This window comes from Parabacteroides sp. An277 (assembly GCF_002159645.1).
GTDB lineage: Bacteria > Bacteroidota > Bacteroidia > Bacteroidales > Tannerellaceae > Parabacteroides.
The window spans coordinates 1-57,671 of sequence record NZ_NFJB01000013.1 but is presented as its reverse complement, the minus strand read 5'-3'; the positions used below and the strand labels follow the sequence as shown (position 1 = coordinate 57,671).

The following is a 57,671-nucleotide window of genomic DNA, read 5'->3' as shown; positions in this document are numbered from 1 at the left end:
GCTCCATCCAGCAACAATCCGGACACGAAGCCACATTCCACTCAAACTTCACCCAAAATTGGCCATATCCCGGCAGAGAAGACAGAAACCACACCAGAAAACTAATCCAAACTATTCGTTTCATAACCTTTCTTTTTTCGTTTATACTTGTCTTTAAGACACGCCTGGAGACCGCGAAGTTTAGCGGCGTTTCCTTAATAAATCCTTTGCATTCGCTAAAGATGCTTTGGTGAGGGAAGCCCCACTCAGCATCCGCGCCACCTCCTGCACACGTTCTTCATCGTTCAGTTGCTTGATGCAGGTGACCGTCCTTTCTTCTTTATCTTCTTTGTATACAAAATAATGAGCAGAACCTTTGGCTGCGATTTGAGGTAGATGTGTAATGGCGAAAACCTGCATTTTCCCGCCCAAATCCTGCATGATATTACCCATTTTATCGGCAATATCACCCGAGACACCCGTATCCACCTCGTCGAAAATAATCGTAGGCAACGCCGTGAAACCGGCAATCATCGCTTTGAGACAAAGCATGAGACGGGAAATTTCGCCCCCCGATGCCGTCTGCGCCACCGGTTGCAGTTCGCCGTTCTTGTTGGCGGCGAACATAAAACGCACCTCGTCCATCCCGTCGGCATCCGGTTCTTGTTTGGCCAAGATATCAATGCGGAAACGGACATTCGGCATACCCAATGGCGTCACCATTTCCACCAGTTGGGTTGCAATCCGTTCGGCCGCCGCCCGACGTTGTGCCCCCAGCACAGCCGCCTGCTGCAACAGTTCCTCATACGATGCCGCCACCAACCGGTTCAGTTCCTCGATTTGCTCCTCATACGAACTCATCTCCTCCAATTGCTGTTGGAAACGCGCCTGCAACGCCAATAACTCCCCTACCGTAGAAACATGGTGTTTCTGCTCCAATGAATAAATGACATTCAACCGCTCGTTTACCCAGTCCATCCGCTCCGGATTGTATTCCACATCCTCTTTCAGCGAATCTGCCTCCGATGCCAAATCATCCAATTCAATATAAGCGGAGCGGAGACGCTCGGCCATCTCCTTTGCTTTCGGATAATAAGATTCGAGCCCCTCCACCGTCGAAAGTGCCTCCTTCAACAGTTGGACAGAACCCATCTCCTCGCCTTCCAGCAATTGCGACACCTTATACAGCGAACCCTTTATCTCCTCGGCGTGCGAAAGTGTTTCTTGCTCTTGTTCCAAATCCTCCTGTTCTCCCTCCTTAAGCGAAGCCTCCAAGAGTTGATCCAACTGGAAACGGATATAATCTTCTTCTTGCTTCGTCTGAGCAGCTTTTTGTTCTAAAATTTTCAATTCTCGCCGCAAACCTTGATAACGCGAATATTCTTTTTTATAGAGAATCAAGAGAATTTGGTTCTCGGCCATGACATCTACGACACGAAGCTGGAAATGCATATCGCCCAACAGCAGATTTTGATGCTGGGAATGGATATCAATCAGACGCGTCCCCAGCTCTTTCAAAATCGAGAGCGAAACGGGCGAATCGTTCACAAACGCCCGCGATTTGCCCGACGCATACAATTCGCGGCGCAAGATGCAACAGGCAGCGTCATATTCCAAATCATTCTCCAAAAAGAAAGGCTCCAGCTGGTATTTCGCGATATTGAAAACCGCCTCGATAACACACTTGTCGGCTCCTTGCTGGATGCTCTTCCCGTCTGCACGTTGACCTAACACCAACGATAAAGCCCCAAGGATAATAGACTTTCCAGCCCCCGTCTCGCCCGTTATCACCGAGAAACCCGGCTGGAAATGGATGTCCAAACTATCAATCAGAACAAAATTCTGAATATATAATGAGTTCAACATAACTACCTACTTTTGCAATGATTCCAATCGAGAACCTGCCGTCGGGTACAATTCAAACAACAACTTATATCCTGCCTGCTTCTCTTGCGTAGTTGCTTTAGAATAAATCAGGACCAATTCGTCCAGCTTGGAATCGGAAAAGAGTCGCAAAAGAACCGACGTGGGACGCACGCTCTTTACCTCCTGCAGGGCGGGAAGTGCCTCGATGATGGTAGTCCGTCCACGGTCTGGATTACCAGCCATCTCGTCTAATCCCTTCCGATGGTACGTGTACCAGAAATTGCGGAACGTCTCGGAGGCATTGTCAGTCAGGGCCGTGATAAGCCCGTGCCGGTTATCGTCTTTCTCGAATGCCCGCCAACCGTTCCACGAGCCTTGAGATTGCGCCAAATTAACTATCTGCTGAGCTTGGTCGAAATAAACCCGCCCTCCCAACGGTGAGAAACTATCGAAATCTAATCCCAATATAATATAAATGTAGTACACAATGGTTGCCGTCAGGTTGCTGTTCAATGTATTTTCGGTATATTCGAGCGGTTCAAATTGTGTGTACTCAAAATTCAACTCAGTATCGCGGAAGTTAAACAAGTTCGTTGTATACGAGGAATTATATACGGGTCGGCTTGCCTGTACCTGTATCTCGCCCGTAAACGAATTGTCGGTCTGCTCGCTGATAATAATCGTAAATGAACAATCGATACGTTCGTTAATACCGAAGGTTGCATCTGTCCATCGTCGGTTATTGATGAACTCCATCAGAGCCTCTTGCAACGTCGTGAAAACCTGCTTGTCTGAGCCCTGCACTTTGTCACTGTTGATAGTGACACGCGCGTTCAGTTCACCCACGGTCGACAGCTGCGCATTCGCCCACGAAGCTATCCCTACCAAAAACAATCCAAGTAATTTCCTTATACCCATCTTATTCCCTTTTTAAATTACCTATGACCAACAAACAGCCAACCGTTTCACGATATCGATCGCTACCTCTTGTTTAGTTTTCAACGGATAATCGACGTGTTCACGCGCGTCCAAAATAGAAATTTTGTTCGTATCGCATTGGAAGCCGGCACCTGCATCTTGCAATGAATTCAAGACGATAAAATCGAGATGCTTCCGCCGTAATTTCTCTTCCGCGTGCAAGATGCCACGATCCGTTTCCAACGCAAATCCCACCAGCACTTGCCCCGGTTTCTTGACTGCTCCCAACGAAGCTGCAATGTCAGGATTGGGAACCAGACGGAGCGTCATTTCGCTCGTCGTTTCACGCTTGATTTTCACGTCCGACATAGTCTCTGGGCGATAATCGGCCACTGCAGCAGACAGAATGGCTGCATCCATCGAAGGAAACGCCTCCATCGCCGCCTCATACATTTCTGCCGCCGATTCCACCCGTACCACCTGGATGCTTGGATGGCGAGCAACGAGCGACACAGGACCGCTCACCAACGTCACCGCCGCACCTCGTTCCGCACAGGCTTCGGCCAATGCATACCCCATCTTACCCGACGAATAGTTACCAATAAAACGGACAGGGTCAATTTTCTCATAGGTCGGCCCTGCCGTGATTAAAATCTTTTTGTCCTTTAATAAAGCACTTTCAGCAAAGAAATCTTCCAGCACGGATACAATCCGATCCGGCTCCTCCATCCGGCCTTTTCCCACCAGATGGCTAGCCAATTCACCCGACGTCGGTTCGATGATACGGTTTCCGAATGCACGTAGACGAGCTAGGTTCTGCTGGGTCGAGGGATGTGCGAACATGTCCAAATCCATCGCGGGGGCCACAAAAACAGGAGCCTTGCATGAGAGGTAGGTCGTCACCAGCATATTGTCGGCGATACCGTTGGCCATCTTCCCGATAGTCGAGGCCGTCGCGGGCGCAATAAGCATCGCATCCGCCCATAAGCCCAAGTCCACGTGACTATTCCACGTCCCGTCACGGTTCGAAAAAAATTCACTAATGACCGGATGCGAACTGAGTGTCGCGAGCGTAAGCGGCGTGATAAACTCCTTCCCCGCAGGCGTAATCACCACCTGCACTTCCGTCCCTTTCTTCACAAGGGCACGAATCAAATAGGCCGCTTTATAGGCCGCAATACTTCCCGTAATCCCTAAAATGATATGTTTTCCTTTCAGCATTTCTTCGTTTTCTCTAAAAAATGTAATCCAAGCGTATTCCCATACCCAGGAATGCTCAAATACTCACACGGAGGTCTCCAAAAATGGGAATCCAAGCACCTTTACAAGCGCAGCAACATAATCTCTTTCGCCACACGGCTGTCGATGTTGTGATGCTCACCCAAATGCCAACCCATCTCATCGACAAAAGCAGCTAGTGCGTCCAGATCCTTCTCCTCGATGCCACATTCACCGAAGCGCGTCTTCAACCCCATCTGCCGGAAAAATTCCTCACAGGAAGCGATAGTCTTCCATGCCCGCTCGTCGTCGGTTCCCTCGGCAATACCAAACACATTCGTACCCATCTGTACCAACTTGGCTTTTTTCTCTTCAAACATATAGGTCATGACACCAGGAAGGAGAATCGCCAACGTTTGGGCATGATCGAGACCGAATTGCGCCGTCAGTGCATAGCCCATGCGATGCGATGACCAATCCTGCGGGACACCCTGCCCAATCCAGAGATTCAGCGCATTCGTAGCAGCCCACATCAGGTTGGCGCGGATGTCGTAATCCTGCGGATGGTCCAATACCTTCAGCCCCTCTTCGTGGATAACGCGCATCAGTCCTTCAGCAAACGCATCCTGTACCTTGGCATTCACAGGATAGGTCAGATATTGCTCCACCACGTGGATGAAGGAATCGACCACCCCGTTCGCCACCTGCCGAGCCGGCAAGGAATAGGTCACCTCTGGATCCAAGATGGAAAACTGCGGGAAGAGCAGCGGCGTGGTGAAGTTCAACTTCTGTTGCGTCGCCATGTTCGAAATAACCGCCCGCTCATTCATCTCCGACCCCGTAGCCGGCAAGGTAAGCACGACGCCCAACGGCAAAGCCCGCCGAACAGGTGCGCTCTTATACAAAATGTTCCACGGTTCGTCCCCCTCGAAACAAGCAGCTGCAGCAATGAACTTAGTAGCATCGATTACCGAACCGCCACCCACAGCCAACAAGAAAGAGACCTGTTCGCGGCGCACGATATCGACCGCTTTCAGGCAAGTCTCGTAATGCGGATTTGCCTCAATGCCTCCAAAATCCAAGACATCAAAGCCCTCCAATGCTTTGCGCACTTGGTCGTAAACACCGTTCCGTTTGATGCTTCCACCCCCATATACCAGCAAAACCTTGCTTGCCTCAGGAAGTAAGGCACCTAAACGGGCAATCATACCTTTCCCAAACACAATTTTTACCGGATTGGCAAATTCAAAGTTATTCATGATTGTTTCGTATTTAAACTTCTTAATCGGATTTCTGTTAGTTTTTGTTTCGTATTCAAAGCAAAATCGCCATCCATCATCCAATGATAGTAAGAGGGCTCGATGCGCAAAACATCTTCCACCAAACGACCTTTGAACTTTCCGAAATTGAACACCTCTTTCCCTTCTTCATTGTAAATCATACGTCCAGCAAAATCTACATTGTTCGTAAAGCTGGAAAATTCAGAAAGGAACTTGACATCGTTCTTTAATTCCGGATAACGGTCGAGCTGCGCCTTCAAGACTTCATACGTAGCCAGCGTATCGGCCGCAGCTGTATGGGCATTCTCCAAGCTCTTGTTGCAATAGAACTTATAAGCGGCAGAAAGCGTGCGCTGCTCCATCTTATAGAAAATCGTTTGTACGTCGACAAATTTCCGACGATTCAAATCAATATCCACTCCCGCACGGAGAAACTCTTCGGCCAACAAAGGAATATCAAAACGGTTCGAATTATATCCCGCCAAGTCACAACCTTCGATTTGGGCAGCCAACGATTTGGCTATCATTTTAAACGTAGGACAATTCTTCACGTCCTCGTCCGTAATACCATGGATAGCCGTGGAAGCAGCCGGGATGGGCATTTCCGGATTCACGCGCATCGTTTTCGATTCCTCGTTTCCGTTGGGAAATACTTTCAGGTAGGAAATCTCAATGATACGATCTTTCGACACATTGATGCCCGTCGTTTCTAAATCAAAGAACATCAACGGACTCTTCAAATTCAATTGCATGCCATTCTTTTTAATCGTTCAACATCATAGGCATCAACAAGGTCAACAAGTCTTCGTTTTCCTCGTTTTCCGCCGGGATTATCACGCCCGCACGGGATGGATCCGCCAATTCGAACACAATTTCCTCTGAACCAATATTGCTTAATATTTCAATCAAGTAAGTCGCATTAAAACCAATACTGAATTCCGGCCCGTTGAACTGGCATGGGATACGTTCTTCCGCAGAAATAGAAAAATCGATATCCTGTGCGAAGATAGTCACCGACTCCGGATGCAATTGCAACTTAATCAAACTACTGGCTTGCGAAAAGACGGATACGCGCTTCAATGCTGTGAGGAATGAAAGACGGTCGATTGTCACTTTATAAGGATTCTCTTGCGGAATCACGCTATTGTAGTTCGGGTAACGTCCTTCGATTAAGCGGCAGACCATTTCAAAATTCTCGCAAACCAAATGCGCATTGTTTTCGTCGAAACGAATGGTCACCATGCCTTCATCTTTAGCCAATATGGTCTTGAGCAAAGTCGCCGGTTTCTTAGGCAATATAAAAGAAGCCCGTTCGGGTGATTTTATTGACAAATTACGCAAACGCACCAGCTTCCGCCCGTCGGATGCCACAAAGGTCAGATTATCCGGTTGGATGTCAAAATAGACACCATTCATGACCGGACGAAGCTCATCGTCGGCCGTAGCAAACAACGAACGGTTAATACCATTCAATAACGTCTTACTTTCCATCGAAATGGATACCGCCTGCTCGCTCAACGGTTTCTGTTGCGGATAGGTATCGCCTTTTGCTCCGATAAAGTTATATTTGCCATTTTGGAAATAGATGAATGTCTCCAAATTATCATCGTTGATATCGAATGTCAAAGGCTGCTCAGGCAACTCCTTCAAAGGGTCTAAGATATTCTTGGCAGATAAGGCAAACATGCCTCCCCCCTGAGCATTCATCACGTTTACAGTCGTAACCAAGCGCGTCTCCGCATCAGCCGCCGTAATCGTTAAAACATCTCCTTCCAACTCGAACAAGAAATTATCCAAAATAGGTAATGAATTCTTTGAAGCAATCACCTTGCTCACCGATTGCAAGCGAGATGACAACGCCGTACACGAAACGACAAATTTCATAATAATGTTATTTATTTTATAGTTTACATTCAAACACTAATGCTATGCGGAAGCAAACCTCATCTGCTTTCCGTCTTGCCGGACAAAGTTAAGGATTTATTCGATACAAAATACAAAAAAAGCCCTTTCCTTTTTTCAGAAAAGAGCCTTCTTTATGATATGCACAACAACTTATTTCGTAAAGTAGTCTTTTACAGCTTCATTAGGAATCATTTCCTCTTGGAAGATGTAAGCACCCGTCTTCGGAGACTTTACCATCTTGATTACTTTCGAGAAAGTACGTCCATCACCTTTCTTAAATGTTGCAACTGCTTTCTTTGCCATTGTTTAATCTCCTCTTATTTAATTTCTTTGTGTAAAGTCATTCGTTTCAGAATTGGATTATATTTCATCAATTCCAAACGCTGCGTTGTATTCTTTCTATTCTTGGTAGTGATATAACGAGAAGTACCCGGCATACCGCTATCTTTGTGTTCAGTACATTCCAAAATCACTTGTACTCTGTTTCCTTTCGCTTTCTTTGCCATTGTTTAAATCCTCCTCATTATGCGTTTAAATACCCTTTTTCTGCGGCTTTCTTGATGGCTGCATCCAAGCCCAATTTGTTAATCGTACGCAAACCTGCAGCAGAAATTCGTAAGCTAATCCAGCAATCTTCTTCTACCCAATAGAACTTCTTTGTAAACAGATTGACATCAAATTTGCGTTTCGTTCTTCTCTTCGAATGCGAAACGTTGTTGCCAACCATCGCTTTTTTTCCGGTAATTTGACAAATCTTAGACATCTCTATCTTCTTTTTATTACATGTAATGATTCTTATTAACTCATTGCATATGCTTTTTCCTGAACTAGCATCACGAACAGAAAACAAGCCTACGCGTCGAAAGGGATGTTGCCATCCGCTTACGGGGTGCAAAGGTAGGAAATATTTTTATATTACCAACCTGTTGCACCAAAAAATCTATAAAAAAAGCACTTATCCTACCTTTTCAGACAGACCGTAGGAGTTCTTTTTCTGAATCCAGGCTATTTCGCTCGCGATTATGCCTATTTTCCTTTTCGATTCTGCCTATAATCGTTTTCATTCATAGGCATAAATGCCTTCGGTATAAGGCATGACTTTTCCGGAAGGGTCAAGGACTTCCAATTTCAACGTACCGCCATTATTGTCGAAATAACGGATTTCGATCGGATGGAGTCCTTTCGCCAAAGCACGCTGCCCGGAGAGTTCTTGCGGAGAGTGCGGGCCATCGTTGTCCACAACCACGGCATCGTCCACCTTCAGCACGCTTCCATCGTCCGAAAGCAAGACAAACGAATAGACACCATCCTGTGGCGCGTTAAAATAACCTTTAATAACCAACCCGATATCACCTTTCACGCCTTGCGGAATAGCCACATCGGCAATCTCGTAAGAGGCTTTTACCGGATAGGAGTCGATGTCTGTGCATTTATTCACCTTGCATTCATGCCAGAAAGCTCTTAAACCGGTCTTTTCGGGCGAAGCTTCTACCGCCGGAGCATACGTTTGCTTCAGGTAAGAGGTATGGAACAAATCCCCGGCTTTACCATTCGGACGGAAAGAGCGGAAGATGAAATCGGTCGATTCCGTAATCTTTATCGGACCAGTATAGAGAGGCGATTCGAGCGAAGGTATGCTTCCGTCGGTCGTATAATGGATTTCCACACTGGGGTCGGGCGAAACTATCTCGACATCCGTTTCGCCTACAAAAGCATTTACCTTATGGAAACCGGTCAAATCCGGCATCCGATAGTTTACATTCATGAGGCTCAAACGGGGGAATTGCCCAATCATGCGCTGTTCGAACTCTTCCCAATAACCCTGTGCCGGGTCGCTCCATCCCAATTCCGCAATGGCCAACGCCCTTGGGAAAACCATGTATTGCATCCGTTCGCGGGAAGGAATCCACTCGCACCACGTATTGCCTTGCACACCTAATACCAACGCACGCTGGGCATCGCTGAGCGAATCCGGAGCCAAGGTATATTCATATATATTACGTACGGAGTATTTATCCTGTTGGTAATCGAGATAAAAATAGGCATTGGGGCAACAGATGACGGGATTACCCTGTGCCGTGGCCGTAGGTACCGCCTCCGGATTCCAATTCCGCCACCACATGACTGTAGCCGTCTCCGACAATCCTCCTTCGATAATCTCATCCCAACCTATCAGCTCCTTGCCGTTCGCCCGGAAGTAGTCTTCCATCTGATGGACGAACCAGGCCTGCAATTCCTCTTCCGTCTTCAATCCCTTGTCGCGCATCCGTTTCTGGCAATCGGGGCATTTCTTCCAATTGGTCTTCTCTACCTCATCGGCTCCCAAATGCACATATTTATAGGGGAAAAGCGGGAAGATTTCGGCATATACGTTCCGACAAAACTCCAAGGCACTCTCTTTTCCCGGGCAAACGGGCGAAGAGAACATCGAACCCCAGCCGGTCTCGCGGAAACAAGAAACGCCCTCGTAATTGCTTACCGCCGCCAACATGTGTCCCGGCATGTCTACTTCCGGTACCACATCAATGCCGCGCACGGCCGCATACTTCACCACCTCCCGAATATCCTCTTGCGTATAGAAGCCACCGTAGAGCGTATCGCCCTGTACAATCTTCAGCTTCTCCTCCGGAATCTCGAAGTCGGGATTATGCTCCGCCTTGGCCCGGCGCATGCACTCGCGGTCGTGCGCATTAAACGTACGCCAGGCGCCTTTCTCGGTCAATAAAGGATATCGTTTGATTTCGATACGCCATCCCTGGTCGTCCGTCAGATGCCAATGGAACTTGTTCAGCTTGTAGAGTGCCATCAAATCCAACAGCTCTTTGACCTCCTCTTTCGTATAGAAATGGCGGGAGACATCGAGCATCAAACCGCGCCAACCGAAACGGGGTTCGTCTGTAATCGACACGACAGGCATCGTCCATGTTCCTCCTTCCAACGCACGCTCCGATTCTATCTCGGCTGGAAACAACTGCCGAATCGTTTCGATTCCGGCTACCACACCGGCATAGTTCGAAGAAGAGACGCTCACTTTGCTTTTCCCGACTTGCAGTGCATAGCTACCCTCTTTCACAGGAGCTCCGGCAGACAACGAGAGTTGTATCGCCGCCCCTTCTCCCTCCTGCAAAACAAATTGGTATCCGGTCGGTCGGCTCAGCATCACCGCCAAATATTCCGCTGCCGGACGAAGCGAGGCATCTGAATAGCCTATCGTCATCCCGTCTTTCAACGTGAACACACCATTCGATACCTGCATTGATTTCGGTTCGGGGATGATGTTAATCTCCGCTACCTGTCCCTGTTGTGCCGTATTTGTGCATCCGCTTGCTGCAAGCAATGCCCCGGACACGGCACACATCCACACGAGTTTCTTATACATTATTTATTATACGTTTTTTGTTATTTGGCACAAATGTACAATAAATAACGGACTTTCCCCTCTTTTTTCATGCCTTAATCACTTCCTTTTATTCAGACACCCTGAGCAGAGCTGCTCTAAAGCGTCGAGCAGGGCTGCACGAGAGTGTCGAGCAGAGCTGCACGAAAGCCTCGTGCAGGACTGTGCGAAGGTCTCGCGCAGCTCTGTGCGAAGGCTTCGCTCAGAACGTCACGTCGATGCCGCCCATGAAGATGGCCTTGGGCATCGGGAAACCATCGTTTATCTGATAGCGGGTGGCGGTCAGGTTCTCGCCTTTCAGGAAGATGTCCAGCCCCTTCTCGCGCGAAGCCGGACCGAAATGATAAGCGGCACGGGCATTGAGGACGGTGTAATCCTCCTGTTTCGTGCAGGCTTCGTCCGTATACAACCCGAAGACAGACTGGAGGCCGAGGTTAAAGGTAAAACGCCCTGGCGCATAGGTGGCTCCGGCGTAAAACTTATGCTCCGGCGCGCCGGCTATCGGGTCGCTTTGGTGCAGGTAGCTGTAGTTCGTATGGAAAGAGAGGTTCTTCAGTATCTGGTAGTTCACCTCTGCTTCTATTCCTTTATTGATAAACGAACCGGTATTGACGTTCAGCGGACGGCCATCAACCTGCGCTACGCGAATCATGTCCTTCCCATCGATAAAGAAAGCCGTGACTTCCGCATTCAATTGCCCGTCGAGGAAGGTCTGCCCCACAGATATTTCATAGTTCATCATGCGCTCTGGCTGCAAATCGGGGTTGGCGGGCATATACATATATAATTCGCGGATATTCGGGCTGCGGAACCCTTTCGAGAGGGAGGCTTTCCAGACATTCCCTTCGAAGGGACGGAACGTCAGTCCGGCTTGCGGCACCCATTCGCCCCCGAACATGCTGTTGTGCTCGTATCGGACACCTGCATTCACACCCAACTTCTCGAAGAAATCCTGCTGCATGATGACGTAGGCAGCCGTCTCGCTCACCGACTTGTCGATGGTCTCTGTCCGCGTCCCGTCGTTATTGTCGTTCCACGCATGTCCACCCCAATTTTTATAGTCGATGCCCACCGTAAAGTGATTGCCCGTAAAGAGGCGGAACGATTCATAGAGCTGCACGCCGACGTTGTGGTCGGTCGAGCGGAAGAGGTATGTCTGGGGCTGCTCTCCGGCATGATAGCCATCGTTAATGCGGTGGTTTCCCCAATTATAAAAGACGCGGAGCGCACCGCTTGCCTTCTCGTAATGGTTCTCTACGCCCAAAGAGCTGGTGCCGCGGAAGATATCCATCTTATTATCAAATATGGGATTAGAGACTTCGCCTGGGTTTTGGAATTTATACTTGGCCAGGCTGATGTCTCCCGTCATCTTATATCGGTCGTTGAAACGATACCCCAAGTTGGCAAACCCGTTCGTTATCCAGAAGTCGGAGTTGGGGCGATGCCCGTCCGTACGGTCGTGGTTAATGGAAACAAAGCTACTGAAATTCCCGATGTTATACCCATTGTTCACCATATACTTTTGCGTATTGTAGGAACCATACATGAGGCGGGCTTGCGTCTTCCGCCCTTGCGCGTGGTGCCTTCTTGTAATGATATTGATGACACCGCCCATCGCATTCGAACCATATAGCAACGAACCCGGACCGCGAATCACTTCGACCTTCTCCACATCAGACGCCACGTAGGTATCTGGCAAAGAATGGCCAAACAATCCCGCCCATTGCGGTTGCCCGTCGAAGAGGACCAACACCTTGTTTCCTCCACCCACACCACGGATATTAATCGTACCTGCCGCACCAGTCGAAACGCCAAAACCCGTGATACCCTTTTCCGTCACAAACAAACCCGGCACCTGCTCGGAAAGCACCGGTAAAAGCGCAGATTCGCTGCTGCTCTCTATCCGCTCGCGGTCTACAATCGAGATAGTGAGCGGGACACTGCTCCGGTTCACTTCGATGCGGTTGGCCGAAACCACCACACTATTCAGGTGAATCAAACTATCTACTTCCAAAGGCGTCTCTGCCATCGCCCAAGAGACCGCTCCTAAAGCGCATCCCAAAATTACATGTCTTCTTTTCATACGTTTACTTTTATAATAGGATGTCGTGCTACTTATTTCCTGATTCGTGCTACCCGTCGGGCAAAAAAATAAGGCTCAATCGGCACGGCTCATCACCAGTTTACCATGTTTGATGCCTTTTATCGTAGTCAGCCTATCCGACAATTCGGTCAGCCGATGCGCTTCGCCCATCACGGTGGCAATATGCAAGCAAAAGTTCTTATTGATGAAATATTGCGAAGAAGAGAGCACCACGTCTTGGTATTCTTGCTCGATAAGCGACACCTTCGAGGTGATTTCCCGTTTCACTTGGTCGTACATGAGGATAATCGTCCCCGCCACGATGTGGTTGCATTGCCACTTCTGCTCCGCCACGTTCTTTTCAATCAAGAAGCGGATGGCCTGCGAGCGGTTAGGGAAACCATTCGCCTGCACATACTGGTCGAGCGCAGCCAACAGTTCATCTTCCAACGAAACACCAAATCGCTTCAGTCCCATCTTTCCTGTCCTTTCGTTTGCATTTGCGGCGCAAAGGTAAAAAGAATCCTTTAGATAGGATGCAAACGTTTATCAAAAAATGGACCATGAAAAATGATTTGGAAACAGCACAAAGCGACGTGTTTTTTCCGGACTTTCCAGAAAAGAAAGGAGAAAATGCACCTTTGCAACAAAAATTTCTGCCTTCCCAGCGCCGCTGGCAGGCTTGCAAAAAATTTTTCTGGCCTCCCAGCGCCGCTGGCGGGTTTGCAAAAAAATTTTACGACCTTCTTGACGTATCGTTTCCTTCATTCCTGCGAAATAGGCCGCACTGCGAAAGACCCTTCGAGGTCGCCCCGTGGGAGGGATTTGCCATCCGCAGGTGTAGCTTCGCGTCACGTAGCCGGTTACGCATAGTTGGGCGGTTTCCCCGTCCGGTTAGTGCTTCCAATGGAGATGAATAGGATATGCTGTTTTCTAAAACGAACTTTTATGCGGGCATTTTCCACATTATTCGTATCTTTGCGCCGGAAATAAAGACAGATAGCGCATGAAACGATTCCTATACATTATTATATATAGCCTGCTCGTGGGGTGGCAACCTATCGGCGCACAACTTTTGAGTCCGGAGGCGAAAGTGAGCATCCTGACGAGTGAGCCTTATGAGGGCGAGGTGTTCACGCTCTACGGACACGCGGCACTCCGCTTGAACGACCCGGCGCGGAATCTGGATTATGTCTTCAACTACGGCATCTTCAGTTTTGACAAACCGAACTTTGTATACCGTTTTGCCAAAGGGGAGACGGATTATATGCTGGGCATCATGAAATATGCAGATTACATCGCAGAATATCAGATGCGAGGCAGCCGCGTGACGGAACAGATACTGGACCTCGCGCCCGTCGAAGTGGAACGCATCTGGGGCGCGTTACTCAAGAACTACGAACCGGAGAACCGCGTCTACCGGTACAATTTCTTTTTCGACAATTGTGCCACGCGCCCGGCCCGGCTGGTAGAGACCCACGTGTTAGGCAAAGTAGACTACCGATGGGAACCTGCAGCCAAAACATTCCGCGAGATGATAAACCATTGCACACGACACCATGCGTGGCTGACGTTCGGGTGCGACCTGGTATTGGGAAGCCCGACCGACCGCATCGCGACGCCACACGAAATGATGTTCCTCCCCGACTACCTGCGGGAAGCCATGGCCTCGGCCGTTCTCATCGACCAAGAGGGAAATGAACGTCCGCTCGTAAAGGAAACACAGGTGACCGAAGCGCTTCCAGCCGAAGAAGCCCCCGCGGAATGGTTCACACCAACGGTTTGCGCCTACATCCTGCTGTGCGTTGTCTTGCTACTGACTTACCGCGAATGGCGAAGAGGCTGCCATTATTACAGTTTGGACGCGGTCCTGTTCCTGGTAGCTGGATTGGCGGGATGCGTAGTGTGGTTTATTGCGTTCCTATCCGAACATCCGGCAACGTGGCCCAACTGGAATATCATTTGGCTGCATCCGTTGCAACTGCTCGTCGTGCCATTTAGTTTAGTAAAAAAGGCCAGACGTATGGGATATTGGTATCATTTTATTAACTTTGCGGCCACAACGCTGATGTTGGCAGGAGGATGGTTCCTCCCTCAGCACATTAATCCAGCGTTTATTCCATTGATACTCACGCTTTGGGTACGTTCGGAATCAATAATAACAAATAAGAAATATAAAATGGCATGATATTTGTGAATGCCTCAAATAGAAATAACATTACATGGACAACAAAGTAAGGAAAGTATTAACCTCGCTGATTGCCATTTTGGTGGTCACTAATTTGGAAGCCCAGACACAGGTTCCCAAATTAGTCGTATATATTACGGTAGACCAATTGCGAGGCGATTATATCGAGTACTTCTACAATACATTCGGCGAACGGGGTTTCAAGCGATTGCTCAACGAAGGGAAAGTTTATCCTAACATCCGTTTCGATTTTCCAGAAGTGGACGAAGCCAGCGCATTTGCCACCCTTTTCACCGGTTCCAATCCCTGTTTCCATGGTATCTCTTCTAATCGCAAATATGACTTTGAGCACGAGCGAGAAATATCCATCTTGTACGACCCTGCATACTTAGGGAATTTTACACGAGATAATTACTCCCCCAAAGCCTTGTTCAGTTCGACCATTGGCGATGAACTGAAGATTGCCTCGAAGGGACGTAGCGATGTGTATGCCATTGCCCCGGATGCCGAGTCCGCCATTTTGTCCGCCGGACATGCAGCTAATGGTGCATTCTGGATAGATGATACCAACGGGAAATGGGCCACCACGACCTATTACAAAAGCGTCCCTTGGTACGTAGAACGATATAACAACGGAGTAGAATCCCTTTCTGCCCGTTTGGATAAGATGGAATGGACACCTTCGCTTTCCATCGACCGCTATAATGCCTTTCCTTATATTTTAGATGAGATTCCTTTCAAATACACCTTTAGCGAAAAAGAGCGGAAATGTTATCCCAAACTAAAGACAACGCCTTTCGTCAATAAGGAAGTAAACCGGTTGGCCATGCAATTCTTAGAATATGGTGGGTTTGGGACACGTGCCTGTCCGGACATGCTTTCGGTGACATATTACGCGGGGAATTACTTGGGTAATATGAATAAGGAATATACACATGAAATACAGGATACATATTACCAGCTGGATAAAGACATTGAGCAGCTTTTAGATGCCATAGACCGCAAAGTAGGACTTTCGAAAACATTGGTTGTTTTTACAGGTTCTGGTTACTATAAAAGCGAAGAAGAATATACGGCAGAGCTGGACGCGTATGTCACACAGGGCGAATTCCACCCGAAACGCTGTGTTGCCTTGTTGAATATGTATTTGATGGCACTCTACGGACAGCAAACCAATTGGGTGAAAGGGTACTATCACAATCAGATATACTTAAACCGCAAAGCCATCGAAGATGCTAAACTGGATTTGGGCGAGATTCAACGCAAGGCGGCTGCTTTCCTGAAAGAATTTAGCGGCGTACAACACGTTACGACCGATTATAGTCTCCTTTTCGGCGATTGGAACGAAGGTACTGCCAAGTTCCGGCAAGGGACGCATCATTTGGGACGCGGCGATTTGATTATTGAATTGCAACCAGGTTGGAAAATCAATCACGATAACCCGAAAGAGAAAGTCAAGGTCATTCGAAATAATGCAGTCTTGACTCCTTTGATATTTTTAGGAAATGGTATCAAACCAGAGCGCATCTATCGCGAAGTAAAAGCGACCGAAGTAGCTCCTACCGTAACTTATATTCTAAGAATCAGGCCACCCAATGCTTCCCAAAGTTCACCTCTCAAGGAATTGTCCACAAACAAAGGAGAATTGGCAATTCCTGCTAAATAAGCAATTATTTTTTATTACTGTAATTAGAAACAAATATAACTGTAAAATATCCAATTGTCCGTTATAAATAGAAGATGAGACAATTGTCAATTTAATAAAGATATGGGATTTAATGAATTTTTGACGAAGCTGTTCGGAAATAAGTCGCAAAGAGACTTGAAGGAAATTACACCGTATGTAGAAAAGGTAAAGGCGGTTTATCCTTCTATCCTACCTTTGAGCAACGACGAGTTGCGTGCGAGAGTAGATGCAATCAAACAACGCATCCAAGATTATGTAGCCGATGAGCGCGCCAAGGTGACAGAACTGCGTGCTAGCATTGAAGACAAAGAACTGGAAGAACGTGAAGCTATTTGGGCGGAAGTAGACAAGATTGAAAAACAGATTACCGATAAAATGGAGGTAGTCTTGGATGAAGTACTTCCGGAAGTCTTTGCTATCGTAAAAGATACAGCCCGTCGTTTTGCTGAAAATACGGAAGTGGTAGTGACAGCTAACGATTTCGATCGAGACTTAGCAACTCGTTTTGACTTTGTCCGCATAGAAGGCGACAAGGCGATTTACCAGAATCATTGGAAAGCAGGAGGAAATGAAGTAACTTGGGATATGATACACTATGACGTACAGTTGTTTGGTGGCGTCGTATTGCACAAGGGAAAAATTGCCGAAATGGCAACGGGTGAAGGTAAAACCTTGGTAGCCACCTTGCCAGTATTCCTGAATGCATTGACCAGAAACGGTGTACACGTAGTGACCGTCAACGATTATTTGTCGAAACGCGACTCGGAGTGGATGGGTCCATTGTATATGTTCCATGGCCTCTCGGTTGATTGTATCGATAAACACAAACCTAATTCAGACGCGCGTCGTCGAGCTTATATGGCAGATATTACGTTTGGTACGAACAACGAGTTCGGTTTCGATTACCTGCGTGATAACATGGCCACCAGTCCGAAAGACTTGGTTCAACGCCAACACAACTACGCGATTGTCGATGAGGTCGACTCGGTGTTGATTGACGATGCCCGTACGCCATTGATTATTTCTGGTCCGGTTCCACAAGGCGATGATCAATTATTTGAAATATTCCGTCCTGACGTAGAAGTAGTCGTAAATGCACAAAAAGAGCTTTGCCAAAAATTACTGATTGAAGCCAAGAAGAAAATGGCAAGCAACGATGAAAAAGTCGTAGAAGAAGGTACCGTGCAATTGTACCGTGCATACAAAGGATTCCCGCGTAGTAAAGCCTTGATTAAGTTCTTGAGTGAACCGGGTGTAAAGGCACAAATGCTGAAGACGGAAGAATATTTCATGTCGGAAAACATGCGTCACATGCATGAAGCGACAGATGAACTTTATCTGGTTATCGACGAAAAGAATAACAGCGTGGAATTGACAGATAAAGGCATCGACCTCTTGAGCCGTAACCGCGAAGACAATCAATTCTTCATTCTTCCTGATATTGCTACCGAACTTTCCCAACTAGAACACATGGAAGGTACAGAAGAGGAAAAGCAAGCCAAAAAGGATGAACTGCTCACGAACTATTCAATCAAGAGCGAACGTGTACACACTATCAATCAGTTGTTGAAAGCCTACACGTTGTTTGAAAAAGACGATGAATACGTGGTTATCGACAATAAAGTGATGATTGTCGACGAGCAAACAGGACGTATCATGGATGGACGCCGTTATTCTGATGGCTTACACCAAGCGATTGAAGCTAAGGAGCGCGTAAAGGTAGAAGCTGCGACACAGACATTCGCCACTATTACGTTGCAGAACTACTTCCGTATGTATCATAAATTGGCAGGTATGACGGGTACAGCCGAGACTGAAGCCGGCGAGTTCTGGGATATCTATAAGTTGGATGTAGTGGTAATCCCGACTAATCGTCCGATTGCCCGTATCGATATGAACGACCGCATCTATAAGACCAAACGAGAGAAATACAATGCCGTGATTGAAGAAATCGTGAAACTGACAGAAGCAGGCCGACCCGTATTGGTGGGTACAACGTCTGTCGAGATTTCCGAATTGTTGAGCCGTATGTTGACATTGCGCAAGATCAAACACAATGTCTTAAATGCGAAGTTACACCAGAAGGAAGCCGAAATCGTGGCATTGGCAGGACAAAGCAGTACTGTAACCATTGCGACGAACATGGCCGGTCGTGGTACCGATATTAAACTTTCGCCGGAAGTAAAAGCAGCGGGTGGTTTGGCCATCATCGGTACAGAACGCCACGAGAGTCGTCGCGTAGACCGTCAGTTACGTGGTCGTGCTGGTCGTCAAGGAGACCCAGGTTCTTCTGTATTCTTTGTTTCGTTGGAAGATAGCTTGATGCGTTTGTTCGCTTCCGAGAAGATTGCTAATCTGATGGATAGATTAGGCTTCAAAGAGGGTGAAGTATTGGAACATCCGATGTTGAGCAAATCCGTAGAGCGTGCTCAAAAGAAAGTAGAAGAAAATAACTTCGGCATTCGTAAACGGTTGTTGGAATATGATGACGTGATGAATTCGCAACGTAACGTTGTATACACGCGTCGCCGCCATGCGTTGATGGGTGAACGTATCGGCCTGGATGTCTTGAATACAATCTATGATACCTCAATAGCTGTTGCCGAGCAATTTGCCGATACAATGGATTTTGAAGGTTTCAAATTGGAAATGTTCCGTACTTTTGCCATGGAATCGCCCTTCACCGAAGAAGAATTCAAGAACATGAAGGCTGATGATTTAGGTAATAAGCTGTTTGATGCTGCATTAGCTGCTTATAAACAACGTATGGAACGTATGATACAAGTGGCACAGCCTGTCATTAAGCAAGTCTATGAGCAACAAGGTGCCATGTATGAGAATATTTTGATTCCGGTAACCGACGGTCAACGTATGTATAACGTTGCTTGTAACTTGAAAGAGACTTATGATTCGCAATGCAAACTGGTTGTTAAATCATTCCAAAAGCAAACCGTATTACATACGATTGATGAAGCATGGAAAGAACATCTGCGCGAAATGGACGAACTTCGCCATTCCGTTCAGAACGCCAGCTACGAGCATAAAGACCCGTTGTTGATTTACAAACTGGAATCTTATAATCTCTTTAAGAGCATGGTGGATTCGATGAACCGCAAGACGGTTGCTATTTTAATGCGCGGACAAATTCCGGTACGCGAAATGAGCGCGGAAGAACGTCAGCAGTTGGCACAACGTCGGGCTGCTATGCAAGCTGCAGCAATCCAAATGGCGGCTGAAGCGCGTCGGGTACAAATCGAAAAAGCAGAAGAGCAGGAACAACATGAGGATATGAGCCAATACCACGCTGAGAAACCGGATATCAACGGAGCGTCGGAAGAGACAGTCACTCCTCACGAACCTGTTCGTGCGGAAAAACGAGTAGGACGAAACGATCCTTGTCCTTGCGGAAGCGGCAAAAAATATAAGAACTGCCATGGGCAAGGTTTGTAATGTTATTTTTAACTAACACGATTGGAACGCAGATGAGCTCTTTGCAGTTTATCTGCGTTCTTTTTTAAGCCTAATCAATCAGGGAATAGGAAAAATGAAAAAGATTGTTGTAGCCATTGATTCATTCAAAGGATGCGTCTCTTCCGTTGCATTGGCAGAAGTAATTGAAGAGGCGGTAAAGGAAATTTACCCGGCATGCCACGTATGCAAGATTCCAATTGCCGATGGCGGAGAAGGGACTGTCGATGCACTCATACAAGCTTTGCAGGGCGAGCGCGTGTTTTGTTGCGTTGAAGATCCCTTACATCGCCCCATCGAGGCAGCGTATGGTTGGGTTGCTTCATCCCGTCTGGCGGTTATCGAAATGGCGGCGGCCTGCGGATTGCCTTTACTCCAAATGGAGGAAAGGAATGTGATGCGGGCATCAACTCGGGGTGTAGGACAACTCATTGCGGATGCTATCCGTCGCGGGGCGCGGCATTTCCTGTTGGGTATTGGCGGAAGCGCAACAAACGATGCGGGCACGGGCATGTTGCGCGCGTTGGGTTTTCGTTTCTTGGACAAAACGGGACGGGAAGTGCCGGATGGGGGCGCTTATCTATCTGAAATAGCAGACGTAGACATAACGCACTGTTTGCCAGAATTGGCTGAATGTACTTTCGAAATAGCTACCGACGTATCGAATCCTTTTTATGGTCCAGATGGAGCTGCTTTTGTTTTCGCGCCTCAAAAAGGAGCCACACCGGAACAAGTCCGCCAATTAGACAACGGATTGCGTGCGTTTGCTGCCCTTGTCCACCAGAAAACAGGAATCGACTTGCAGCAACTTCCCGGTTCGGGCGCTGCAGGCGGATTGGGAGGAGGTGGTGCGGTTTTCTTGCAGGCACACCTCGCATCAGGCATCCGGATTATCCGTCGGCTGTTGCATTTCGACGATCAATTAGCTGGTGCCGATTGGGTCTTTACAGGAGAAGGAAAAGTGGATACCCAAACAAATTGCGGGAAAGTGGTATCAGGCGTCATCGAGGCAGCGCGCGCCGCACACGTTCCGGTAATCGTCTTGACGGGCAATTGTGCGGAACCTTCCGGACTGGAAAGCTCCGTTCCTATTTTTTCCATCCATTCCGCGCCTGTCTCGCTGGCCGAAGCGATGGATGCGCGCTATGCGTTGCGGCAAACGAAACGTATTGTCCGTTCTCTCCTTCTTTTATGGAAAAGTTATCCGGGGAAAGCCTAAATCCCATTTCCGCATCTGCCCTATTTTATGTATCTTTGCACTCGCAATTTAATTTCGATTTATTCCTAAGACCAATTTAATATGATTACAGTAAACAATCTGGATGTACAGTTCGGCAAGCGTATCCTGTTTCAGGATGTCAATTTGAAGTTCACGCCGGGTAATTGTTATGGGATTATCGGCGCGAACGGTGCCGGAAAGTCTACTTTCCTTCGAGTTATCAGCGGACAGTTGGACCCTACGCGCGGCACCGTCTCGATGGGGCCAGGCGAACGGCTTTCCGTCCTTTCGCAAGACCACTTCGCGTTCGATGAATACACCGTCATGGATACCGTCCTGATGGGGCATTCGACGCTTTGGGACGTCATGAGCGAAAAGAACGCGCTCTATGCGAAAGAGGACTTCTCGGATGCAGACGGTATCCGCGCCGCCGAACTGGAAGAGAAGTTTGCCGAAATGGAGGGTTGGAACGCCGAAAGCGACGCCGCCGCCCTGCTCAGCGGACTCGGCATCGGCGAAGAGTTGCATTACTCGATGATGAAAGACTTGAGCGGTAAGCAGAAGGTGCGTGTCCTCTTGGCCCGCGCGCTCTACGGGCAGCCCGACAACCTCCTCCTCGACGAGCCGACGAACGACCTTGACCTCGAAACCGTTTCATGGCTCGAAAACTATCTCTCGAATTTCGAACATACGGTGCTCGTCGTCAGCCACGACCGCCACTTCCTCGACTCCGTTTGCACGCATACGGTCGATATCGATTATGGCAAGCTCCAGCTCTTTGCCGGCAATTATAGCTTCTGGTACGAATCTTCGCAATTAGCGCTGCGCCAGATGCAACAGCAGAACAAGAAGGCGGAAGAGAAAAAGAAGGAACTGGAGGAATTCATCCGCCGATTCAGCGCCAACGTAGCCAAGTCGAAGCAGACGACCAGCCGCAAGAAGATGCTTGAAAAGCTGAATATCGAGGAAATCAAGCCCTCGTCGCGCCGTTATCCGGGCATCCTTTTCAGCCCGAACCGCGAGCCGGGAAACCAGATTCTCGAAGTCAAGGGACTTACCAAAAGCATCGAGGGAAAGACGCTTTTCCAGGATTTGAACTTCAACGTCGAAAAGGGCGACAAGATTGTCTTCATCAGCCATGACCCGCGCGCCATGACGGCCCTCTTCCAAATCATCAACGGCGAAGAGAAGCCCGACGCCGGCTCTTTCCAATGGGGACAGACCATCACCACGTCGTACCTCCCGCTCGACAATACCGCCTATTTCAACTCGGATTATAACCTGATTGAATGGCTTTCGCAATTCGCGCCGGAAACGAACGAGGTGTTCCTCAAAGGCTTCCTCGGCCGCATGCTTTTCTCGGGCGAAGAGCTCCTGAAGAAGGTGAGCGTCCTCTCGGGAGGCGAGAAAATGCGTTGCATGATTTCGCGCATGATGTTGACCGATGCCAACTGCCTCATCCTCGACACGCCCACGAACCACCTGGACCTCGAATCCATCCAAGCGTTCAACAACACGCTGAAGACGTTCAAAGGCAACATCCTCTTCGCGAGCCACGACCACGAGTTCATCCAGACCGTCGCCAACCGCATCATCGAGCTGACACCGAATGGCATTATCGATAAGATGATGGATTACGACGACTACATCTCCGACCCCGCGATTGCCGAGCTCCGCGCGAAGTTGTATCAAGCCTAAATAAAAAGATACTGCGTTTTTTGTATTATTGACTATGGAAGGATACCCGAAACCTCGCCCCCAACAGCGAGACGAAGGTGTCCTTCGTTTTTTTACCTCCAATGCTTTTCCAGAAAAATTTTCTCATAGTATTTTACCTAATTCACACATAAATAAAAAAAAAATGGATAGGAATTTTACCAAACATGCTGCAGGGTAAAATCCCAGCCTATATTTTTACCCTTCCATATACAGAGTAAAATTTCCAATATTGCTTTTATCCTTCTTCCTGTATAGTAAAACGCAAGTTCAAGATTTTACTATGCAAAAAGAAGGGTAAAAGCGCAGCTAAAATATTTACCAGTATAAAAAAAGAGTAAAAAAATTAGTATTATCGGGGAAAAAAGCGTATCTTGCGGGCAAAAAAGGATATGAAAAAGATTGAAATACGCAAAATCCAGGTGGAAGACCTTTATGTTTCGCCCCTGGCGAAACGAACCGTGACAAACGCGGAAGGATGGACGCGCATGGAGGAAGTGGAAAAGAAAGCGCCGCCGACGGGCTCGCTCGTGATGGACGCGGTGGCAGAAGCGCTCGCGGAAGAGCCGGGACTGACGACGGACAAACTGGCGAAAGCATTAGGGACGAACAGCGTCGTACTCAATCATATCTTCAAATTTCTGACGGGAAAACTCACGCGCGACTTCCTAATGGAATACCGCTTGAAACGCGCTTGCGAATTGCTGGCCTGCACGAACTTACACCTGGAGGAAATCGCCCGCCGGAGCGGATTCCCCACCCAAGCCTATCTTTCCAAACTGTTTAAAGAGCAGAACCAATGCACGCCGCGCGAATACCGGCACCTGCACCGGCCGAAAAACTACGCGCTGCTTTACGAATGGGAATAAAAAAACACAGAGACACGGAAAACACAGAGCCTTTAATAATAACGATTAAGAATGAAAAACTCCGCTTTTCCGCGTCTCTGTGTCCAGAGAATATTTTCTTATCCTTTGATTTCCAATTCGTCTTTCATGTCGAGCTCGTTTTTTTCCTCATCGTAGAATTTATATTCGAGGAAAGCCAAGCTCTGGTTGGGCACGATGCGGAGGCTATGGGTGTATCTCATTTTCCATTGCCAACTCAAAGGGAAAAAGCCTTTATTCAAATAAGCTGCTACATAAGGATGTACGTGTAAGGTAAATTTCTTCACATGGTGCTTGTTGACCAAACAATCCACCTTCCGCTCCAGACTGTCGGTAAAAAGAATAGAGGGCTTCACGACGCCGGTACCGAAGCAAGCCGGGCAAGTCTCGGACGTCTGCACGTCTAAAGCCGGACGAACCCGTTGGCGGGTAATTTGCATCAGGCAAAACTTGCTCAAAGGAAGGATATTGTGCTTGGCGCGGTCGGAAGCCATGGCCTTCGTCATGTGTTCATATAGCTTCTGTTTGTTGGCATTTTCGTGCATGTCAATAAAATCGATAACGATGATGCCGCCCATATCGCGGAGGCGAAGCTGGCGGGCAATCTCGTCGGCGGCGGCGATATTGACATCAAGGGCCGTCTTCTCTTGGTCGTCGCTGTTCTTGGCACGATTGCCGCTATTCACATCGATGACATGCATCGCCTCTGTATGGTCGATGACCAAGTAAGCGCCGCTCTTGTACGTCACGGTACGCCCGAAGAGGGATTTGATTTGTTTCGTAACCGAGAAATTATCAAAGATAGGCAGGCCGCCTGTATAAAGATGCACGATATCCTCGCTTCCCGGAGCAATCAAACTCACATACGCGCGAATACTTTTATAGACATCCTCGTCATTCACATAAATATTTTGGAACGAAGGATTATAAATATCGCGGAGCAATGCCACGGCACGCCCCGTCTCTTCGTACACCAATGCGGGAGCTTTCGCCTTGGCCAATTTAGCCACGCTATCTTCCCACCGCTTTACCAATGTCTTCAATTCGTGGTCCAATTCCGCCACCCGCTTTCCTTCGGCCGAAGTGCGGACAATCACCGTAAAGTTCTTCGGTTTAATGCTTTGGATCAGTTGGCGCAAACGAGCACGTTCTTCGGCTGTTTTAATCTTCGAAGAGACAGACACTTTGTCTCCAAAAGGGATTAAAACGATATAACGTCCTGCGAATGACAATTCAGAAGCTAATCGTGGACCTTTGGTCGAGATGGGCTCTTTAGCAATTTGTACCAGCACTTCTTGTCCGATTTTCAACACATCGCCAATGCTCCCGTCTTTATCGATTTCGGGCAGCGGCTGGAACTTCTGAATCGGCGTCAGCTTCTTGAAATCGTTCAAAGCCTGCTTCAAGAACTTCTGCTGCGTACTAAAATGAGCCCCTAAGTCCTGATAATGAAGAAATGCATCCTTTTTATAACCCACATCAATGAAAGCAGCATTCAATCCCGGCATCAGTTTCTTCACCTTGCCTAAATAGATATCGCCCACCACAAACTCCACATTGCGCGCCTCTTTCTGAAGCTCCACCAGGCTTTTGTCTTCCAAGACGGCAATCGACATCTCTTTGGATTCAACGTTTACTACTAATTCACTAATCACATCAGGTATTTTAAAGAATGTATAGACCTTAAAAATAAGCAAAGAACAAACTTAAAAGGTCTCTTATTAAGTTTGTTCTTCAGAGCTAAAGTAGTATAGACTTATTTCTTCTTATGTCTATTCTTCTTCAGTCTTTTTTTGCGTTTGTGTGTAGACATTTTATGTCTTTTTCTTTTCTTTCCGCTAGGCATAGCTTTTGAAATTTTAAAAGATTAAACGATAAACTTATTATTTCACGTCATTCAAGAAAGTCTTAGCCGGCTTGAATGAAGGGATATTGTGTTCCGGAATAATGATAGTTGTATTCTTCGAGATATTACGAGCCGTCTTTTGTGCGCGTTTCTTTACGATAAAACTACCGAAACCTCTCAAATATACGTTCTCATTCTTTGCCAAAGAACCTTTCACTTTCTCCATAAATGTCTCCACACAGGCCAATACTGTCTGTTTGTCAACACCGGTTTTCTTCGAAATCTCGCTAACAATATCTGCTTTAGTCATGTCTTATAAATTTAATAATTGTATTGATTCTTATAATTTTCGGATTGCAAAGTTAGGAATAATTCTCTGAGTGCAAAAGAAATTCGTAGCAAATCTTGAGAAAAAGTTCGAAATCTTGCCTTTTTGAGGGCAAAAGCGCCTCAAGATTCTCGGTTTTATGCCTATATTTGCCGACGATTATAACGAAAAACGAAATCGTTTTCCGTTTATTTTTAGCATACAAGCTGGACAGATATGGAACATACAGATACAGATTTTGGGCTGAGCCGCCTGTTGTGTGAATGGTATGATACGCACAAACGAGATTTGCCCTGGCGCCATTCGCGCGATCCTTATATTATATGGATATCGGAAATCATTTTGCAGCAGACAAGGGTCGCGCAAGGGTTGGATTATTTCAACCGGTTTGTCGAACGTTTCCCAGACATCCGCTCTTTGGCCGAGGCTTCGGAAGACGAGGTCCTGAAGTATTGGCAAGGATTAGGATATTATAGCCGAGCGCGAAACCTCCACGCCGCAGCCCGATTTATGGAAACACATTACGAAGCGCGTTTTCCACAGACCTATCAAGAAGTACGAGCTTTGAAAGGCATTGGAGATTATACGGCTGCAGCGATCGTCTCGTTTGCTTGGAACTTGCCTTATGCCGTGGTCGATGGAAACGTATATCGCGTCTTGGCTCGTTTCTTTGGCATTGACACGCCTATTGACACAGGGGCAGGTAAAAAATATTTCGCGGAGCTGGCCCAACGCTTGCTTCCCCCTAAAAGGGCGGGATTACACAACCAAGCCATGATGGAACTGGGAGCTCTCCAATGTGTACCCCAAACTCCAAACTGTACGCTCTGTCCCTTGGCGGATGCGTGCGTCGCTTATGCCAACGAGACCGTATCCCTTCTTCCTGTCAAGCAAGGAAGAACCAAATCGCGCGATCGTTTCTTCCATTATTTCTACATTCTATATAAAGGTAAGACTTTTCTACAGAAACGGGTAGGAAAAGATATCTGGAAAGGATTATACGAGTTTCCGCTCATCGAGACGAACGAAGCGTGCGAATGGCCGGAACTTTCCCGCACACACGAGTTCGAACGACTCTTCTCGGGCATTTCGAAGTTAACGTGGCAAAGCACAAGCCCACTCTACAAGCATGTACTTTCCCACCAAACACTTTACACGACTTTCTATCAACTCGAAATAAATGAAGCGGGAGAACTGCCACACGGATTCCACATGATTCCAACCGAAGACTTAGACCAGTACGCCATCCCGCGTCTAATCCAGAAATACCTTGATTCTTTGGTGGGGAATATGAAATAATGTCGTATCTTTGTGGCGTAACTAAAAAGATAAGATTATGTCGCTAAATAAAGTATTATTAATAGGAAATGTCGGACGAGACCCAGAGGTCCGGTATTTCGATACGGGGTCAGCGGTAGCAAACTTTCCTCTGGCCACATCCGAACGCGGATATACATTGGCAAACGGAACGGTCGTTCCCGAACGGACAGAATGGCACAATATCGTAGTACGCCGAGACCAGGTGCCGTTTGTCGAGAAATATGTCAAAAAGGGTTCGTTGCTTTATGTAGAAGGAAAACTCCGTACACGAAGCTATGACGACGCTTCAGGAAGCAAACGATATGTAACAGAAATCCATGCCGATCGCATTGAATTCTATTATACGGGAACGCGTCCTGTCGATTCGACAAATGCACAAGCTTCTGCTACCCCTAACCCACAGACGGTTGTCCAGCCTACAGCTTCCCAACCATTGGCAGGTCCGTCTCTTGAGACATCCAGTGCAGAGGATGACTTGCCGTTCTAACCCAGATGTATAACTAAAACTTATCCACTTGGAACCAGACATGCTATCGGACTTGTTCCGACAAATCATCGTATACGACCTGACAATAGGTCCCGTTATCGCCGGGATGCTTGCCATACTTTTGTTGTTTGCTTCTGCTTTTATCTCAGCTTGTGAAATGGCATACTTTGCTCTCAATTCTGAGGAGCAAAATGAGCTCAAAGAAGAAAATGACACACGTAGCCAGTTAGTGATTCGATTACTGGATAACCCGGATCGCCTTACAGCTACCTTTTTAATTGCAGATAATATCATCAACGTTTCCTTCATCACACTCAGCGTATTCGCACTGAATAGTTGGATGAGCTTTATGGCAGTCCCATGGCTGGGATTCGTGCTTCAGTGCGTAGGACTTACATCTCTTATTCTTCTCTTTGGCGAAATCATGCCGAAGGTGTATGGGCAAAAAGACAGTGTAAAGTTGGTTCGACAGACGGCGCCGATCGTTCGGACAATAGTGAGTATTTGCTCCCCCTTGTCTGCGTTGTTTGTCCGTTCCGCCTCGTTTTTCCAGAAGTCATTCGGGAAGAAACGGTATAACCTCTCGGTAGACAAGCTGAGCAAGGCATTGGAACTTACCTCGAAAGCCATCCCTGAAGAGAAAGAGATGCTTGCTGAAATCATTAAGTTCTACAACAAAACGGCTAACGAAGTGATGACGCCTCGCCTCGACGTCGAAGACTTGAACATCAAGGCAAGTTTCCCCGACGTATTACGAGCAGTCAACGAATCGGGTTTCTCCCGTATCCCTGTCTATGCTGAGAATGAGGACAACATCAAGGGCATTCTATATACCAAAGACTTACTCCCATACTTGGAAAAGCCGGATACGTTCCACTGGCAGAGTCTAATCCGTCCGGCCTACTTTGTACCCGAAACGAAGAAGATTGACGATCTGTTGGAGGAGTTCCGTACCAATAAGATACACATGGCTATCGTAGTGGATGAGTTCGGGGGTACATCCGGTCTCGTCACGATGGAGGACATCCTCGAGGAAATCGTCGGAGAGATTTCGGATGAGTACGACGAGGATGAGAAGCAATATATCCACTTGGCGGACGGCAGTTATATCTTCGAGGCGAAGATTCTTCTGACGGACTTCTTCCGGGTGACGCACACGAGCCCGTCGGAGTTCGCTCGCCTCACGGAGGAGGTGGAGACGCTTGCCGGCCTCCTGTTGGAAATCAAGGGGGACTTTCCCCGTCGGCAGGAGATTATCGAGTACGGCGATTATCGTTTCCAGGTACTCGAGGTGGATAATCGTCGTATCCTCAAGGTCAAGTTCAATCAGGTTTCGCCTCAATCGGTCGCATCATGAGGGGGATGAGTCGTCGGATGATGCAGGGGGTGATGTCGCTCTTCCTTGTGGGGGCTGTCGGTTGCGGGGGAGATTACTCTCCCAAGCCGCGGGGATACTTCCGTATCGAGCGGGACAGCCTCGCCTATTCCTTATTACATCATGTAGCCTTGCCGTATGCCTTCGAGATACCCGCCGGGGCACGCGTGGATACCGCCGAGGCGTCGCGGGGTTGGGTGAACGTGGTTTACCCGTCGTGGCACGTCACGCTCTATGGCAGTTATCTGGAGACCTCCTCCGAGGGATTGCAGCGTGCGCTGGCGGATGGAGCGGACCTCGTCCGCCGTCAGCAGTCGGTGCGCCGGGTGAGCGAGAAGGCTTACGAGCATCCGGAGGCGGAGGTCTGGGGGACACTGTACCTCCTCGAGGGGGACTGCGCTTCGCCTATCCAGTTTATGCTCACCGACCGTCGTCGCCGTTTCTTCCGGGGCGCGTTGTATTTTGATTTCGAACCGAAGGCAGACTCTATCGCGCCGGTTGTCGGTTATCTCCGGCAAGACGTCGTCCGCCTCATGGAAACGTTCTACTGGAAATAGCCCTCCCATGCCACTTCTTTCAATCTACACCTCCCCGCTGCGGGGCCTCTGGCGACTCACCGAATCGCCCGAAGCGTTGTGGGAAAGGCTCGCCCATCCGCATTGGTATGAGGCGGACTTTGCCCGTTTGAAGGCTCCTGCCCGACAGGCGGAATGGCTTGCTGCGCGGCTGCTCCTCGCCGAGATGCTGGGGCATGAGGCCCGCATCGCCTACCTTCCCTCGGGCGCACCCTATCTGCCGGACGAACCCTTTCACCTGAGTCTGTCGCATACGCGCGGCTTTGTCGCCCTCAGCCTCTCGCCCGAGCGGACGGGCATCGACATCGAGTATCGTTCGGACCGGGTCCGCAAGATACGCAGTCGGTACCTCTCGCCTGCGGAAGAGGCATTCATCGACCCGCGGCACGAGACGGAACATCTCCTGGTCTGCTGGTGTGCCAAGGAGACTCTCTTCAAGCTGGTGGACCTCCCTGGGATGGATTTCCTGGAGGAGCTGCACCTGCTCCCCTTTCCTTATGCCCCGTCGGGCACGCTTGTCGGGTACGAATCGCGTTCGGGCCGCCAGCATACCTTCACGCTTCAGTATGAGGTGACGGAAGAGTTCGTCTGGGTATGGGAAATAGCCTAAATTGTATTACTTTTGCATGTCGAAAAGACAGGTGTCAAATCATAACAGCAATAAACATGGAAGTCAGATTAAACAAATTCTTGAGCGACTCCGGGCTTTGTTCGCGCCGGGAGGCTGATAAATTCATCGAGATGGGAAGGGTGACTGTCAATGGCAGCTTCCCTACCGTAGGGCAAAAGGTGACCGAGGCGGATATCATCCAAGTGGATGAAGAGACGATACCTTGGGGCAAACGCATCCAGGGGCGTACCATCCAGGCTTCGACGCCGAAGATTACGAACCTCCTGAAGGAGGGGGGCTTACCCGCTATGCCGACGCGCCGCGCAGCTACCTCTTCTGCGAAACAGTCCGTATCTGCCGCAAGTGGGCATACGGAGGGCAAGCCGCGCCGGGAGCATTACGTGAAGTATAACAAATACGCCGCAGCCCGTCGTGCCCGTAAAGAGCAGGAGGAAACCGGGACCACGAAGCCCCTCTCGCGCGGCGCCGTAGCGCAACAGCAGGCAGCCTCGCCGAAGTCCGCCGCCCTCCGGAAGACCAGCCGGAATAACCCTGCGAACCGGGCGAAGTATCACCGCAAAACACGCGGCGTATGAGGCGGGTTATCCTCGTCACGGGCGGAGCACGGTCGGGTAAGAGCCGCTATGCGCAGCAGTTGGCCTGCTCACTCAGTCCGCATCCGGTCTATTTGGCGACGGCTCGTATCTGGGACGATGAGTTCCGCGAGCGCGTGCGGCGCCACCAGGCAGACCGCGGGCCGGAGTGGGAGAACATCGAGGAGGAGAAGCTCCTCAGCCGGCATGACTTCGCGGGGAAGGTGGTGGTGGTGGATTGCGTCACGCTCTGGTGTACGAACTACTTCTACGACCTGGAGGGCCGTATCGACCTTGCGCTTCCTGCCATAAAGGCCGAGTTCGACAGCCTCACCCGCCAGGATGCGTGCTTTATCTTCGTCACGAACGAAATCGGGATGGGGGGCGTCTCGACCGACCCCGTCCAGCGCCGCTTCACGGACCTACAGGGATGGGTGAACCAACACATCGCCGCCCGGGCCGACCAGGTCGTCCTCATGGTGAGCGGCCTTCCACTATTCATTAAGTAACCTTACATTATATATATGTATACATTTGATATCAAAAGACCGGACCCATCGATGCGCCCGGTCTTACAACAATGCATCGACTCCCTGGCCAAGCCGAAAGGCTCCTTGGGCCGATTGGAGGATTTGGCGCTACAGATTGGCCTGATTCAGCAGACCCTGCGCCCCCAACTGACGAAACCCGTTAATGTCATCTTTGCAGCCGACCACGGCCTGGCCGACGAGGGCGTGAGCCAATCGCCGAAGGAGGTGACGCGCCAAGTGGTGTTTAATTTCTTGCATGGTGGCTCCGGCGCCTGCTTCCTGGCACGCCAGCATGGCTTCGCGATGAAGATTGTCGATGCGGGGGTGGACTACGATTTCCCGCCCCTCCCGGACCTCATCGACCGCAAGGTGCGGAAGGGCACGCGTAACTGCCTGCACGAACCGGCCCTGACGACGGAGGAGATGGAACAGGCCCTGCAAGCGGGGGCGGACGTGGTGGCGGATTGCCAGGCCGAGGGGAGCAACGTCATTAGCTTCGGCGAGATGGGGATTGGGAATACCTCGGCGTCGAGCCTCTGGATGACCTGTCTCACGGGTATCCCGCTGGTGGAATGCGTGGGGCCGGGCAGTGGGTTGAACGAAGTGGGCGTGCGCCACAAACGGGCCGTCTTGCAGCAAGTGCTCGACCGCTACTCCGGGAGCAGGGACGTATGGGACGTCATGCGGCATTTCGGCGGACTGGAGATGATTATGGCCGTGGGCGGCATGCTCCGGGCAGCGGAGTTGGGGATGATTATCCTCGTCGACGGCTTCATCATGACGAACTGCCTGCTGGCAGCCTCCCGCATCCAACCCAACGTGTGGGAATATGCCATCTTCTGCCACTGCAGCGGCGAGGGAGGACACCGCCTACTGCTGGACTACCTGCAGGCCACTCCGCTGCTGGACCTGGGTCTGCGTCTGGGCGAAGGCTCTGGGGCGATAGCCGCCTACCCGCTCGTGGCGTCAGCCGTGAGGATGCTCTGTGAGATGCACACGTTTGAAGAGGAACAGATAACTAAGTATTTCTGACATGGTACGCATCCTTGCAGCCCTCACCTTCTTCACCCGCCTCCCCTTCTGGCGTCTGCTCGACATCCCGGCCGATGCCTATCGGAATATCGTTGCCTACTGGCCGCTGACGGGCTGGCTCACGGCCGGGGTAGGCGTGTTTGTGCTCTATGCCGCCTCCCTCTACCTCCCGCCCGCCGTGGCCCTGCTCTTGGCTATGGCTTCGCGCCTGGTGCTGACCGGCTGCCTGCATGAAGACGGCCTGGCCGATTGCTGCGACGCATTCGGAGGCGGGGCGAAAGACCGTACGCGCATCCTCGCTATCATGAAGGACTCGCGCATAGGCAGTTACGGCGTCATTGGGCTCCTCTTCTACTTCGCCCTCTATTTCGCCCTGCTCCACAGCCTGCCCATCGAGGCAGCCGGCATGGCGATGCTCGTCGCCGACCCGCTGGCAAAGGGAGCCGCCTCCCAAATCATCAACGCCCTGCCCTATGCCCGGACGGCGGCCGAGTCGAAGAGCCACATGGTCTACAGCCGGATGAGCCGCCGCGAAATCCTCCTCAGCTTCGCCGCCGCGCTGGCCTCGCTCGTATGGCTCCCCTCGCCCATCTACCTGCTGGCCGTGCCCGTCCCCTACCTCGCCTCGCTCCTCCTCTTCCGCTTCTATAAGCAAAAAATACAAGGCTATACGGGCGACTGTTGCGGTGCCACCTTCCTCCTTTCGGAGCTTGCCTTCCTCCTGGCGTATGTCGGCGTGGGGCAATGGTAAAGTTAATAGATTCAAAATCGACATTTTTTTGACCTAACTGTTTGTGCGATTAAAATAAATCGCTAAATTTGTAGGCGACGAAAGTAACAGAGTTATTAACCATCTTTGACAGGCTGGAAGAGGCGGGTCGACACAACTAAAGCGACACAGTAAATGTTAAGAAAGTTAAGTCCGACACTTAACTCAGTTAAGTCCGACAGTTAACTTAGTTAAGTCCGACAGTTAACTTAGTTAAGTCCGACAGTTAACTTAGTTAAGTCCGACACTTAACTTGGCTCGCTCTAAATGTTAATCAAAGATAAATTCTACCTGATATGGGATTTTATAAGAAGAAACAGCAAAAGGTGAACGGACTATGGTATCCGCAGTCCGTATTGTCGGGCAGTCCTGTCTCGACGGAACGCATTGCTATCCGCCTATCTGACATGTCTACGGTCAGCCGCGCGGATGTAATGGCGGTAATGGGAAATTTGGCTGGTGTCATGGCAGACTATATGGCATTAGGCAAAAGTGTGAAATTGGACGGACTGGGGACGTTCTACTATACGGCGATCTCGGAAGGAAAAGGTGTCGCTACGCCGGAAGAGGTCAATGCGAATCAGATAACAGGTGTACGTGTGCGCTTCATTCCGGAGACAAAGCGTATGGATGGGAACCGACGCACCTACCGCTCGCTTACCGACATCGAAATCGAATGGAACGAATGGAATGGGGAAGAAAAGGTAAATGAAGCAGAAATCACTTCGGGTACGGATGGTGCCACAGGTGGGAAGAAAGGTCCTGCGAAGCGGGGGAGCCAGTACCTGCTGTACGGAAAGAATATCATGCTTTGGGACGAAGCGGGGGAACCGGGCGGAGTGGTCCGGCTAATCAATAGCAATGAAGAGCCGGAAGAGATTACGGAATTTGCGGTCAACACGCGAGACTTTGTTGTGTTTACCGTACCGGATTACCTTACGGAAGGAGCCTATACCCTGGAACTGGAGACCTACTACAGCCCGAAAGGACTACGGACGGAACCCATCGTGATAGAAGCCCCCTTTAAATTGAACCTGACATGATGGAAATCTATCTGGTAAGGCATACCTCGGTGGAGGTACCGCGCGGGACGGCATACGGGCAAACCGATGTCTCCCTGCGCGATACCTTCCCTGAGGAGGCCGAAAAGGTAAAGCAACAACTTACCGGACTGACCTTCGACAGAGTCTACACCAGTCCCCTGAGCCGGTGTGTCCGACTGGCTACCTATTGCGGATACCCCGATGCCACACCCGACAATCGACTGCGTGAGCTCCACTTCGGCGACTGGGAAATGAAGACATGGGACGAAATCCAAACCGACACCCGCTCCCAGACATGGTGGAACGACTGGATAAACACCCCCACCCCCGGAGGTGAGTCCTTCCGGCAAGAATATGACCGCCTCGCTGATTTCCTGGAGGAGAAACAGCAACAAGATGCCCAAAGGATATGCCTCTTCACCCATGGAGGGATACTCTCGGCTGCCCGAATCTATACAGGAGATATCCCCTTTAGTGAAGCCTTCCGACAAGTTCTGCCCTACGGGACGGTACTCCGTATACAAATTTGATGTATCTTTGCCGACGATAAACGTAAGACAGATGCTATTCAATTCAGAACAAAGGGAAATTGCCCTGCAGCTACAAGACCCAGCTACCCGCCGAGAGGCCTTCACAAAGGTAGTCTCTCTCTACGGAGAGAAGCTCTATTGGCAGATACGAAAGATGGTACTGAGTCACGACGATGCAGATGATCTCCTACAGAACACCTTCCTGAAAGCATGGAACAACCTGGATTACTTCCGAGGAGAAGCGAAGATATCGACTTGGCTATTCAAGATAGCTATCAATGAGTGCATCACGTTTCTCAACAAGCAACGAGCACAAAACCATATCTCCATCGATGACACTGACGTATTTCTCCTCGAACAACTCCGAAGCGATTCCTATTTCTCCGGCGATGAAATACAACTAAAACTACAAGAAGCTATCCTCCGTCTCCCTGAGAAACAACGATTAGTGTTTAACATGAAATACTTCGACGATATGAAATATGATGAAATGTCCGAAATATTAGGAACGTCAGTAGGTGCACTAAAAGCCTCTTACCATTATGCCGTTAAAAAGATTGAAGAATATTTGACGAGAGACATTTAAACCTTTGTACCTACTGGAAGTCATACATAATATAAAAAACATTATCACAATGAAAACAGACGAAAATAAATTGAAGAAAATTACACAAGAAAATCCATTTCGTGTACCTGAAGGTTATATGGAAGGATTGACTTCTCAAATTATGAAACAAATTCCAGAAATAGAAAAGCCCGAAGCTGAATCTATTTCGTGGATAGAACGTCTTCGTCCGTTCATTTATTTAGCGGCAATGTTTGCCGGATTAGGTCTGTTTTTTCGAGCTGTTACTTTTTTAGACGATGCTGATAACACATTTGCAACAGATACGTTACTGGTTAGCTCTAATACACCAGATTTTTCGTTAGGAATTACCTCTAATGAAGCGCTTTCTGATGATGATGAAGAATACTTAGATTATTTAGAAAATCAATATACAGCAGCATTAATTCAAGATGAACTAAATTCGGAACCATAAAAACTAATTATTAACACTTTTTAATTTGCTAAATATGATACATAAAATAATTATTCCTATCTTTGCAGTGGTTTTGATAAACTCATTCACGGAGGTGAATGCTCAAAAGCCCCAAGAGCAAAAATTTTTTGACCGGGAGGCTTTCGAATCAAAAAGAAATGCTTTTATTACGGCAGAAGTAGGGTTAACACCTGAAGAAGCTGCTTCTTTTATTCCTTTATGTAATGAAATGCAAAAAAAGAAATTTGAAGCAGGTAAAGAATGTCGGAAAAGAGATCGTGAAATTCGAAAGGCTAAAGAAATTGGAGACCAAATGTATAAAGATGTCTTGGATATTTGTTTAGAATCCCGAATAAAGGAAGCTGAGATTGAGAAAGAATATTATACTAAATTTCAAACAATCTTGAGTCCTCACAAAATTTATAAGTACAGATGTGCTGAAATGAAGTTTGCTCGGCTTTTTGTAAAAGAGCGTAATAAAAAGAAATAACTATATCATTATTTGTGTTTTTTGTTTAGATTTAGTTTTGGCGTTTAATTTTTAGGGAGGGGTAGCGACGTGATGTCGGTTCCCCTTTTGCTTTTATAAACCTTTCCGTTTTGCTTCATTCCACAATTGATCCATTTCTTTCAAACTCATATCCTTTAAAGAAAGACCACGTTCATGAGCTTGCTCTTCCAAATAATTGAAACGGCGAATAAATTTTTGGTTTGTGCGTTCCAAAGCATTATCCGGATTGATTTTATATAGACGGGCAGCATTAATCAAACTAAAGAAGAAATCTCCAAATTCGGCTTCCATTTTATCGGCATCCTTTTTATTGATTTCGACTTCCAATTCATTTAATTCCTCTTTTACTTTACTCCATACTTGTTCACGTTCCTCCCAATCAAACCCGACATTTCGAACTTTATCTTGAATGCGATAGGCTTTTATGAGCGAAGGTAAAGAAGCTGGAACACCAGCCAATACTGTCTTATTACCGCCTTTTTCTTTCAATTTCAACTGTTCCCAATTTTGCTCTACCCTGGTTGCCGTATCTGCTTCGGTAGTTCCAAACACATGTGGATGACGGTATATCAATTTCTCACATAAGCTGTCACATACGTCTTTGATATCAAAAGCACCCTTTTCATCACCTATTTTAGCATAAAAAACAATGTGCAACAGCAAATCTCCTAATTCCTTTTTTATGTTTACATTATCTTCATGCATCAAGGCTTCACTCAGTTCATATGTTTCTTCAATCGTATTAGCCCGTAAACTTTCATTCGTTTGTTTCCGGTCCCACGGACATTTCACACGCAATTCATCCAACACATCCAGCAAACGACCGAATGCTTCCATTTTTTCTTCTTTCGTACTATTCATATGTAATCTAATTTATAAATAAAAGAGGCATGGAAAAATATCCATGCCCCTGTTTTTCATTTGTTTTTAAATACATTCAATCCATTTTCCAGGAAACGGACATATTTTGAAACATCTTCATCAAATGCATACGACGGACCTAATGGTTTGCCATCACCATCTAACATGACATAGAAGGGCTGCGCATTGGCTCCGAATTTACTCCTTTGCAAATAGCTCCACTTATCACCTATGGTTCTCAACGTACGCGTTTTCCCGTTCTCTTCTATCTGAATAGGTGCTGGGAGTTTTGTTTTGTCATCCACCATCAAAGTAATTAGCACAAAATCATTCTCCAAGAGATCTTTCACCCGAGCATCAGTCCAAACCGAAGCTTCCATCTTACGGCAATTCACACAACCATAACCTGAGAAATCAATCATAACAGGTTTATTATGCTGTTTTGCATATGCCATACCCGCTTCATAGTCATCAAAAGCCGCATGAACCTCATCATCATACAAACTAAAATCTTGCGTGTACAACGGAGGTGCAAAAGCACTGATTGCTTTTAGCGGTGCTCCCCAAAGTCCCGGCATCATATACACTGAAAAAGCAAACGATATAATGGCCATAAACAACCGAGGAACCGATACGTATTTCAACTCACTATCATGGCTAAACTTGAGCTTACCTAACAGATAACAACCCAACAAAGCAAAGATAACTATCCAAAGTACCAAGAATACCTCGCGGTCCAACAAACGCCATCCATACGCCAAATCAGCTACGGAAAGGAATTTCAATGCCAAAGCCAACTCCAAGAAACCCAATACCACTTTCACGGAATTCAACCACCCACCTGATTTCGGCATACTTTGCAACATATTCGGGAAGATAGCAAACAGGCTAAACGGTATTGATAAAGCCAATGCGAAACCGAACATCCCGATAGCCGGTCCCACTGTAGCTCCCATTGTAGCAGCTTGTACCAATAAAGTACCAATAATAGGACCCGTACAAGAGAACGATACCAACACCAACGTAAATGCCATAAAGAAGATGCTGATGATTCCGGTCGTCGAATCGGCCTTCATATCTAACTTATTTGTCCATGAAGCTGGCAATACTATTTCAAAGGCTCCCAAGAAAGAAACTGCAAACAATACCAACAAAAGGAAGAATAGGATATTAAATACCGCGTTCGTCGATAGATCGTTCAGGGCGCTCGCGCCAAAGATTCCGGTAATCAGCAAGCCCAATACCAAATAAATCACAATAATCGAAATACCATACATCACCGCATCGCGAATGGCTTTCTTTCTATCTTTCGTCCGCTTTAAGAAGAAACTGACTGTCATTGGTATCATCGGCCAAACGCAAGGAGTCAGCAATGCAATCAAACCACCCAAGAACCCAGCCAGAAAGATAAATAACCAACTTGTATCTGTCGCGGTAACAGTTGTATCGCCAAATGCCTTCAATTCATCAATTACAGGACTCCACAAACCCGATATCTCCTCTTTAGCCAAAGTGGCCGGTTGCTTTTCTTCTGGGGCCTTGACAAGGACCGTTTGGACTATCGGTGTATTCGTTTCCGATTCCGCCTGGATTTCCGTCGGATTCTCGTTATTTTCCGAAGGGTTTCCGCTTAGGAATGCCAAGGTCTTTTCCACATCTATATGCGTACGGTCGAACGAGAACTCTTCCTTTTCGGGAGGTAAGCAATTCTCGTCATTGCAAGCCATATATTCTACATATCCGGCTACTTCCAAGTGTTTCGGATCGGTCACTTCTATCTTCTGCGAAAAGGTAACACTTCCAGCGAACCAACGAAGTTCCATTTGGAATAACTCGTCGAACACCGTGGTCGGTGTTTGGGAAACCACCGGACTTCCGACGGCCTTCGCCCCTTCCAGCGTCTCGAACACAAAGGAAGTCGAAATGGGTCCGCCCTCCGGCAGGTTCATGTCATACAAATGCCAACCATCATCGAGCGTAGCCGTAAAGACCAGCGTTTTCTCCGCCGTAGCCGAATCTTCCAACTTCACGTTCCACTTCACGGGCGTCAATATCTGCGCCTGCATGGCCAACACGATAAAGGTCAGCCAACCAATCAAAAAGAGTTTTTTCATATCCTTTATTCAATTACCAGTTTTTACTTACCAACGATTTAAACGCATCCGGTATGCGCGTATCAAAACGCATCTCTTCGCCCGTCTCCGGATGGATAAAATTCAAACGCTGGGCGTGGAGCATCAGCCGGCCGGTCGGGTCGGTCTCTGCGCCATATTTCGAATCACCCGCTATCGGATGCCCGATGTATTCCATTTGGGCACGGATCTGGTTCTTGCGCCCGGTCTCCAAATCCAGTTCGAGCAGCGAATATTTCCCGTTCGATCGCAACATTTCATAACGTGTGATGGCTTCTTTCCCACCACTTTCGACCACATAAACACGTGCTTCGGCATTTTCCTTCAAGTTCGTAGTCAAGATATCCCGCTCCTTTTCAGGCGTTCCTTCCACCACTGCCACGTAGGTACGCTTCGTAATCATTTCGTTCCAATGGCTTTGCATCTTTTCCTGCACAGCCCGCGTCTTGGCAAACATCATCAGACCGGACGTATCGCGGTCCAAACGGTGCAACACAAATATTTTGCTACGCGGGTCGTTCTTCTTCACATAATCGCTCAAGATATGGAAGGCGGTACGCTCGTGCACTTTCGCGGTCGAGACCGAAAGCAATCCTTCGCGCTTGTTCACCACCAGGATGAAGTCATCCTCGTAAACAATACGCAGCAACTGGTTGTTGAACGGGATTTTACGGCGCACGTAACTAATCGTCACCACATCGCCCGGCTGCAAGGCCACGTCGAAATGCGTCGTAACTGCATCGTTTACCAAGATTTGCCCCCGACTCAAGAGTTGCTTCACGGACGTGCGGCTCTGCTCCTTCAACGTTTCAAACAAAAAGGGGAGCAACGTGTTCTCCTCCTTCACCTGTATATTCCGACCGCGCGGCGCCGATTCCGGTCGGTATTTCCGCGGAGTGTTTTTGTTGTTCTTCATCTTCTATTTTATTTTTACCTTAAATATGTCATCCCCCATATATTTCAAAGAAATCCCTTTTCTTCAAATGCAATGCCCTAAGCGCATTTTTAATAATAAATTCTGGAACAGGACTCACATGCGTTTGCAATATGATAGGCCGTTCCAAATCTTTACGCGTCCATTTCTCATGTCCACCTTCTACAGACACTTTCTTGCAACCTGCTTTTTCAAGAAATATTCGAAAATCAGCTAATGGTACATTACTTAGCTTCTGTGTATTCATGCTAATTCAGGAATTGTCAGTTGCTCCGTATACTTAGCATAATCCTTATGCTCCATGATGTCCTTAAACGCTGGATTCCGCTTCAACAATGTGACCACATCCGGCGATTTAATCTTCCGTTGCTTCATGCTTTTGATATTCCACCCCAACCGCTGCAAATCCTTCACAAGCGTATGCTTATGAAGACAATAATCCAGATATTGCCGCATGACTTCTGCAAACGATAACTTCGCTTCCCTTTCGTCATAACCATATCCCGACAAATCCAACGCAGGGCAATAGGTGATAAACACATTGTCCTCTTTAAACAAGTAAACGCCCAGCATGACGCTTATCTTTGCCATGCCCGTCTCATAGGCTGCTTTGAAAGAATGGGTTTCCATTGTAATCTTTTACGTTTCGCGACGCAAATATAACGACAATCTCGCCATCTTTCAAATAAATCAGACGTTTCTTTCGTTTTTGCCGGGCGATTCCCCCTTGGGTGCCCCCTTGCCGCGCTGGAGGGTGATGAGCCGATACATTTCGGCCATCGCGTCTACCGTGTCTACAAATGTGCGGACGGCATCGGTGGGGAGCACCAGCGCGCGGGCATTGACCGTCCGCACGATGCCTTCGTAAAGGCGGGTCAATTCACGGCGCACGTCGCGCGTTTGGATGTCGCCCAACCGCGATATCTCGCCATACTCCGCTATCCGCCCGTCGAACGCCTCCTCGAAGCCCGCCTGCGCCGAACGCAAGGCCTCCACCTCGTCTGCCAACCCTAGCCGCGCCACGGCCGCCGCGTTTTCCGGCTCGTCTAACATGGAAAGTATCCCGCGCACCTCCGACGAGAGCCGGGTGTACTCGTGCTTCCAAGCACCATAATAGCCAGACAGTTGCGCGTGGAGCCGCAGGGCTGCTTTCCGCGCTTCGGGGACGTTGGAGGTCCGGTAGGCATACACCACCCGGTGGATGACGCCCATCGAGTTCACCCGCTTCCGGTCCCATTCCTTCAGCCGCCGGGTAGCCACCAACGCGCGCGGACGGGGAACGAGCGAAGAGAGTAACGCCGCCTGCCGCGCGTAGGCCGGCCATTGGTCCGCGATGCCGAGCGCCTCGGGTGTCAGCTCGCCGATGAGGTGGACCACCTCGCCGTGATAGTGCGCGCACGAGCCCGCCGTCATGCGCGACATGCCGAATAGTCTAATCTGCTTTGCCATCGTCTTTTTTCCTCCTAATCTATGTAACGTGGCTCAAAGATAGTGATTTTTGGGCTCGCCTACCCTTATCCGCACCTCTCTTTTATATGTTTTTAAGGCAATTGAGTACACAATTTTATTTTATGCTATTAAATCTATTGGAATTGAGTACTCAATCAGGATAAATACCATAAATTTCGTATGGATTGAGTAGTCAATTTATATCAACATGTATGCGTTTATAGTGATTGAGTAGTCAATTTATACAAACGCAAGCGAATTCATATAGATTGGATAGTCAATAGCTATAAAATCAGCATAAGAGAAGATAAAGCGCGTGATAGGCGGGAGAAAATCGACATAGATTCTCCTGCCGTTCAAGATATTTGCCCTAAAAAAGCCCCGGCCGGCCCTGCGGAGGGCGAACGGAGCTTTGAAAAAGAGGGAAAGGGAGACAGGGAGCCACCCCGCCGGGCATCCGGTCTACTCGGTCAATTCAATCAGGTTGTTCTCCGGACCGAGGATGCCACTTTCATAAAAGCCATCGCCCGTCACACGCGGACCGCTCACCACGGCGTATCCCGCCTCGCGTAACGCGGCCGTCAATTCGTCGACCCGCTCGCGGCTTCCCAGGCTAAAAGCCAAATGGATATAACCCGTCTGGAGCAAAGCCTTCTCCCGGTCGTCCAAGTCGGGACGCGTCATGATTTCCAGCCGAGCCCCGCCCTCGAACGAGAGGAAATAACTCTTCAATCCGGTACGCGGATTATGGTACATCTCGTTGGAAACCGCCCCGAAGAAGCGGATAAAAAAGAGGCGCACGGCCTCCAAGTCGTTCACATACATGGCCACATGTTCAATCTTCATAAAATAGATGTTTTTGGGGGTTTGCGGCACAAATTTAAGGAAAAACAGCCTGCCGCAAATGCTTTTTCCATGAATATCTCGTCGAAAAGATGGTAAATCCAAACCAATTTTGTACTTTTGCCCATCGTTTGATTAAAAATTAATAATTATACGCATGAGAAAAACAGTAGTAGCAGCCTTAGCGCTGGCATTAGCGATGTCGTCGGCCTACGCCAAAGACAACAAGCAGAAAGAAGAAGGGTACGTGTTTACGCCCGTGAAAGAGTTGAAAATCACTCCAGTGAAAAACCAGAACAGAAGCGGCACGTGCTGGAGCTTCTCCTCCATCGCCTTCCTGGAATCCGAATTGCTCCGCATGGGGAAGGGCGAATACGATTTGTCGGAAATGTTCATCGTCAGCATGAACTATAAAGACAAGGCCGAGAAATTTGTCCGCCTGCATGGTATTTTGAATTACGCCCAAGGAGGTTCCTTCTCCGACGTGCTGATGGCCTGGAAAGAGTATGGTATTGTGCCGGAATCGGTGATGAACGGATTGCAGTATGGCGAAGACATGCACGTGCATGGCGAAGTGGAATCCCTCTCTCGCGCTTACCTCGACGCTGTCGTGAAGAACCCGAACCGCAAGCTCTCGACAGCTTGGAAGAAGGGTTTTGATGGTATTATCGACGCCTATCTGGGCGAAGTGCCAGAGAAATTTACCTACAATGGAAAGGAATATACTCCGAAGAGCTTTGCTGCCGAACTGGGCATCAACCCGGATGATTATGTATCGCTGACTTCCTACATGCATCATCCGTTCTATACGCAATTCGCGCTGGAAATCCAAGACAACTGGCGTTGGGCTACGTCTTACAACTTGCCTATCGACGAACTGATGCAGGTATTCGACAATGCCATCAATACGGGTTATACGATTGCCTGGGGTTCCGACGTGAGCGAAAAGGGCTTCACCCGCAACGGTATCGGCGTCATGCCAGACATCGAATCTTTGGAACGAAGCGGCTCAGACCAAGACCATTGGCTCGGATTGAGCACTTCAGAGAAAGAGGCCGAAATTAAGAAAATGATGGAAAAGCCCTGCCAGGAAATCGAAGTGACACAAGAGATGCGCCAAGCCGCATACGACAACTACGAGACGACCGACGACCACGGCATGCAAATCTACGGTATCGCCAAAGACCAAACGGGCAAGAAGTTCTACATGGTCAAGAACTCGTGGGGCACAGACAACAAGTATAAAGGGACTTGGTACGTATCGGAAACGTTCGTGAAGTATAAGACCATGAACATCGTGGTACACAAAGATGCGCTCCCCCAAGCCATCAAGGATAAATTAGGCATCAAATAAACCGCATATTTTTCGTCCATATAAAAACGGCGAGGCTTGTTCTTCGGAACAGCCCCGCCTTCTTATTTTACATTCAGATTTACTTCAAAATGACAGTCACGCGAATCGGACCGTGCGCCCCAAAGACCAACGCCTGCTCAATGTCGGCCGTCTTCGAAGGACCAGACATGAAGACACCATAATCATAGTCCGCCTCGGCAAGACGACGATAAGCCTCATTCATGTTGTTCACCAATTCGTTTCTATCCAACAAAATCACCAGCGCATTCGGAATAAAAAACACGGCCTTGTGTTTCGTTTGCTTGGGAAGCCATACCGCAGCATTCTCGGCCACGCCAAACAAGCCCTTCACGACAGCCAAGTCGGTGCCATTCAGCTCACGCGGGTCTTGCAACTCATCTGGATTGAACGTCGCACATCCAATTTCCTGCAAATTCGAAGCAATACGCTTCGCATCCGGATAATAGGAACGAATAACCTCGTCCCATGTCTCATCCGGCCGGAGCAGATGCGCCTCGCCCCCACCCGCCTTCAGCTGTTCGACAAACGAATGGACTTTATCTTCATACGTGATAGCATCCAACGTCAAATCGGGCATTTCATAACGAGTCCTTGTGTGCTGCCGGATGCGTGCCAATATCTCCTCTTTACTACTCATTTCACTTTATTTTTCTTCCACATATCATTAAACGATTCTTTCGCAAAGGCAGGCAATTCACGCCCTTTTCCCCACGCATTAGCGGCATTATAGACCATAAAACGGGGCAAATGATTGACAATCGGGGCAAATTTCAACGCCATATTGAACACGACAGGACGCTCCATCAAATATTTCATCCCAGCCGACATGAGTTTCTTCTCTGGATTTGCCCGCCCAATATCATCCAACTTCTGTCGCCACTTGTAGATTTGCTCTCCCAAATCAACCTTGGCCGGACACACATTTGAACAGGAAAGACACAACGAGCAAGCCGACACATTATCTGCAAACTGCTTCGGATTGCGCAACATACCCAAATTAATGCCAATTGGCCCAGGAATAAAATAGGTATAAGAATAACCGCCTGTCCGACGATATACCGGGCAGGTGTTCATACACTCCCCACAACGAATGCAATTCAGCGTCTTTACATGATCCGCATCAGCCAAAATATCGCTTCGCCCATTGTCTACAATAATGATATGAAATTCGCTTCCTTTCGGCGGACGACGATAATGAGACGTATAAGAAGTTATCGGTTGCCCAGTACCCGAACGCGCCAACAGACGCGTAAATACACCCAACGCCTCGCGGTCAGGAACAATCTTTTCCATACCAAACGTGGCTATATGCACCTTCGGGAAAGAGGTACCCATATCGGCATTCCCTTCGTTCGTACATACAACAATTTCACCCGTCGATGCCACCGCGAAATTGGCACCCGTCATGGCTACATCGGCCTGGAGGAATTGATCGCGCAAATGGCGGCGCATGGCATGAGTCAAATAAGTCGGATCATAATTTCCCGGCTCTGTACCCAACTTCTCTTCCATCATCCGACCGATTGCTTGTCGCTTCACATGGATGGCAGGCAAAACAATATGACTAGGTTTGAGTCCCATGAGTTGAAGAATCCGTTCACCCAAGTCGCTTTCAACCACATCAATACCTCTCAAGAAAAGAAATGGCGACATCTCACACTCTTCCGTCAGCATCGATTTGCTCTTGATAAGACGCTTTGCTCCCTGTTGTTTAAGAATATCATAAACGATGCGATTATGCTCCTCCGCATCTTTCGCCCAATGCACAATTGCCCCATTAGCCGTCGCTTGTCTTTCAAACTCCTCCAATAATGTATCCAAGTGCGAATTAGAATACATCTTAATGGCCGAAGCCAAATCGCGAAGCCGTTCCCATTCCGGCAACAAACGACTTTGTTTATCCCGCTTGGCACGAACCATCCACAATGTCTCATCGTGCCATTTCTCTTGTGCCTCGTCCGCAATGAAACGGGCACCTGCTATCGCATGTTTCGTACTCATAAGCCAGCCGCTAAAATTTGAACAATATGAATCGTTTGGATAGGAAGATGTTCCCGATTAATAACACCTTGCATATGCATTAGACAGGAACTATCGGCACCCGTAATATATTCAGCACCCGTGCTTAGATGGTCGTGTACCTTGTCTTTTCCCATACAAACGGAAACTTCAGGCTCTTCTATCGAAAACATACCTCCGAAACCACAGCATTCGTCCACACGCTTAGGTTCAAACACCTCAATACCCTTCACCAGATTCAACAAATCCCGCAACTTAGAATAATAAGGAATATTCCGTTCACTAGGCGACGAAAGAAACAATTCGCGCACGCCATGGCAACTGTTATGCAAACTCACCTTATGTGGGAACTCTGCCTGTAATTGCGTCGGTTTCACCACATCATGCAGAAATTCACATATGTCATATATCTTCTCACTATTTTGGCACACATGGCCTGCATTTTCTAAAATATGTAGATGATTCTCTTTCACAAACGCCACACAACTGGCAGAAGGCCCCACTACATATTCATACGTTGCAAACAACTCTTCCATACGGAGTGCCAAACGCGTCGCTTCTTCTTCAAAACCAGCATTCGCCATTGGTTGCCCACAGCAAGTCTGGTCTAATGGGTAATCTACATCAAGCCCCAACGATTTCAGCAATTTAAAAGCAGCTACCCCCACTTCGGGATAAACAGCATTCACGTAACACGGTATAAATAAACCTATCTTCATCTCTATTAATTACATCATTCCAATATTTTATCCTAACATGAAACGACCCTTCCAAGAATCAAAACAAAAGCTCGGAAACCTCGCTCCCGACGAAAAATACTTCCTCGAGAGAAACGTCCCTGAGCTTCCAATTTCAAACGATGTTGGCACGCACACGGCTCAACGTCTCCGGCGTCATAAGCAAAAAAGAGGCGATATACGAGAGTGGTGCACGGCGAATAATTTCAGGCTTCGACTTCATCAAACGATTATACCGTTCGTGTGCTGACTCGAACCGAAACATATCCATCTTCTTTTGAGAAAGAATCAACGAATTTTCCAATAATCCACGATACACTTTCTCTATCTCATAACATTCAGAAGCCAAGTGAAGCAGAGGATCATGCGGAATGCCATAAATTACACAATTTTCCAACGCCTCAACCACCAAATGCGAAGGTTTTTGCCGCAAAAAACTTTCGATACAAATGAAAACATCATCCTCACAACAAAAATGTTCCGTCAGCTCTTTGCCGTTCTTATAATAATATTGACGCACAATCCCCTGGTGGACATATCCCATTTGCGTACAAATTTCCCCTTCATCAAGGAAATTCTGACCTTTTTTCACCTCTGTTCGAACTAAAATAGAGGCAAGCATTTCCAGAGACTTTTTACTTATTGGCGTCGTCTGGTCTGCCAACTTTTGTGCAATATACAATGGTGTTTCCATGCTTTTACTTTATAATTATTTATATTCTTGCCAACTTTTAATCTTAATATCGTCCATCGTTAATGTACAAAACGCATGGATAAAAGCACTTGCCAAACGTGCGTTCGTAATCAACGGAATATTCAAATCAATAGCTGCACGTCGAATCTTGTAACCGTTTGTCAACTCGCCTGCCGAAAGGTCGCGCGGGATATTGACCACCATGTCAATTTTCTTTTCGTGCAACAATTGCAGAGCTTGTGGTTCCTTACCTTCCTCGCTCGGCCAATACACCAGCGTACTGGGCACGCCATTCTCTTCCAAGAAACGGTAAGTGCCGCCCGTAGCGTAAAGATTGTATCCTTTTTCAGCCAACAATTTCGCCGCATCCAACATTGCCACCTTCTGTTTAGCCGTACCAGTTGAGAGAAGTATATTTTTTTCCGGTATGCGTTGTCCGACTGAAAGCATACTCTTCAAGATTGCCTCCGAAACATCATCGCCAATACAACCCACTTCTCCCGTTGAAGCCATATCCACACCTAATACCGGATCGGCCTTCTGCAAACGATTGAACGAGAACTGCGACGCCTTGATACCAACATAATCCAAATCAAACTCATTCTTGCTGGGCTTCTCAACTGGTAATCCTAACATAATGCGTGTAGCCAGTTCAATAAAGTTAATCTTCAAAACCTTGCTTACGAATGGGAAGCTACGCGATGCACGCAGGTTACATTCAATTACTTTTATCTCGTTCCCCTTTGCTAAGTATTGAATATTGAACGGACCTGAGATATTCAGTTCTTTCGCAATTTGTTTACTAATCTTCTTGATGCGGCGTACCGTCTCAACATACAACTTCTGCGCCGGGAATTGAATGGTAGCATCGCCCGAATGGACACCAGCAAACTCAATATGTTCGCTAATGGCATACATGATAATCTCACCATCTTTCGCCACGGCATCCATCTCGACCTCCTTACATTGCTCGATGAACTGGCTCACCACTACCGGATGTTTCTTCGACACGTTCGCTGCCAATTCAAGGAAGCGCACCAGCTCGTCTTGGTTGGAGCAGACATTCATCGCCGCACCACTCAATACATAACTTGGACGAACCAAAACAGGGAAACCTACCTCGCGCACGAACTCATTGATATCTTCCATTGACGAAAGTTCCTTCCAACGCGGTTGGTCCACGCCGATACGATCCAGCATCGCCGAGAACTTCTCACGGTCTTCCGCATTATCGATGCTCTTTGCCGAAGTTCCCAATATATGAATATGTTGCGCATCCAAACGCATGGCAAGATTATTCGGGATCTGTCCTCCTGTCGACACAATCACGCCGTGCGGAGCTTCTAATTCAAGAATGTCCATCACACGCTCAAAAGTCAACTCATCGAAATAGAGGCGGTCGCACATGTCGTAATCTGTCGAAACCGTCTCCGGATTGTAATTAATCATGACGGAACGCCATCCCTCCTTGCGAATTGTGTTCAACGCTTGCACACCGCACCAATCAAACTCAACCGACGAGCCGATACGATAAGCGCCCGAACCCAAAACGACTACAGATTTTCCATCATTTTCGTACTCAATATCGTTTGAAATACCGCTATAGGTCAAATACAGATAATTGGTTTGCGCTGGGTATTCTGCCGCCAAGGTATCTATCTGTTTCACCACCGGAACGATGCCACGATACTTACGGTCTTGGCGCACCTGCAGGATAGCCTTCTCCGTATCGTCCATCTTTTCTTTAAACAATGCACGGGCTATCTGGAAATCTGAGAATCCCTGCACCTTGGCGCGACGCATCAACTCGTCCGACACCTCCGATATCTTGCTGCATGCCTCCAGCTCATTAGCTGTACGAATAATACCGTAAAGTTTCTGGAGAAACCATTTATCAATCTTCGTCAAATCGTGAATCTGGTCGATGGTATATCCTGCTCGGAACGCCTTCGAGATGACAAAGATACGACGATCGGTCGGTTCGCGCAATGCCTTGTCGATGTCCGGCAATACCAATTCCTTGTTCTCCACAAAACCGTGCATTCCTTGGCCAATCATGCGGAGCCCCTTCTGGATAGCCTCTTCGAACGTACGTCCTATCGCCATGACCTCGCCTACCGACTTCATACTCGAACCCAACTCACGCGCTACGCCGTGGAATTTACCCAAGTCCCAACGCGGAATCTTACAAACCACATAGTCCAAAGCCGGTTCAAAAAAGGCACTCGTGGTCTTCGTCACCGAGTTCTTCAAATCAAACAACCCGTAGCCCAAACCTAATTTAGCAGCCACGAATGCCAAGGGGTAACCCGTTGCCTTCGAAGCCAAAGCCGACGAACGCGAAAGACGGGCATTCACTTCAATCACGCGGTAATCTTCGCTTTCCGGGTCGTAGGCATATTGCACGTTACATTCGCCCACAATCCCGATGTGGCGGATAATGCGGATAGCCAGCTCACGGAGCTTATGGTAATCCGTATTACTCAATGTCTGCGAAGGCGCGATAACGATACTTTCACCCGTATGGATACCCAGCGGGTCGAAGTTCTCCATGTTACATACCGTGATGCAATTGTCGAACCGGTCGCGTACCACCTCATACTCTACCTCTTTCCATCCCTTCAAGCTCTTCTCGACCAATACCTGCGGAGAGAATGAAAAGGCTTTCTCGGCCAATGCGTTCAGTTCCTCTTCGTTGTCGCAGAAACCTGAACCCAGTCCGCCTAAAGCATACGCGGCGCGGATAATCACCGGATAGCCCAGCTCGGCAGCCGCCCGGCGGGCATCCTCTATCGTCTCGACCGCTTCGCTCTTGATGGTCTTTACATTAATTTCATCCAACTTCTTGACGAACAACTCGCGGTCTTCGGTATCCATGATGGCCTGCACCGGCGTCCCCAACACGCGCACCCGGTACTTCTCCAACACGCCACTCTGGTACAACGCCACACCGCAATTCAACGCCGTCTGCCCGCCAAACGCCAACAGGATGCCGTCGGGACGTTCTTTCTCAATCACCTTCTCCACAAAGAAGGGCGTGACCGGAAGGAAATAAACCGTATCCGCTACCCCTTCAGAGGTCTGCACCGTCGCAATGTTCGGGTTAATCAACACCGTCTCAATGCCTTCCTCCTTAATGGCTTTCAAGGCTTGCGAACCGGAATAGTCGAACTCTCCCGCCTCACCTATCTTCAATGCGCCTGAACCTAATATCAGGACTTTCTTTATTTCTTCTTTCATTTCGTATTGTCTTTTCTTGATTCTTAATGTTCTTTTTCTTTAGGCCGGCATCCCGCCTTTCTTTGTAGGGGAACCTTCCCTTAAAGCTTAGGGAAGCCTTCCCTTAACCCGTAGGGAGACCTTCCCTTAAGGCTTAGGGAGACCTTCCCTCAATCCGTAGGGAACCGTTCCCTAAAGCATCCCGATAAATTTATCGAATATCAACGCCTCCGTGTCCGTAGGTCCGCCGCACGCTTCGGGGTGGAACTGAGATGAGAAGAAGGGTTTCGTCTTATGGCGGATACCTTCGTTCGAGCCATCGTTCATATTCACGAACAGCGGTTCCCAATCTTCGCCCAACGTCGCGCTATCCACGGCATATCCATGGTTTTGCGAAGTGATGAAACATTGGTTCGTCCCGACCATGCGCACGGGCTGGTTATGGCTTCGATGTCCATATTTCAACTTATAGATGGTCGCGCCTCCCGCCTTGGCAAGCAATTGGTTACCCATACAAATACCGCATATCGGACGATTTCCTTCCAGCGCCTTACGGATATTCACGACAGCCTCTTCACACGTGTCTGGGTCACCTGGTCCATTGGAGAGAAACAACCCATCATACGCCAAGGGATTGAAATCATAATTCCAGGGAACCCGCACTACTTCTACGCCCCGCGTCAAGAGGCAACGGATGATATTCGTCTTCACACCGCAATCTACCAGCACCACCCGTTTCTTATTCGCCAACAGAGAATTAAGTTCCGCAACCGGAGTTGAAACAGCATAAGAACGAACCGTATCATTCGCATACACGATGATTTCCTTGCATGAAACCTTATCTACATAGTTAACATCCTCGTAATTGTCCATTGTCAATTGTGAATTGTCCATTGCATCAAACACGATACGTCCCATCATCACGCCATGTTCACGGAGTTTCTTTGTCAGGGCACGCGTATCAATGCCTGTGATACCTGGAATCTGCTCGCGTTTCAACCAATCCCCTAAGCTCTCTACGGCGTTCCAATGACTATATTCCGCAGAATAATCGCTCACAATAATAGCTTCTGCATGAATCTTTTCACTTTCCATATAGCGTGGCAAACCATTCTCGGCAAGCGAAAAAGGCGGAACGCCATAATTACCAATCAAAGGATAAGTCAAGACCATCAATTGCCCCGCATACGAAGGATCTGTAAGGCTTTCCGGATATCCCGTCATAGCCGTATTAAACACCACTTCGCCCGCTACAGGCTTCTCGTAGCCGAACGACTTCCCGTAGAAGGCCGTCCCGTCGTCGAGTATAAGAGTTACGTTTCTCATCTTTATATATAAGTATCGTTATAGTTGTTCTTTTACCTTTTATTTTTAATGCAAATAGACATGCTCCATATAATCAATGAAAGCACGGTTCACCATCCTTACGCCGCCCGGTGTCGGGTAATCGCCTGAAAAATACCAATCGCCCGGATGATTCGGACAAGAAGCATGGAGTCCGTCGAGCGTCTGATAGACGATTTCAACCTTCGCGTTTGTCCCTACGGGCGTCAAGAGCGTGACCATCTTATCCGATATTTCCTTATCAGTGAAGGGGGCATACACCTCTTTCACATAATTAATGTCCGCCCTATGTTCAGCCTCTTGCTTCTTTGCTTTCTGATAAGCCGACATCAAGATGCCTTCCAACCCCCTGTCTTTCAAAAGAGCTACGGCGGCACGGAAAGCGATGAACTCGTCCATGTGCGACATATCAATACCATAATAATCCGGATAACGTACCTGGGGCGAAGAGGATACGATGACTATCTTCTTCGGGTGCAAGCGGTCGAGGATACCGATAATACTCTGCTTCAATGTCGTTCCCCGCACAATGCTATCATCTATCACCACCAGATTATCCTTGAAGGGAACAATGCTTCCATACGTCACGTCATACACATGTGCCGCCAAATCATTCCGACTATTGCCTTCTGCTATGAACGTACGCAGTTTAATATCCTTAATAGCGACCTTTTCCGTCCGCACGCGCATCGAGAGTATCTTTTCCAATTCGAATTCTTCGAGCAGATGACTCCGGTCTGCTATCCATTCCTTTTTCAATCGATTCAAATACTCGTTCAATCCCTCTTGCATACCATAATAAGCCACTTCCGCCGTATTTGGAATAAAAGAGAATACCGTATGATTCAAATCATTGTCTACAGCACGGAGCACTGCAGGTACCAACGTCTCTCCCAGCTTCTTGCGTTCGCGATAAATATCCACATCGCTACCTCGCGAGAAATAGATACGCTCGAACGAGCAGGATTTGTTTTCCTTTTCGGCCACGATTTGTTCCGTCCGTACTTTACCTGCTTTACTTACAAATAGGGCTTCGCCTCTCCCTAACTCGTGAATATCTTGTGCATGCACGTTCATCACCGTTTGGATAACCGGTCTTTCGGAGGCCAATACCACGATTTCCTCATCTTGATAATAGAATGCCGGACGAATCCCCCAAGGGTCTCGTACGCTAAACATCTCGCCGCTACCGGTAATACCGCATATCACAAAACCGCCATCCCACGTGGGCACGCAACGTTTCAATACATCGCCCAAATCAATCCGGTCTTCAATGGCATGCGTGATATCCATGCCCCGGAGCCCCTCTGCCTCGCATTGCTCGAAAAGATGTTCCACCACACGATCCAGCCGATGCCCTACCTGTTCAAGCATAATATACGTATCGGCATACTTACGCGGATGTTGTCCGTCAGCTGTGATTTGTTTGAAAATCTCTTCTACATTTGTCAAATTGAAATTACCGCAAAGCGCCAAATTACGAGCACGCCAATTATTGCGGCGAAGGAAAGGATGCACATAAGAAATACCCGATTTGCCAGTTGTACTATAACGAAGATGCCCCATGTAAAGCTCTCCGGCAAAGGGAAGGTTGGCTTTCGCATAAAAGGGGTCGTTTAGTTCGTTGGGAGATAAATCCCGGTAATGTGCGTGAACGGCAGAAAATATCTCGGTGATGGCACCCGTTCCCAATGCCCTCTCGCGAAACATATATTCCTCGCCTGCTTCAGCTTCGAGCTTCACGCAAGCTAATCCGGCGCCTTCCTGCCCGCGGTTGTGCTGCTTTTCCATCATGAGGTAGAGCTTGTTCAGCCCATACATCCACGTACCATATTTCTCGTGATAATACTCTAATGGCTTGAGCAACCGAACCATGGCGACGCCACATTCGTGCTTTAATACTTCCATTTTATATGAGGTCTTGTATTCCGCGTACAAAGGTACGGATTTTTCCCGGATTTATGCCTATATTCGTTTCCGATTCTCGTTATATTTGTTTTCGTTTATGCCTATGTTTTTTTCGAAACTCCTTTATGCCATCCGCGCAATAAGCGAAGCGAAGAGTTGAGACATTTGCCCGGCGGCCCGGTTGGCAGCTTCGATGACGTCGTTCGCATCGTTTACGAAATCATCGGCAAAATGATATCCTTCGTTCGTTATCACCGACATACCGAATACGCGAATGCCACAATGGCGCGCCACAATGACTTCCGGCACGGTACTCATCCCTATGGCATCGCCCCCCACTTTACCATAAAAAGCATATTCGGCAGGAGTTTCGTAAGAGGGACCGGTAAGTCCGACATACACCCCTTTTTTTACTGGAATATGTTTTTCGGAAGCAATGATTTCCATCAAATGAATCCATTCGCGGTCGTACGCACGGGTCATATCTGGAAAGCGAGTCCCGAAGCGTTCGTCGTTCGGACCTATGAGCGGATTGGGCATCATATTAATATGGTCTCGAATAATCATCAAATCTCCCACCTTGAAAGAGGTATTGATGCCTCCTGCGGCATTCGAGACAAGCAAGTTCTTTATTCCTAAGAGCTTCATGACACGCACCGGAAAGGTCACTTGCTCCATCGTGTACCCTTCGTAATAATGGAAACGGCCCTGCATCGCTACGATTGGTTTTCCACCCAATTTTCCGCATATCCAATTGCCTTTATGCCCTGAAGCCGTCGAACGGACAAAATGCGGAATCTCTGCGTAAGGAATCACTATCGGCTCTTCGATTTGCTCCGCCAACGAACCCAGTCCGCTACCTAAGATAATGGCCGTCTCCGGCTTCCCTTTCATACACGCGGCCAAGTAAGCGGCCGTCTCTGCATAGTTGTTGTTCATTTCTTTCCTTTTTTATCGTCTTATTAAATCGTAAGCCAGACGGGCGGTTTTCTCTAAGATTTCCTCTTCGCCTGGGACTTTCCTATTTTCCATCACAATCTTCCCATTGCACAGTACCGTATCGATACAACTTCCATTGGCTGCATATACCAAGTTCGACGTGAAATTGAAATTCGGCACGAAAGCAGGTTGCTTCAAGTCGACCAAACAAAGGTCGGCCAAACGTCCTGCCTCGATACGTCCGGCATCTAATCCTAATATATCCGCTCCGACAGACGTAGCCGCTTCGAATACCTCTTGTGCTGTTAATACTTCCGGGTCTTTACGCCAAGCCTTCCCGACAAGGGCAGCCAATTTCATCGCCTCCACCATATCCAGATTATTCGATGAAGAACAACCGTCCGTACCCAAGCCCACCTGAATCCCGGCACGCTTCATCTCGACGAAGGGGAAGCGGAAACCCGATGCCAATTTCAGGTTAGACGCCGGATTGTGGATTACCTTCACCCCATGGTCTGCCAACATCCGTATCTCGTCCTCGTCGATATAAATACCATGGGCAATGACTAATTGCGGCGAAAGGACTCCTAATTTATAAAGGTAACGCACGGGCGTAAACCCGAACTTCTCGACTGCGCCACGCACCTCCTCTTCCGTCTCGGCCAAGTGGAGATGAATCCGAACTTTCCGTTCGCGCGCAAAAGCATGTATCCATTGCAACAACTCGCCGGATACCGTATAAATGGCATGGGGGCCTACTGCATATTGTACACGCGAGCCATAATCATCCGACACGCGGTAAAGCCGCTCGCACTCCTCCTTGCACTTCTCGGTCAGCACGGGGTCGAAGCGATCAAAGCAACAAGCCGAAAGGTATCCACGGATACCCATCTCGCTTACCGCGTCGGCCGTAGCCCGGAAGCGTTGGTACATGTCGAGAAAGGCCGTCGTCCCGGATTTAATCATTTCCAAGCAAGCAAGCTTCGAACCCCAATAGACGTCCTCGGCACGCATCTTGGCTTCATTTGGCCAGATCTTCTCTTCCAACCAAGGCATCAGCTTCATATCGTCGGCATAACCGCGGAAGAGCGTCATAGCGGCATGCGTATGGCCATTTACGAGACCGGGGATGACGGCTTTGTCCGTCCCATCAATGACTTTGTCCGCCTGCACATCCAATTGTTCACCGATTTGCCGGATACGTTCCTTCTCGATATAGATATCCACTGGGCGCATATCCAGCTGCACATTCTTTATCAGTATCTTATTGATCATATCTTCAACTATATTTGGCTTGTTTGTTTTTAATTTTTTCCTGTCGGATACGCGCCAGCAGGTTCTTTTTGCATCCCCGGCGCACGGCAACCAAAGCACACGACTCGAACACGTCAATCCGCCCGACCTCTTCCGGCGCCAATCCGCCCTTCTGGCAAAGAAAGCCCACAATATCACCCCGGCTCAGTTTATCCCGTTTTCCTTTGTTTATCAGCAACGTCTCCCAGGCAGCCGGTTTCGGCACACGAGTTTTGTCGGGCAAAAAGAACTCAGGCAAGGAAGCAGGGACATAGTCCGGCATCGACTCAATCGGGTTGAGCAAGAGATAGGCCGTACCGGTTGCGTGCATGCGGGCGGTCCGTCCGTTGCGATGCACGAATGCCTCCTGGTTCAGCGGCAAATGGTAATGAATCACGTGGCGCACTTCCGGAATATCCAATCCACGTGCTGCCAAGTCGGTGGTAAGGAATACGGCTGTACTTCCATTCGCCAAACGCGCCAAGCGTTGCTCGCGTTCCGGCTGTTCCAACCCGCCATGAAAACAAACAGCCTCCACCTGTTTCTGCCGGAGGTAATCGCCCACGCGTTCGACCGACTCACGGTAATTGCAAAACACGAGCGCCGGTTCGCCTTGCAGCTCGCCCAGTAATTTATATAAAGTATCCAGTTTGTCGATTTCCGGAGAATGCACCGTAAAGAGTTTCAATCCGCGCGGCTTATCCTCCAAGAACGAAAGTTCCAACGGACGGCGCAGCCCGACAAATTCCGGTATCTCGATAGCTGCCGTGGCCGATGTCAGCACCCGCCGACGTATCCCCGGCATCTGCTCCAATAGGCGCTTCATTTCCGGCACGAATTTCATCTCCAGCGATTTGTCGAATTCGTCTAAAATAACCGTATGCACGCTGCGCATATCCACATCGCCGCGCTCCAAGTGGTCCAGCAAACGCCCTGGCGTCCCAATCAGCAAGGCAGGCGACTGCGCCAAACTCCGTTTCTCGGTTTGGAAAGGATGCCCGCCATAGCAGCAAGTCACTTTCAAACCCGTCCCCATCGCACGGAACACCCGCTCTATTTGCAACGCCAACTCGCGAGACGGCGTAACGACCAGCACCTGCACGCGCCCCGTGTCTTGCAACTCCGGAAGCAGGGGCAAGAGGAATGCCAGCGTTTTACCCGAACCGGTGGGGCTGAGCAGCAGCATATCGCGCGCCGTCCCCGCCTCCAGTGCCGCCTGTTGCATCGCGTTCAGTTGTTGGATGCCCAGCCGCCCCAGGGCTTGCGTTATTTTATCTTGTTTTAAATCCTCCATATTCTATTTTTATCTTTTCCTTCTTTTTTCTTTGTTCACATGATTCTTTGCGTTCAAGGATATTTCTATTCCTTGTTCACATGATTCCATAAGTTCAAAGATTTTTCTATTCCTTGTTCACATGATTCCATGAGTTCAAAGATTTTTCTATTCCTTGTTCACATGGTTCCATGAGTTCAAAGATTTTTCTATTCCTTGTTCACATGGTTCCATAAGTTCAAAGAATTTCC

General features: G+C 48.4%; 54 protein-coding genes (1 of these 54 running past the window's edge). 21 read left to right on the top strand and 33 right to left on the bottom strand.

Annotated features, from left to right (window positions below; genetic code table 11):
- The 14 genes from B5F77_RS06925 to B5F77_RS15565 all read right to left on the bottom strand — a co-directional run.
- A protein-coding gene (locus B5F77_RS06925; RefSeq protein WP_140392835.1) for a hypothetical protein crosses the window boundary here: on the bottom strand, positions 1-124 show its 5' portion. Its footprint begins 623 nt before the window's first position; 124 of the gene's 747 nt are visible here — the first part of the coding sequence; its start codon is at positions 122-124; the stop codon falls past the left edge of the window.
- Between the two features lie 56 nt (positions 125-180).
- Complete coding sequence (gene recN, locus B5F77_RS06920; RefSeq protein ID WP_087329329.1) at positions 181-1,845, bottom strand: DNA repair protein RecN; 1,665 nt, start codon at positions 1,843-1,845, stop codon at positions 181-183.
- A 6-nt stretch (positions 1,846-1,851) separates the two neighbouring features.
- A complete protein-coding gene (locus B5F77_RS06915; protein ID WP_087329327.1) occupies positions 1,852-2,763 on the bottom strand; it encodes a DUF4835 family protein in 912 nt (303 codons plus the stop codon).
- Positions 2,764-2,784: 21 nt separating this feature from the next.
- Positions 2,785-3,984, bottom strand: a complete 1,200-nt coding sequence (gene coaBC / locus B5F77_RS06910; protein ID WP_087329325.1) for a bifunctional phosphopantothenoylcysteine decarboxylase/phosphopantothenate--cysteine ligase CoaBC — start codon at positions 3,982-3,984, stop codon at positions 2,785-2,787.
- Positions 3,985-4,085: 101 nt separating this feature from the next.
- Complete coding sequence (locus B5F77_RS06905; RefSeq protein ID WP_087329323.1) at positions 4,086-5,240, bottom strand: iron-containing alcohol dehydrogenase; 1,155 nt, start codon at positions 5,238-5,240, stop codon at positions 4,086-4,088.
- Positions 5,237-6,013, bottom strand: coding sequence for a 3'-5' exonuclease (locus B5F77_RS06900; protein ID WP_087329321.1), 777 nt, complete (start codon positions 6,011-6,013; stop codon positions 5,237-5,239). Before B5F77_RS06900 ends, B5F77_RS06905 begins: the two co-directional genes overlap by 4 nt.
- 10 nt (positions 6,014-6,023) lie before the next feature.
- The gene (gene dnaN, locus B5F77_RS06895) at positions 6,024-7,145 is read right to left on the bottom strand and encodes a DNA polymerase III subunit beta (RefSeq protein ID WP_087329386.1); all 1,122 of its coding nucleotides are present in this window, start codon (positions 7,143-7,145) and stop codon (positions 6,024-6,026) included.
- A 171-nt stretch (positions 7,146-7,316) separates the two neighbouring features.
- The gene (locus tag B5F77_RS06890; protein ID WP_087329319.1) at positions 7,317-7,469 is read right to left on the bottom strand and encodes a DUF4295 domain-containing protein; all 153 of its coding nucleotides are present in this window, start codon (positions 7,467-7,469) and stop codon (positions 7,317-7,319) included.
- A 14-nt stretch (positions 7,470-7,483) separates the two neighbouring features.
- On the bottom strand, positions 7,484-7,672 hold the full coding sequence (rpmG, locus tag B5F77_RS06885) for a 50S ribosomal protein L33 (RefSeq protein WP_087329317.1): 189 nt from the start codon (positions 7,670-7,672) through the stop codon (positions 7,484-7,486).
- Between the two features lie 17 nt (positions 7,673-7,689).
- Positions 7,690-7,929, bottom strand: a complete 240-nt coding sequence (rpmB, locus tag B5F77_RS06880; RefSeq protein ID WP_087329315.1) for a 50S ribosomal protein L28 — start codon at positions 7,927-7,929, stop codon at positions 7,690-7,692.
- A 297-nt stretch (positions 7,930-8,226) separates the two neighbouring features.
- The gene (locus B5F77_RS06875) at positions 8,227-10,545 is read right to left on the bottom strand and encodes a family 20 glycosylhydrolase (RefSeq protein WP_087329313.1); all 2,319 of its coding nucleotides are present in this window, start codon (positions 10,543-10,545) and stop codon (positions 8,227-8,229) included.
- Between the two features lie 220 nt (positions 10,546-10,765).
- On the bottom strand, positions 10,766-12,592 hold the full coding sequence (locus B5F77_RS06870) for a TonB-dependent receptor (RefSeq protein ID WP_087329311.1): 1,827 nt from the start codon (positions 12,590-12,592) through the stop codon (positions 10,766-10,768).
- A 129-nt stretch (positions 12,593-12,721) separates the two neighbouring features.
- Complete coding sequence (locus tag B5F77_RS06865) at positions 12,722-13,123, bottom strand: ribbon-helix-helix protein, CopG family (protein WP_087329309.1); 402 nt, start codon at positions 13,121-13,123, stop codon at positions 12,722-12,724.
- Between the two features lie 72 nt (positions 13,124-13,195).
- Positions 13,196-13,414 carry a hypothetical protein gene (locus B5F77_RS15565; RefSeq protein ID WP_140392834.1) on the bottom strand — a complete coding sequence of 73 codons (219 nt, stop codon included), beginning with the start codon at positions 13,412-13,414 and terminating at the stop codon, positions 13,196-13,198.
- 238 nt (positions 13,415-13,652) lie between these two features.
- Here B5F77_RS15565 and B5F77_RS06855 point away from each other — a divergent pair, with 238 nt between their 5' ends.
- The 6 genes from B5F77_RS06855 (at position 13,653) to B5F77_RS06830 (ending at position 23,793) form a co-directional block, all read left to right on the top strand.
- Positions 13,653-14,834, top strand: coding sequence for a DUF4105 domain-containing protein (locus tag B5F77_RS06855; protein WP_087329305.1), 1,182 nt, complete (start codon positions 13,653-13,655; stop codon positions 14,832-14,834).
- 34 nt (positions 14,835-14,868) lie between these two features.
- Entirely contained in the window at positions 14,869-16,500 is a 1,632-nt protein-coding gene (locus B5F77_RS06850; protein ID WP_087329303.1) for an alkaline phosphatase family protein, read from the top strand.
- A 102-nt stretch (positions 16,501-16,602) separates the two neighbouring features.
- A complete protein-coding gene (gene secA / locus B5F77_RS06845) occupies positions 16,603-19,971 on the top strand; it encodes a preprotein translocase subunit SecA (protein WP_087329301.1) in 3,369 nt (1,122 codons plus the stop codon).
- Between the two features lie 94 nt (positions 19,972-20,065).
- On the top strand, positions 20,066-21,208 hold the full coding sequence (locus tag B5F77_RS06840) for a glycerate kinase (RefSeq protein ID WP_087329299.1): 1,143 nt from the start codon (positions 20,066-20,068) through the stop codon (positions 21,206-21,208).
- Between the two features lie 81 nt (positions 21,209-21,289).
- Positions 21,290-22,906: an ATP-binding cassette domain-containing protein gene (locus B5F77_RS06835; protein ID WP_087329297.1), complete on the top strand. Its 1,617-nt coding sequence runs from the start codon at positions 21,290-21,292 to the stop codon at positions 22,904-22,906.
- A 410-nt stretch (positions 22,907-23,316) separates the two neighbouring features.
- Positions 23,317-23,793 carry an AraC family transcriptional regulator gene (locus B5F77_RS06830; protein WP_140392833.1) on the top strand — a complete coding sequence of 159 codons (477 nt, stop codon included), beginning with the start codon at positions 23,317-23,319 and terminating at the stop codon, positions 23,791-23,793.
- Between the two features lie 98 nt (positions 23,794-23,891).
- Here B5F77_RS06830 and B5F77_RS06825 read toward each other — a convergent pair whose 3' ends face one another.
- Together B5F77_RS06825 and B5F77_RS06820 are read right to left on the bottom strand one after the other, a co-directional pair.
- Complete coding sequence (locus tag B5F77_RS06825; RefSeq protein WP_087329383.1) at positions 23,892-25,466, bottom strand: Rne/Rng family ribonuclease; 1,575 nt, start codon at positions 25,464-25,466, stop codon at positions 23,892-23,894.
- 228 nt (positions 25,467-25,694) lie between these two features.
- Positions 25,695-25,967, bottom strand: coding sequence for an HU family DNA-binding protein (locus tag B5F77_RS06820; protein ID WP_087329293.1), 273 nt, complete (start codon positions 25,965-25,967; stop codon positions 25,695-25,697).
- Between the two features lie 234 nt (positions 25,968-26,201).
- On the opposite strand from B5F77_RS06820, the gene mutY reads away from it, so the two are divergent.
- The 14 genes from mutY (at position 26,202) to B5F77_RS06750 (ending at position 36,379) form a co-directional block, all read left to right on the top strand.
- Complete coding sequence (mutY, locus tag B5F77_RS06815; protein WP_087329291.1) at positions 26,202-27,284, top strand: A/G-specific adenine glycosylase; 1,083 nt, start codon at positions 26,202-26,204, stop codon at positions 27,282-27,284.
- A gap of 37 nt (positions 27,285-27,321) precedes the next feature.
- Entirely contained in the window at positions 27,322-27,792 is a 471-nt protein-coding gene (ssb, locus tag B5F77_RS06810) for a single-stranded DNA-binding protein (RefSeq protein ID WP_087329289.1), read from the top strand.
- Positions 27,793-27,832: 40 nt separating this feature from the next.
- Positions 27,833-29,149, top strand: coding sequence for a gliding motility-associated protein GldE (gene gldE / locus B5F77_RS06805; RefSeq protein ID WP_204244953.1), 1,317 nt, complete (start codon positions 27,833-27,835; stop codon positions 29,147-29,149).
- Entirely contained in the window at positions 29,146-29,724 is a 579-nt protein-coding gene (locus tag B5F77_RS06800) for a gliding motility protein GldD (RefSeq protein ID WP_140392832.1), read from the top strand. The genes gldE and B5F77_RS06800 overlap by 4 nt, the downstream gene beginning before the upstream one ends.
- A gap of 7 nt (positions 29,725-29,731) precedes the next feature.
- Positions 29,732-30,352: a 4'-phosphopantetheinyl transferase superfamily protein gene (locus B5F77_RS06795; RefSeq protein ID WP_087329282.1), complete on the top strand. Its 621-nt coding sequence runs from the start codon at positions 29,732-29,734 to the stop codon at positions 30,350-30,352.
- 56 nt (positions 30,353-30,408) lie between these two features.
- On the top strand, positions 30,409-30,948 hold the full coding sequence (locus B5F77_RS06790) for a S4 domain-containing protein (protein WP_087329280.1): 540 nt from the start codon (positions 30,409-30,411) through the stop codon (positions 30,946-30,948).
- A complete protein-coding gene (locus B5F77_RS06785) occupies positions 30,945-31,454 on the top strand; it encodes a bifunctional adenosylcobinamide kinase/adenosylcobinamide-phosphate guanylyltransferase (RefSeq protein WP_087329278.1) in 510 nt (169 codons plus the stop codon). Before B5F77_RS06790 ends, B5F77_RS06785 begins: the two co-directional genes overlap by 4 nt.
- A 15-nt stretch (positions 31,455-31,469) precedes the next feature.
- On the top strand, positions 31,470-32,507 hold the full coding sequence (cobT, locus tag B5F77_RS06780) for a nicotinate-nucleotide--dimethylbenzimidazole phosphoribosyltransferase (RefSeq protein ID WP_087329276.1): 1,038 nt from the start codon (positions 31,470-31,472) through the stop codon (positions 32,505-32,507).
- A gap of 1 nt (position 32,508) precedes the next feature.
- Positions 32,509-33,258, top strand: coding sequence for an adenosylcobinamide-GDP ribazoletransferase (gene cobS, locus B5F77_RS06775; RefSeq protein ID WP_087329274.1), 750 nt, complete (start codon positions 32,509-32,511; stop codon positions 33,256-33,258).
- Between the two features lie 314 nt (positions 33,259-33,572).
- Positions 33,573-34,319: an HU family DNA-binding protein gene (locus B5F77_RS06770; protein ID WP_087329272.1), complete on the top strand. Its 747-nt coding sequence runs from the start codon at positions 33,573-33,575 to the stop codon at positions 34,317-34,319.
- Positions 34,319-34,849, top strand: coding sequence for an alpha-ribazole phosphatase (gene cobC, locus B5F77_RS06765; protein ID WP_087329381.1), 531 nt, complete (start codon positions 34,319-34,321; stop codon positions 34,847-34,849). The genes B5F77_RS06770 and cobC overlap by 1 nt, the downstream gene beginning before the upstream one ends.
- Positions 34,850-34,880: 31 nt before the next feature.
- Complete coding sequence (locus B5F77_RS06760) at positions 34,881-35,435, top strand: RNA polymerase sigma factor (protein WP_087329270.1); 555 nt, start codon at positions 34,881-34,883, stop codon at positions 35,433-35,435.
- A 49-nt stretch (positions 35,436-35,484) separates the two neighbouring features.
- Positions 35,485-35,889: a hypothetical protein gene (locus B5F77_RS06755; RefSeq protein WP_087329268.1), complete on the top strand. Its 405-nt coding sequence runs from the start codon at positions 35,485-35,487 to the stop codon at positions 35,887-35,889.
- Between the two features lie 34 nt (positions 35,890-35,923).
- Positions 35,924-36,379 carry a hypothetical protein gene (locus B5F77_RS06750; protein ID WP_087329267.1) on the top strand — a complete coding sequence of 152 codons (456 nt, stop codon included), beginning with the start codon at positions 35,924-35,926 and terminating at the stop codon, positions 36,377-36,379.
- 93 nt (positions 36,380-36,472) lie between these two features.
- On the opposite strand, the gene mazG is transcribed toward B5F77_RS06750, so the two are convergent.
- The 7 genes from mazG to B5F77_RS06715 form a co-directional block, all read right to left on the bottom strand.
- Positions 36,473-37,261: a nucleoside triphosphate pyrophosphohydrolase gene (gene mazG / locus B5F77_RS06745; protein WP_087329265.1), complete on the bottom strand. Its 789-nt coding sequence runs from the start codon at positions 37,259-37,261 to the stop codon at positions 36,473-36,475.
- Positions 37,262-37,317: 56 nt separating this feature from the next.
- A complete protein-coding gene (locus B5F77_RS06740; protein ID WP_087329263.1) occupies positions 37,318-39,375 on the bottom strand; it encodes a cytochrome c biogenesis protein CcdA in 2,058 nt (685 codons plus the stop codon).
- Between the two features lie 13 nt (positions 39,376-39,388).
- Positions 39,389-40,309: an RluA family pseudouridine synthase gene (locus tag B5F77_RS06735; RefSeq protein WP_087329261.1), complete on the bottom strand. Its 921-nt coding sequence runs from the start codon at positions 40,307-40,309 to the stop codon at positions 39,389-39,391.
- A 28-nt stretch (positions 40,310-40,337) separates the two neighbouring features.
- Entirely contained in the window at positions 40,338-40,574 is a 237-nt protein-coding gene (locus B5F77_RS06730; RefSeq protein ID WP_087329259.1) for a hypothetical protein, read from the bottom strand.
- Positions 40,571-40,957, bottom strand: coding sequence for a hypothetical protein (locus B5F77_RS06725; protein ID WP_087329257.1), 387 nt, complete (start codon positions 40,955-40,957; stop codon positions 40,571-40,573). The genes B5F77_RS06730 and B5F77_RS06725 overlap by 4 nt, the downstream gene beginning before the upstream one ends.
- Before the next feature lie 60 nt (positions 40,958-41,017).
- Positions 41,018-41,776 (bottom strand): DUF6261 family protein, encoded by a 759-nt coding sequence (locus B5F77_RS06720; protein ID WP_087329255.1) that lies wholly within the window; start codon positions 41,774-41,776, stop codon positions 41,018-41,020.
- Positions 41,777-42,238: 462 nt separating this feature from the next.
- Entirely contained in the window at positions 42,239-42,622 is a 384-nt protein-coding gene (locus B5F77_RS06715; protein ID WP_087329253.1) for a VOC family protein, read from the bottom strand.
- 154 nt (positions 42,623-42,776) lie between these two features.
- On the opposite strand from B5F77_RS06715, the gene B5F77_RS06710 reads away from it, so the two are divergent.
- Complete coding sequence (locus B5F77_RS06710) at positions 42,777-43,973, top strand: C1 family peptidase (protein ID WP_087329251.1); 1,197 nt, start codon at positions 42,777-42,779, stop codon at positions 43,971-43,973.
- Between the two features lie 79 nt (positions 43,974-44,052).
- Here B5F77_RS06710 and B5F77_RS06705 read toward each other — a convergent pair whose 3' ends face one another.
- From B5F77_RS06705 to B5F77_RS06660, 10 genes are all read right to left on the bottom strand, one after another.
- Positions 44,053-44,631, bottom strand: a complete 579-nt coding sequence (locus tag B5F77_RS06705; protein WP_087329249.1) for an LUD domain-containing protein — start codon at positions 44,629-44,631, stop codon at positions 44,053-44,055.
- Positions 44,628-45,995 carry a lactate utilization protein B gene (locus tag B5F77_RS06700; RefSeq protein WP_087329247.1) on the bottom strand — a complete coding sequence of 456 codons (1,368 nt, stop codon included), beginning with the start codon at positions 45,993-45,995 and terminating at the stop codon, positions 44,628-44,630. Before B5F77_RS06700 ends, B5F77_RS06705 begins: the two co-directional genes overlap by 4 nt.
- Positions 45,992-46,732 carry a (Fe-S)-binding protein gene (locus B5F77_RS06695; RefSeq protein WP_087329245.1) on the bottom strand — a complete coding sequence of 247 codons (741 nt, stop codon included), beginning with the start codon at positions 46,730-46,732 and terminating at the stop codon, positions 45,992-45,994. The genes B5F77_RS06700 and B5F77_RS06695 overlap by 4 nt, the downstream gene beginning before the upstream one ends.
- Positions 46,733-46,865: 133 nt before the next feature.
- The gene (locus tag B5F77_RS06690) at positions 46,866-47,444 is read right to left on the bottom strand and encodes a Crp/Fnr family transcriptional regulator (RefSeq protein WP_087329243.1); all 579 of its coding nucleotides are present in this window, start codon (positions 47,442-47,444) and stop codon (positions 46,866-46,868) included.
- 15 nt (positions 47,445-47,459) lie between these two features.
- Positions 47,460-50,684 (bottom strand): carbamoyl-phosphate synthase (glutamine-hydrolyzing) large subunit, encoded by a 3,225-nt coding sequence (gene carB / locus B5F77_RS06685; protein ID WP_087329241.1) that lies wholly within the window; start codon positions 50,682-50,684, stop codon positions 47,460-47,462.
- Between the two features lie 171 nt (positions 50,685-50,855).
- Positions 50,856-51,989: a glutamine-hydrolyzing carbamoyl-phosphate synthase small subunit gene (gene carA / locus B5F77_RS06680; protein ID WP_087329239.1), complete on the bottom strand. Its 1,134-nt coding sequence runs from the start codon at positions 51,987-51,989 to the stop codon at positions 50,856-50,858.
- A gap of 45 nt (positions 51,990-52,034) precedes the next feature.
- Complete coding sequence (locus B5F77_RS06675) at positions 52,035-53,915, bottom strand: amidophosphoribosyltransferase (protein WP_087329237.1); 1,881 nt, start codon at positions 53,913-53,915, stop codon at positions 52,035-52,037.
- Between the two features lie 123 nt (positions 53,916-54,038).
- Positions 54,039-54,854 carry a purine nucleoside phosphorylase I, inosine and guanosine-specific gene (locus tag B5F77_RS06670; protein ID WP_087329235.1) on the bottom strand — a complete coding sequence of 272 codons (816 nt, stop codon included), beginning with the start codon at positions 54,852-54,854 and terminating at the stop codon, positions 54,039-54,041.
- Positions 54,855-54,866: 12 nt separating this feature from the next.
- Positions 54,867-56,129: an amidohydrolase gene (locus B5F77_RS06665; protein WP_087329233.1), complete on the bottom strand. Its 1,263-nt coding sequence runs from the start codon at positions 56,127-56,129 to the stop codon at positions 54,867-54,869.
- Between the two features lie 4 nt (positions 56,130-56,133).
- The gene (locus tag B5F77_RS06660; protein ID WP_087329231.1) at positions 56,134-57,441 is read right to left on the bottom strand and encodes a DEAD/DEAH box helicase; all 1,308 of its coding nucleotides are present in this window, start codon (positions 57,439-57,441) and stop codon (positions 56,134-56,136) included.
- Positions 57,442-57,671: the final 230 nt, after the last annotated feature.

Excerpts from the sequence above, each read along its gene's own strand:
- recN (WP_087329329.1), bottom strand. The coding sequence starts at position 1,845 with ATGTTGAACTCATTATATATTCAGAATTTTGTTCTGATTGATAGTTTG.
- B5F77_RS06915 (WP_087329327.1), bottom strand. The coding sequence starts at position 2,763 with ATGGGTATAAGGAAATTACTTGGATTGTTTTTGGTAGGGATAGCTTCG.
- coaBC (WP_087329325.1), bottom strand. The coding sequence starts at position 3,984 with ATGCTGAAAGGAAAACATATCATTTTAGGGATTACGGGAAGTATTGCG.
- B5F77_RS06905 (WP_087329323.1), bottom strand. The coding sequence starts at position 5,240 with ATGAATAACTTTGAATTTGCCAATCCGGTAAAAATTGTGTTTGGGAAA.
- B5F77_RS06900 (WP_087329321.1), bottom strand. The coding sequence starts at position 6,013 with ATGCAATTGAATTTGAAGAGTCCGTTGATGTTCTTTGATTTAGAAACG.
- dnaN (WP_087329386.1), bottom strand. The coding sequence starts at position 7,145 with ATGAAATTTGTCGTTTCGTGTACGGCGTTGTCATCTCGCTTGCAATCG.
- B5F77_RS06890 (WP_087329319.1), bottom strand. The coding sequence starts at position 7,469 with ATGGCAAAGAAAGCAGTTGCAACATTTAAGAAAGGTGATGGACGTACT.
- rpmG (WP_087329317.1), bottom strand. The coding sequence starts at position 7,672 with ATGGCAAAGAAAGCGAAAGGAAACAGAGTACAAGTGATTTTGGAATGT.
- rpmB (WP_087329315.1), bottom strand. The coding sequence starts at position 7,929 with ATGTCTAAGATTTGTCAAATTACCGGAAAAAAAGCGATGGTTGGCAAC.
- B5F77_RS06875 (WP_087329313.1), bottom strand. The coding sequence starts at position 10,545 with ATGTATAAGAAACTCGTGTGGATGTGTGCCGTGTCCGGGGCATTGCTT.
- B5F77_RS06870 (WP_087329311.1), bottom strand. The coding sequence starts at position 12,592 with ATGGCAGAGACGCCTTTGGAAGTAGATAGTTTGATTCACCTGAATAGT.
- B5F77_RS06865 (WP_087329309.1), bottom strand. The coding sequence starts at position 13,123 with ATGGGACTGAAGCGATTTGGTGTTTCGTTGGAAGATGAACTGTTGGCT.
- B5F77_RS15565 (WP_140392834.1), bottom strand. The coding sequence starts at position 13,414 with ATGAAGGAAACGATACGTCAAGAAGGTCGTAAAATTTTTTTGCAAACC.
- B5F77_RS06855 (WP_087329305.1), top strand. The coding sequence starts at position 13,653 with ATGAAACGATTCCTATACATTATTATATATAGCCTGCTCGTGGGGTGG.
- B5F77_RS06850 (WP_087329303.1), top strand. The coding sequence starts at position 14,869 with ATGGACAACAAAGTAAGGAAAGTATTAACCTCGCTGATTGCCATTTTG.
- secA (WP_087329301.1), top strand. The coding sequence starts at position 16,603 with ATGGGATTTAATGAATTTTTGACGAAGCTGTTCGGAAATAAGTCGCAA.
- B5F77_RS06840 (WP_087329299.1), top strand. The coding sequence starts at position 20,066 with ATGAAAAAGATTGTTGTAGCCATTGATTCATTCAAAGGATGCGTCTCT.
- B5F77_RS06835 (WP_087329297.1), top strand. The coding sequence starts at position 21,290 with ATGATTACAGTAAACAATCTGGATGTACAGTTCGGCAAGCGTATCCTG.
- B5F77_RS06830 (WP_140392833.1), top strand. The coding sequence starts at position 23,317 with ATGAAAAAGATTGAAATACGCAAAATCCAGGTGGAAGACCTTTATGTT.
- B5F77_RS06820 (WP_087329293.1), bottom strand. The coding sequence starts at position 25,967 with ATGACTAAAGCAGATATTGTTAGCGAGATTTCGAAGAAAACCGGTGTT.
- mutY (WP_087329291.1), top strand. The coding sequence starts at position 26,202 with ATGGAACATACAGATACAGATTTTGGGCTGAGCCGCCTGTTGTGTGAA.
- ssb (WP_087329289.1), top strand. The coding sequence starts at position 27,322 with ATGTCGCTAAATAAAGTATTATTAATAGGAAATGTCGGACGAGACCCA.
- gldE (WP_204244953.1), top strand. The coding sequence starts at position 27,833 with ATGCTATCGGACTTGTTCCGACAAATCATCGTATACGACCTGACAATA.
- B5F77_RS06800 (WP_140392832.1), top strand. The coding sequence starts at position 29,146 with ATGAGGGGGATGAGTCGTCGGATGATGCAGGGGGTGATGTCGCTCTTC.
- B5F77_RS06795 (WP_087329282.1), top strand. The coding sequence starts at position 29,732 with ATGCCACTTCTTTCAATCTACACCTCCCCGCTGCGGGGCCTCTGGCGA.
- B5F77_RS06790 (WP_087329280.1), top strand. The coding sequence starts at position 30,409 with ATGGAAGTCAGATTAAACAAATTCTTGAGCGACTCCGGGCTTTGTTCG.
- B5F77_RS06785 (WP_087329278.1), top strand. The coding sequence starts at position 30,945 with ATGAGGCGGGTTATCCTCGTCACGGGCGGAGCACGGTCGGGTAAGAGC.
- cobT (WP_087329276.1), top strand. The coding sequence starts at position 31,470 with ATGTATACATTTGATATCAAAAGACCGGACCCATCGATGCGCCCGGTC.
- cobS (WP_087329274.1), top strand. The coding sequence starts at position 32,509 with ATGGTACGCATCCTTGCAGCCCTCACCTTCTTCACCCGCCTCCCCTTC.
- B5F77_RS06770 (WP_087329272.1), top strand. The coding sequence starts at position 33,573 with ATGGGATTTTATAAGAAGAAACAGCAAAAGGTGAACGGACTATGGTAT.
- cobC (WP_087329381.1), top strand. The coding sequence starts at position 34,319 with ATGGAAATCTATCTGGTAAGGCATACCTCGGTGGAGGTACCGCGCGGG.
- B5F77_RS06760 (WP_087329270.1), top strand. The coding sequence starts at position 34,881 with ATGCTATTCAATTCAGAACAAAGGGAAATTGCCCTGCAGCTACAAGAC.
- B5F77_RS06755 (WP_087329268.1), top strand. The coding sequence starts at position 35,485 with ATGAAAACAGACGAAAATAAATTGAAGAAAATTACACAAGAAAATCCA.
- B5F77_RS06750 (WP_087329267.1), top strand. The coding sequence starts at position 35,924 with ATGATACATAAAATAATTATTCCTATCTTTGCAGTGGTTTTGATAAAC.
- mazG (WP_087329265.1), bottom strand. The coding sequence starts at position 37,261 with ATGAATAGTACGAAAGAAGAAAAAATGGAAGCATTCGGTCGTTTGCTG.
- B5F77_RS06740 (WP_087329263.1), bottom strand. The coding sequence starts at position 39,375 with ATGAAAAAACTCTTTTTGATTGGTTGGCTGACCTTTATCGTGTTGGCC.
- B5F77_RS06735 (WP_087329261.1), bottom strand. The coding sequence starts at position 40,309 with ATGAAGAACAACAAAAACACTCCGCGGAAATACCGACCGGAATCGGCG.
- B5F77_RS06730 (WP_087329259.1), bottom strand. The coding sequence starts at position 40,574 with ATGAATACACAGAAGCTAAGTAATGTACCATTAGCTGATTTTCGAATA.
- B5F77_RS06725 (WP_087329257.1), bottom strand. The coding sequence starts at position 40,957 with ATGGAAACCCATTCTTTCAAAGCAGCCTATGAGACGGGCATGGCAAAG.
- B5F77_RS06720 (WP_087329255.1), bottom strand. The coding sequence starts at position 41,776 with ATGGCAAAGCAGATTAGACTATTCGGCATGTCGCGCATGACGGCGGGC.
- B5F77_RS06715 (WP_087329253.1), bottom strand. The coding sequence starts at position 42,622 with ATGAAGATTGAACATGTGGCCATGTATGTGAACGACTTGGAGGCCGTG.
- B5F77_RS06710 (WP_087329251.1), top strand. The coding sequence starts at position 42,777 with ATGAGAAAAACAGTAGTAGCAGCCTTAGCGCTGGCATTAGCGATGTCG.
- B5F77_RS06705 (WP_087329249.1), bottom strand. The coding sequence starts at position 44,631 with ATGAGTAGTAAAGAGGAGATATTGGCACGCATCCGGCAGCACACAAGG.
- B5F77_RS06700 (WP_087329247.1), bottom strand. The coding sequence starts at position 45,995 with ATGAGTACGAAACATGCGATAGCAGGTGCCCGTTTCATTGCGGACGAG.
- B5F77_RS06695 (WP_087329245.1), bottom strand. The coding sequence starts at position 46,732 with ATGAAGATAGGTTTATTTATACCGTGTTACGTGAATGCTGTTTATCCC.
- B5F77_RS06690 (WP_087329243.1), bottom strand. The coding sequence starts at position 47,444 with ATGGAAACACCATTGTATATTGCACAAAAGTTGGCAGACCAGACGACG.
- carB (WP_087329241.1), bottom strand. The coding sequence starts at position 50,684 with ATGAAAGAAGAAATAAAGAAAGTCCTGATATTAGGTTCAGGCGCATTG.
- carA (WP_087329239.1), bottom strand. The coding sequence starts at position 51,989 with ATGAGAAACGTAACTCTTATACTCGACGACGGGACGGCCTTCTACGGG.
- B5F77_RS06675 (WP_087329237.1), bottom strand. The coding sequence starts at position 53,915 with ATGGAAGTATTAAAGCACGAATGTGGCGTCGCCATGGTTCGGTTGCTC.
- B5F77_RS06670 (WP_087329235.1), bottom strand. The coding sequence starts at position 54,854 with ATGAACAACAACTATGCAGAGACGGCCGCTTACTTGGCCGCGTGTATG.
- B5F77_RS06665 (WP_087329233.1), bottom strand. The coding sequence starts at position 56,129 with ATGATCAATAAGATACTGATAAAGAATGTGCAGCTGGATATGCGCCCA.
- B5F77_RS06660 (WP_087329231.1), bottom strand. The coding sequence starts at position 57,441 with ATGGAGGATTTAAAACAAGATAAAATAACGCAAGCCCTGGGGCGGCTG.